The sequence below is a fragment of the uncultured Mediterranea sp. genome (assembly GCF_902493215.1).
GTDB lineage: Bacteria > Bacteroidota > Bacteroidia > Bacteroidales > Bacteroidaceae > Bacteroides.
This window is the reverse complement of record NZ_CABUOL010000014.1, coordinates 1-57,671: the sequence shown is the minus strand read 5'-3', so window position 1 is coordinate 57,671 and position 57,671 is coordinate 1. Positions and strand designations below refer to the sequence as shown.

Below are 57,671 nucleotides of genomic sequence, written 5' to 3'. Positions count from 1 at the left end.
TACTATCAGATCTGGGAACAGGAAAATACAAAGTTCCCGATGAACAGCATCTTCAATCATGAACCGAAGAAAACGTCGACTGGTGAACCGGAACAGACATTCCGCGATTACCTGTTCATGAACCTGAGTCGCGGGACCGGATTTATAGAACTGTACATCAAAACCCAGAAACTTTCTGCGCCGGACTGGGACGTGATGGCTGAAGGAGTGAAATGGGCACACCGTATGTTCCCGGCATTCAGACACGTCAGGATGCACGGAGGAGATCCTCGTAAGGGTGACGTTTATGGATATACAGCCTGGGATAAGAAACGGGGATATATATCTTTCCACAATCCTTCGGATGCTCCGCAGGAATATGTGTTTGTGTTGGACCGTAAACATGGGGTACCGGAGAATTTGAAGAGAGGGCTTCGTTGCAGTTCTCCGCTTTCATCCGATGTTTCCCGCTTCCCCGCACAAGTCAGATATGGAGATGAGATACGTCTGACGTTACAACCGCAGGAAATCGTGCTGCTGGACTTTGAATGAAGCGGAAAGAGATATAAAGTAAAGAATAGGCTTTCGTTTGGCCAATTCATCATGAATGATTAAATTTGTAATCCGTTGGCAGGATGCTTCTTGACTGAAGTTCTACTGCCAACGGATTTTCTTATATAAATGGAATCTTTTAAGAGAATAATCTTGAACATTGATTTGATTTGTTTTTGATGATTATTTAAATAGTAATAACTTGTTGTTCTATTTGAGTTCGTGCTAAATTATTATGAAGAATGGATTTATATTTTTAGGACTGTATATACTTTCCAGCCAACAGACGTTTGCCCAAAAGGTAAATACTGAAGTAAAGAAGCCCAATGTCCTTTTCATCTGCGTAGATGATTTGCGTCGTGAACTGGGTTGTTACGGTTCCGTAGTGAAGACACCGAACATCGACCGGTTGGCCGGTGAGGGCAGTCTTTTCTTTAACCACTATGTGCAGGTGCCTACCAGTGGGGCTTCTCGTGCCAGCATGCTGACGGGACATCTGCCCCGCAAGGTTTCCGATTTGTCCAACGAGGCATGTAGGACGAATTGTTCTGACCGTCCTGAAGGTGAACTGCCTGAAACAATGTTTCATCATCTGCGTAGGAACGGTTATTATACGGTGGGTATCGGCAAGATCAGTCATTCGGCCGACGGGTATGTGTATGGCTATAAGGAGCCGAAGTCCGGAAAACGTGAATTGCCTTACAGCTGGGACGAAATGCTGTTTGATGCCGGTCGGTGGGGAACGGGTTGGAATGCATTTTTCGGTTATTCGGATGGTAGTAATCGTCAGGTACGCAATTCGCAAGTGAAACCCTATGAATGTGCGGAGGTGGAGGATGAAGGTTTGCCCGATGGCCTGACGGCTCGTTTGGCTGTCAGCAAGCTGAAGGAGCTGGCTGGTAGAAAACAGCCTTTCTGCTTGGCGGTAGGTTTCTTTAAACCTCATTTGCCGTTCACTGCTCCCAAACGGTATTGGGATTTGTATGATGAGGCTTCTCTTCCTCTTTCTCCGATGAAGGATATTCCGGAAGGATGCAGCCTGGAAACTTTGCACGGAAGTGGTGAGTTCAATCAGTACAAACTGGGGGACGAGAAAGCTTCTTTGGTTAAGAACGTATCGGATGCTTATGCCCGCAAGTTGCGTCATGCTTATTTCGCCTGCGTCAGCTATATGGACGCTCAGGTTGGTAAGGTATTACAGGCCTTGGAGGAAACTGGACTGGCAGACAATACCGTTGTTGTGCTGTGGGGGGACCATGGATGGCATTTGGGTGACCTGCGCGTCTGGGGCAAGCATACGCTGCACGAGACGTCGTTGAGCAGTGCTCTGATTGTAAAGGCACCCGGATGCAGGAGTGGTGTCGAGAACCATCGTATCGTCAGTTCGGTAGATATTTATCCCACACTGATGGATTTGTGCGGTGTGGATGCTCCCGCAGACCTGGACGGACATAGTTTTGCCGGTTTGTTGGATAATCCGGACGATTCGTCCTGGCGGGAGGCTGCCTATAGTTATTTCAATCAGGGGGTGAGCGTGCGTACACCGGAATGGCGTTTCTCACGTTACCAGAAGAAAGGGACTGTGATAACGGAGCTGTACCGGTATGACAGCGACCGGATGGAGAAGAAGAATGTGGCCGGGGAAGAACCTGAAACGGTGGAGCGACTTCTACCCATCTGGGAGGCAGGGAAAACCTTTGAATATTAATTGGGGAACGGACGGATAATTATTAATCAGAATATACGCATGAAAAACTATTGCTTTTGGATGGGCGGTTTACTGTCTGTATTGCCATTTTCCATCATGTATGCAGAAGAAGGGGAAAGCGACGGGAAAGACCGTCCGAACATCCTGTTTATATTGAGTGATGACCACACCTCGCAGACTTGGGGAATTTATGGCGGGGTGCTGGCCGAGTATGCCCAAACCGATAACATCCGTCGGTTGGCCCGGGAGGGTGCTGTGCTGGACAATTGCTTTTGTACGAATTCTATCTCCGTACCCAGCAGGGCGAGTATTTTGACAGGAAGATATAGCCATCGCAATGGGGTATATACTTTGGATGATTCGCTGGATACTTCGTTGCCTACCTTTGCCAAGGAATTCCAGAAGGCTGGCTATCATACCGGTCTGGTGGGGAAATGGCATCTGAAATCGCAGCCTCAGGGTTTTGATTATTATTCGGTGTTCCATGATCAGGGGGAATACCGCGACCCGACTTTCAAGAACAGCACGGATCCATGGCCGGGGCAGCGGAACTTCGGAGAGCGGGTCAGAGGATTCTCAACCGATATCGTGACCGAAAAAGCCATTCGGTGGATGAAAAAGCAGAAGGAGAACGGACCTTTTCTGTTATGCTGCCATTTCAAGGCTACACACGAGCCTTATGACTTCCCCGAACGGATGCGCCATCTGTATGACGGTGTGACGTTTCCCGAACCGGAAAATCTCTTTGACTGGGGACCGGAGACCAATGGACGTACGTTCCGTGGCCAGCCGTTGGAAGAAATGGTAAGACGTTGGGAGGTTGCATCGGCCGACCCGGACCAATGGTGGTGCCGGTATCCGGAACTGCCTTTTACCACCAAGGGTATGGGGAAAGTGGCTGCCCGAAAGGCGGCTTATCAGAAGTTGATACGTGACTACCTGCGTTGTGCGGCGACGGTGGATGACAATATCGGAAAACTGCTGGACGCATTGGACGAGATGGGCATTGCTGACAATACGATTGTGGTCTATGTGGCCGACCAGGGATATTTCCTTGGCGAGCATGGTTTCTTCGACAAACGGATGTTCTACGAAGAAGCGGCCCGTATGCCTTTCGTTATCCGATATCCGGGGAAGATTCCTGCCGGAAAACGTATTCAGGAACTGATTCTGAATGTCGATTTTGCACCGACCTTGTCAGATTTTGCAGGAGTGTCTTCACCTGAGGGTACCCAGGGGCGGAGTTTCAGAGATGTTTTGGTCTCGGAAGCACCAAAAAATTGGCGAAAGAGCATCTATTACCGTTATTGGACGCAGCATGACATCCGCCCGGCACATATCGGCGTACGTACCGACCGCTATAAACTGATGTTTCTTTACGGTGACCGGCTGAACAGGACCGGCTCGTCGGACTATAAGTCGGAACCATCGTGGGAGTTCTATGATCTTCAGAAAGATCCGAAAGAGAACCACAACGCCTATCATGACAAGGAATATCAGTCGGTAATCCGTGACATGAAGAAGGAAATGATGAGATTGAGACAGGAGGTGGGCGATACGGATGAAGATTCGGCACGGATGAAACAGATATTGGAAAAAGAAGGTTTGTTGGATAAAGAATAGATAATCGGATTTTAAATGAAAAAAGGTTTGTTGTATGTCATGACCGTCTGTATGGGGCTGTATGGATGTGGTCAGGAAAAATTGTCAGAGAGAGTGTACAATGAGGGAATCAATCTGATTCCGGCTCCGGCATGTATTGAACAGGGGGAAGAGACGTTTGTCCTGAATCGGGGAACTGATATTTGTGTTTCCCATGATTCCTTGAGGACTGTGGCTTCTTTCTATGCGCAGAAGATGCGTACGGCTACTGGGTATGAGTTACCTTTAGCTGGTGCCAAAGGAAGGGAGCATGCTATCTGTTTGAGTATAGACCCGACGATTGTGGGCGATGAGGCTTATTGCCTGGATGTAAATCCGCAGAAGGTCGATGTCCGTGCTTCTTCGTTGCGTGGCCTGTTCTATGGTATGGCTTCGCTGATGCAGCTGCTGCCGGCCGAGATTGAGTCAGGGGAATGTGTATCGGGTGTCGAGTGGCAGATACCGGCGGTTACAGTCAAGGATACTCCCCGGTTTGCCTATCGTGGACTGATGCTCGATGTGGCCCGGCATTTCATTTCGGTGGAAGGGTTGAAAAAACATATCGACATGTTGGCTTCTGTCAAAATCAATACACTTCATCTCCATCTCAGTGATTATCAGGGCTGGCGTGTAGAAATCAAGAAATATCCCCGTCTCACTGAAATCGGCGGGAAGCGTATCGATGAATACGGAAAGGAATATGCAGGATACTACACGCAGGAAGACATTAAGGAAATAGTGGCCTATGCTCAGGAACGTTTCATCACCATCATTCCTGAAATCGACGTGCCCGGCCATAGCTTGGCAGCCATTGCGGCCTATCCGGAGCTGTCGTGTACCGGCGAGCAGTATGAGGTGATGAGTCGCTGGGGACCTTTTCCGGTGGTTTTCTGCCCCGGCAAGGAAGTGATGTTCGAGATGCTCGACGGAATCTTTGCAGAAATGAGCGAACTGTTCCCCGGCAGGTATTTCCATATCGGCGGTGACGAATGCCCCAAGAAGGTATGGGAAACCTGTCCGAATTGCCAGCGCCGCATTCGCGAGGAGAAGCTTTTTGCAGACAGCAAATATTCGGCTGAACACAAATTGCAGAGTTATGCCATAGCGAGATGCGAACGGATTCTGAAGAAATACGGCAAACGGATGATCGGTTGGGATGAGATTCTGGAAGGTGGCCTGGCTCCCGATGCAACGGTCATGTCGTGGCGTGGAGAAAGCGGTGGCATTGCTTCGGCACTGATGGATCATAACGTCATCATGACTCCGGCCGGAAACGGATTATACCTGGATTACTATCAGGGCAACTATCAGGCCGAACCTTTTGCATGGGGTGGCCATGCTCCCATCGAGAAGACGTATTCGTACAATCCGGTACCCGATGTGCTGGTGAAGGAAGGGAAGGAAAAGTATATATGGGGCGTACAGGCCAATGCATGGTCGGAGTGCATGTATACCGAAGACCTGGTAGAGTACAGAGTATACCCGCGTATCCTGGCGGTAGCGGAGGTGGGTTGGACGCCGTTGGAGAAGAAAGATTTCCAGGATTTCTCGCGCCGACTGAACAATGCGGCGGTCAGGATGGATTATCATGGGATAAACTATCATATCCCCATGCCAGAACAGCCTGATTTTTGTCGGAACCATGTAGCCTTCATGGACGACAGTACGGTGGTCGAGTTCACCACTTCCCGTCCCATGAAGATGGTATATACGCTGGACGGTACGGAACCTAGCCTGGAGTCGGCTGTCTATACCGAACCGCTGATGTTCAAGGAGAGTGGAAAGGTGAAGATACGCAGTGTGCTGCCTTCGGGAAAAATGGGACTGGTCAGAGAAGTGGAAGTCGAGCGTCAGTCGCTCTTGCCGGCTGTAGCTGAGGAACCGGCCAACAGAGGCCTGCGTCTCCGTTTTTCACCGGCGCGTTGTCTGTATGTCAAGGAAATGGCTGACGTGAAAGAATGGAAGGACAGCATCCTGACTTCCATTGAGCCGATTGTCAAACTCCGCCGGAACAAGTATCTGAATGTGGAATTCTATGTAGCCGTGGCCGAGGGCTTCTTCTATGTCCCCGAAGACGGCATCTATGAATTTGCATCCAATGATACCCGGGTGACGGTTGGCGATAAGGTGGTTGTGGATAACGACGGTCGTCCGCAAATCAATTCCAAGTATGGCCGTTCGCTTGCCTTGTGCAAGGGATGGCATCCGTTCAAGGTGGAGCAAATATCCAACTTCATCGGCGGATGGAATTCCCAGCAGCGCAACGATGGAGCTGTACGCTATCGGAAGTACGGTGAAAAGTCCTGGACGAAAATCTCGAAAGAACAGATCGGATACAATGAATAATCAATGAAAAAGATAGGGTGATATGAATACAAAGATTTTTTTATCGGTTACGGCAACGTGTGGGATGGCGTTTCCTCTGTGCGCGCAAGACTATACCAATGTGGTTCTGATTAATCTGGACGATGTGGGTTACGGTGACTTCTCCTGCAACGGAGCCTATGGTTATACGACGCCGAATATTGACAACCTGGCGGCACAGGGCGTGCGGTTTACCCACTTCCTGGCCTGCCAGCCCATCAGCGGTGCATCGCGTGCCGGTTTGCTGACCGGCTGCTATCCGAATCGTATCGGATTTGCCGGAGCTCCCGGCCCCGATTCAGACTACGGCATCCATCCGGAAGAAATGACGATGGGAGAACTCCTGAAGCAGAAAGGCTATCGTACGGCTATCTTCGGTAAATGGCATTTGGGCGATGCGCCCCAGTTCCTGCCGCTTCAGAACGGTTTCGACGAATACTACGGGCTTCCCTATTCCAATGACATGTGGCCCAACCATCCCCAGCAAGGCGAAGTGTTCAACTTCCCGGATCTGCCGACGTATGACGGCAACAAGGTAGTGGGCTATAATACGGACCAAAGCCGGTTTACGACCGACTACACGGAACGGGCAGTAGCTTTCATCAAGAAGAACCGCAAGGCACCTTTCTTCATTTATCTGGCGCATTCCATGCCACATGTACCTTTGGCCGTTTCCGACAAGTTCAAGGGGAAAAGCGAGCAGGGACTCTTCGGCGACGTCATGATGGAGATTGACTGGAGTGTAGGCGAGGTGGTGAAGACGCTTCGTGAGGAAGGCCTGCTGGACCATACACTGATAATTCTTACGTCAGACAACGGCCCTTGGGCCAATTATGGTAACCATGCCGGTTCGACGGGCGGTCTGCGCGAAGCCAAGGCCACGACTTTCGACGGTGGCAACCGTGTGCCTTGTATCATGTACTGGGAAGGTCATACCCGTCCGGGCAGCATCTGCAACAAGCTGGCATCCAATATCGACCTCTTCCCGACGCTGGCCGAGATTACCGGTGCTCCGCTGCCCACCCGCAAGATTGACGGCGTCAGCATTCTGCCGTTGATTGAGGGGGACGAGAAGGCTTACCCGCGTGCATCGTTTGTCTACTATTATAATAAGAACGACCTGGAAGCAGTGACCGACGGACGGTTCAAGCTGGTCTTCCCTCACAAATATGTGACCTATGGGGCCTACGAACCCGGAAATGACGGGCAGCCGGGAAACCTGACGAACGTGGTGCTGACCAAGCCCGAACTCTATGACCTGCGCCGCGATCCGGGCGAGCGCTACAATGTCATCGGTCAGTATCCGCAGGAGGTCATCAAGCTGATGAAGATAGCGGAAGACATGCGCGAGGAACTGGGCGACAACCTGACGCGCAGAAAGGGAACGGCACGCAGAAGTCCGGGTAAGGTAACTCAATGAACCGAATGATAGAGGAAAGATGAGAAGGGTATTTGTTTTGAATGCCGCAGGGCTCCTGGCTGTACTGCCTGGTGCGAATGTAGGGGCGCAAGAGTCACCTAATGTCTTGGTGATTCATACGGATGAACATAATTTCCGTACGTTAGGATGTTACCGTGCCTTGATGTCACCCGAGGAGGCTGAAGTATGGGGCGATGGAGTGGTCGTAGAAACACCGAATATTGATAGCTTGGCTGTGAATGGAGTGATTTGCAGTCGGTTTTATGCAACGACTCCGGTCAGTTCTCCCAGCCGTTCGTCCTTTATGACAGGTTTGTATCCCCAACAGACGGCGGTGGTTACCAATGATCTCCCGATGAATGATTCGGTGGTGACGTTTGCCGAGGATTTTCGTAGAAGAGGATATCATACAGGGTATATCGGCAAATGGCATTTGGATGGTACAGCCCGTCCAGGCTGGCAGCCGGAACGTAAGTTCGGTTTTGTGGACAACCGTTACATGATGAACCGTGGCCACTACAAGCGGATTGTGGAAAAAGGGGAGGGGCAATTTGAAATCACTTATGACGGAAAGGGACTGACACGGGAAAACTTTATGACAGATTTCCTGACGGATAAGGCGATTGACTATATCCGGGCGCATAAGGACGAACATTTTTGCTGTGTTGTGGCCTATCCCGATCCGCATGGTCCCAATACGGTACGTGCGCCTTATGATACGATGTATACTCATTTTAAGTTTCAAAGACCCAAGACGGCTCTGAAAGACAAAAGCGGATTGCCTTCGTGGGCTTATGGTAACGATCGGATGGAAAACATGGCCCGTTATTTCGGTATGGTGAAGTGTCTGGACGACAACATAGGGCGGTTGGTCGCCGAACTGAAAGAACAGGGATTGCTGGAGCGTACCATTATTGTCTTTACCTCCGATCATGGTGACTTGTGTGGTGAACATGGGCGGACGAACAAATCGGTACCGCTGGAAACTTCGGCCAGGGTTCCGTTCATTGTTTGTTATCCGGGGGTGTTGGAAAAAGGAAAGGTGGTGGACGAGGTGTTGTCGGTTGTCGACTTTGCTCCTACCATTCTGTCGCTGGCCGGTGTCGATACAGAGGCCAGCAGGGCCGGACGCGATTTCTCTCCGCTGCTGAAAGGGAAAAAGGCAGGAAGAAAATGGCGCGATGCAGTCTTTATGCGTGGAGGAGACAGACGGGACGGACCTGCCAAAAGTTGGCTTTCGATTGTGTCCAAACGATATAAGCTGACCTTGTCTGATGTGCCGGGAGATGTTCCTTGGTTGACTGACCTGGATAAAGACCCGGATGAGCTGGTCAATGAGTATACAAATCCATCTTACAGGAAAGTGGTACGCAAACTGATGGAAGAGTTGCAGGAGTATGGCGAGAAGTGGAACGACGGGCGTGTAAAGAGCGAACCGATCAGAAACGAATTGGAAAAAATGTTGTATCATTGATAAAATAGAAGAAAATATGTCGATATTGAACAGAGGATTGCTGTTTGTCTGTGGAATCGTCTGCTGGCTGGGGTTGTCGGCCCAGCCGGCGGTAAAGAAGGAGTTGGACACGACTCAGTTGCCCCAACCGGTATACGAGGAGCATAAAGAGTGGGTGGACTTGTATTGGAAGGCCTGGGAATTGGCCTGGGGACGTGTGAAGTATCAGGAAGGCGTGTTTCAGTCTCCCTATATGGACGAAAATCTGTGGGACGATACCATCTGGATTTGGGATACAGAGTTTATGGTGCTCTTTTGCCGGTATGCCCCTTCGGTTTTTCCGGGCATCGAGAGTCTGGATAATTTTTATGAATCGATATTGAATGGAAAGCCTTCTTCCTTGCGGATACAGCATCCGGATAATCCTCCTTTTTTCCCGTGGGTGGAATATGAGTATTATCGGATGACGGGCGATAAGGACCGTATACGGAAGGTACTGCTCGACGACCGTTTCCTGCAACGGCATTATTACTGGTTCGATGCCTTGAAGCGTGGCTTTCAGCTACATTTCAAGCATGCCTGGGTTGCTTTGGAGAAAACCGACCTGGGATACCGCTGGGGAAGTGTGCAGAGCGGTATGGACAATACACCCAGAGGGAGGGAACATAAGAGTGAAATGCTATGGGTAGATGCGCTGGCCCAGCAGGCACTGGCTGCCTTATACATCAAGAGGCTGGCCGAAGAACTGGATGAGCAGACCCTGGCCGATGAGTTTGGCGCATTGTATGCGAAGAATAAAAAGTTGCTGAATGAGTATTATTGGGACGAGGAAGACGGCTTCTACTATGATTTGGCTCCCTCCGACACCTCTTTCCTGAAGGTACGGACGCCTGCCGTATATTGGACCATGCTGGCCGAGGTGCCCGACCGTACACAGGCTGCCCGCCTTGCCCGTTATGCCGAAGACGCCGGTGAATTCGGCGGAAAGTATCCTTGGCCGTCAGTCTCCCGGAGCGATCCTGAATATAACGATGAATACGGTTATTATTGGAAGGGTTCTGTCTGGCTGCCGTTGGCCTATATGAGTACAAAGGCCTTGCAGAAATATGGTTATTATGACATTGCGCATAAGCATGCGTGCAGCCTGTTGTCACAGATGTCCGAAACCTATACCGGCTGTACGCCTCATACCATTTGGGAATGTTATTCGCCTTCGTCTCCCCAGCCGGCAGAAAGAATGTATAAGGGCAAGCAGGTGCGGGTGGCTCCCGACTTTTGCGGCTGGTCGGCGCTTGGCCCCATCTCGCTGTTCATCGAGAACGTGTTGGGCTTTCATCGCATCGATGCTGTGGAGGGGATTGTGGAGTGGCGTAAGTCGGGCGACTTCAAGCAGGGTATCCGGAATCTGCATTTCGGTTCTGTCGTGACGGATATTGTGGCTGAAAAAGGAAAGTTGAAGGTGAAGAGCAACGGACGCTATACCTTGCTGTTGAATGGCAAACGTTATGCCATAAAAAAGGGAAACCAGTCGTTCCGCCTATCCGATTGACGGAGGTCGTGCGGATATAAATGAAGAGAGGGTGTGCCAAACTTCGTATTGGCACACCCTCTTTGTTGTATAAAGGGATGATAAATATCCTTTATGCCTTCACACGTCCTACGTAAGAACCGTCGCGTGTGTCGATTTCAATCATTTCGCCTTCGTTGATGAAGAGGGGAACACGAACGGTGGCACCCGATTCAACGGTAGCGGGCTTCAGTGTGTTGGTGGCAGTATCGCCCTTCAGGCCCGGCTCTGTATAAGTAACTTTCTGCTGAACCTTGATAGGCATGTCGGCGTAGAGCACGGTTTCGGTAGAAGCGTCGGACACTACATCCACTACCTGGCCTTCGAGCAGGAAGTCAACGCCGTTGATCAGGTCGTGGGCGATGGGAATCTGGTCGAATGTCTCCTGGTTCATGAACATGTAGTCTTCGCCTTCCTGATAGAGGTACTGGTAGGGACGGCGTTCCACGCGTACGTCTTCCAGCTTTTCGCCGATGTTGAAGCGGCGCTCCAGCACGTAGCCGTTCACTACGTCTTTCAGTTTGGTACGCATGAAGGTGTTGCCTTTTCCCGGCTTTACATGCAGGAAGTCGATGCAGAAATACAGCTTGCCGTCCATGCGGATGCAAGTTCCGATTTTAATGTCTTGGGCATTAATCATAACTATCTTCTTTTATTTATGTGTTATTAATGAGTTCTTTCTTGTGCGAAATGCGGTGCAAAAGTAATGGAAATCGGTAAAAAACACAAAAACTTTTGAGAGAAAATGAGTTATCTCTTGGTTTATTTGAAAAAAGTATCTATTTTTGCAGCCCGAATTCGTGAGAATAATAACATAAAACAAGATACAGTAATGAAAAGAACATTTCAACCCTCTAACAGAAAGAGAAAAAACAAACACGGTTTCCGTGAGAGAATGGCTACAGCCAATGGCCGCAGAGTATTGGCAGCACGTCGTGCCAAAGGCCGCAAGAAACTGACAGTTTCTGACGAATACAACGGAGTGAAGGCATAAGGCTATATCCTTGTAAAAGAAATAAAGCTCCGCAGATATCCCGATATCTGCGGAGCTTTTCTGTTTTTATGCCCGGGCTTTCGGGCGGGGTCATTTGTTCTCGCGGCGGTAATACTTCACCCAGTCTATTTCCATCTCCACCGGCAGGTCGGCCGTATCGACCTTGCCTACCCAGCTGCCGCCCAACTGCATGTCGAGCAGGAGGTAGAAGGGATGGGAGGCGAAGGGGAACTGCCCTTCCTTGTCGGTCTCTATGCGGGGATAGGTGAAGGTGTGCACGTCGTTTATCAGGAAGACGAGGCTGTCCTGATGCAGCTCCACGCTGTACACGTTGTAGCCGTTCGGATCGATTTTCCCGATGCCGCCCTGCTTCGGACGGTCTTTGATGCCCAGGGTGTAGGTGTAGTGCGAGTGTACGGTCTGGTAGGCGATGCTGTCGTAGTTCAGCCGCTCCATGATGTCTATCTCGCCGCCGTTCGGCCATTGGGCGTTTTCGGGCAGCAGCCAGAAGGCCGGCCAGGCACCGGTAGCGCCTTGCAGGCGTGCGCGGATGTCGATACGGCCGCCGGTCTCGAAGTTTACTTTCCCTTTGGTGTAGAGGCCGCCGGTGATGTAGGGAGCCGTGTCGTTGGGCAGGCTGTGGTTGAACAGGCCACGCAGGATGAGTTTCCCGTCGCGCACGTCGTAGCAGGAGTCAAAGTCCGACATGTGGCGGTTCCAGTCCGAACCTCCCCGCGGTATTTTGCTCCACGAAGCTGTGTCGAACTGCCCGTTCTGGTCGAAATTCTCTTCCCATGCCAGTTTCCAGCCGTCTTTCGGGGTCTGGCATCCGGCCGCGAGGCACAGGGCTGCGGCCGCAATCCATAAGATTTTCTTCATATCTGTTTGTTTGTTGAATGGTTTTATACAGCAGACAAATATAAGGATTTATGCCACAAGTGCCAAGGATGTCGTTGTTTTCTTGGCTTTTTGCCTGTCCGATGAGGCTTTCTTCCCGCCTTTCCCTCAGCCGGTGAAAACCTTTCCCCTGTAAAGGGAAAGCCTTTCCCTTTGAAAGGGAAAACCTTTCTCTCGGTGAGGGAAAGGTTTTCCCACTTTCTGAGAAAGGGGTAGAAACTCTTTTTGCTGATAATCAGGATTCTGTGTCGTAGCGGTAAATGTACTCGTCGTACACCGGCTCTGCGTCGATGCCGCGTTCGAGGAAGAATTGTCGTATCTGTTCCTGATGCCGGGGCGTTATCAGGCGCTCGCCGTGCTTGATGCGGTAGTAAGGATTTTTGCCGAAGTAGTCGTAGATTTTCCGCTTGAGCCACACGGCGTCTTTGTAGTTGAAGGTCTGCAGCTGTGCCAGCAGTGACTCGATGCCGCGTGCGAAGCGTTGCTTGTCGGCAGGGCTGAAGTGCGGGCAGCCTTTTCCGGCCAGGCCTCGCGCCACGACGGGCGAGAGGATGCGGATGTAGGTGAGGCTGGCGGGCAGGCCTTCCATCAGGGCGTGGCGCAGGCATTGTGCGGCCAGAGGGCAGTCGGCCTGCGTGCAGAACATGTAGTACTTGGAGAGTTGGGTGTAATCAAAGTCGAGCATAAGGCAATCGGTTTTTAAGTTATGGCTTCCTACGGACAAAGATAAGATTTTTTGCAGGATACTCCGCGGTTCGGCAGAAAAAACATCTGAAACATGTTTCAATATTTTGTTCTGCGCTCACCTTTCATTATCTTTTGATAAAATAGGATGCGGTTCGGCAGAAATAATTGAAAATTATATTTTCATTTGTTTCTGCGCTCACCTTTCACTATCTTTGCCCGAAAAAGCGAAGGTTATGACGATAAAAGAATTCTTTTCTTTCCGGCAGAACAAGCTCTTCTGGATAAACATCGCCGCCATGATTGTCGTGGCGGGCGGTTGCCTGTTCGGCGTACTCAAGGCTTTGGATGCCTATACACGCCACGGCGAGGCTGTGGTGGTGCCCGACGTCAAGGGACTGAGCCTGACGGATGCGCAGAAAATGTTTGCCGAACGCGGGCTGAAGGCTGTTGTGGCCGACTCCAGCTACGTCAAGAAGCTGCCTGCCGGATGTGTGCTCGACTATAATCCCGTGGCCGGACAGCGTGTCAAGCAGGGACGGACGGTCTACCTCACCATCAACACCCTGAGCACTCCTTTGCAGGAAGTGCCCGACGTGGCCGACAACAGCTCCGTCCGCCAGGCCGAGGCCCGTTTGCTGGCCGCCGGTTTCCGCCTGACTAACAACGACTCTATCCCCGGCGAAAAGGACTGGGTATACGAGGTGAAGTATGGCGGGCGTGTGCTCGACATGGGAGCCAAAGTACCGGTGGGAGCCACGCTTACGCTGGTTATCGGTAACGGTGACGGAGAACCGATGCCGACCGACTCGCTGGCTGTCGACTCCCTGGGAGTGCCGCAGACCGAGGCTCCGCAACCAGCCGGAGAAACGCTGGAAGAAGAAGACTGGTTTTGACACAGACTATGAGAGAAGAAGATATAGACATTGACATAGACGACCTGGAGGACGAATGCCCGGACGACGTGGAGCCGGTGGGCGACGAGGCCCAGCTCTACGAACACTTCCGCGTGGTGGTAGACAAGGGGCAGGAGATGATGCGTGTGGACAAATATCTCTTCGACCGCATCACCAACTCCTCGCGCAACCGCATCCAGAAGGCGGCCGACGCGGGCTTCGTCATGGCCAACGGCAAGCCCGTGAAGAGCAGCTACAAGGTGAAGCCGTTCGACGTCATTACCGTGATGATGGACCGTCCCCGCTACGACAACGAAGTGGTGCCCGAAGACATCCCGCTGAACGTAGTCTATGAGGATGACTACGTGATGGTGGTCAACAAGCCCGCCGGACTGGTGGTACATCCGGGCCACGGCAACTGGCACGGCACGCTGGTGAACGCCATCGCCTGGCATCTGAAGGACACCAAGGGCTACGATGCCAACGACCCGCACCTGGGACTGGTGCACCGCATCGACAAGGATACCTCCGGCCTGCTGGTCATTGCCAAGACGGCCGACGCCAAGACCAACCTGGGCTGGCAGTTCTTCCACAAGACCACCAAGCGCCGCTACCGGGCCCTGGTGTGGGGCAACGTGGAGCAGGACGAGGGAACGATTGTGGGCAACATCGGTCGCAATCCCAAGGACCGCCTCCAGATGGCTGTCCTGCCCGAGGGCGAAGGCAAGCATGCCGTGACCCACTACCGCGTGCTGGAGCGCTTCGGCTACGTCACGCTCGTCGAGTGCATCCTCGAGACGGGGCGCACGCACCAGATACGTGTGCACATGAAGCACATCGGCCACGTGCTCTTCAACGACGAGCGCTACGGCGGCCACGAAATCCTGAAAGGTACACATTTTGCCAAATACAAACAATTTGTAAACAACTGCTTTGACATCTGCCCGCGCCAGGCGCTCCACGCCATGACGCTGGGCTTTGTCCATCCCGTCACCGGCGAGGAAATGTACTTCACTTCCGAACTGCCCGACGACATGACGAACCTCATCGGCAAATGGAGAAGCTACATCAGTAACAGAGAATTAGAATGAAACGCACGATTGCTATTGTTGCCGGAGGCGATACCTCCGAGTATGAAGTTTCCCTGCGCAGCGCACAAGGAATCTACTCCTTCATCGACAAGGAGAAGTACACATTATATATAGTGGGCATGCACGGCCTCGACTGGCACGTGCGGCTCGGCGACGGACGCACGCTGCCCGTAGACCGCAACGACTTCAGCTTCCAGCTGGACGGGCAGAAGGTGAAGTTCGACTTTGCCTACATCACCATCCACGGTACGCCGGGCGAGGACGGACGCCTGCAGGGCTACTTCGACATGCTCCGCATCCCGTACTCCTGCTGTGGCGTGCTGGCGGCGGCGCTTACGTATGACAAGTTTGCCTGCAACCAGTATCTGCATGCCTATGGCGTACGCATTGCCGAGTCGCTCCTCCTGCGTCAGGGACAGACCATCACCGACGACGAAGTGGTGGAGAAAATCGGCCTGCCCTGTTTCATCAAGCCCAGCCTGGGAGGCTCCAGCTTCGGCGTGACCAAGGTAAAGACACGCGAACAGATACAGCCCGCCATTGCCAAGGCCTTCGACGAAGCGCAGGAAGTGGTGGTGGAAGCCTTTATGGACGGCACCGAGCTGACCTGCGGTTGCTACAAGACGCGCGACAAGTCGGTGGTCTTCCCCATCACCGAGGTGGTGAGCCACAACGAATACTTCGACTACAAGGCCAAGTACAACGGCGAGTCCGACGAAATCACGCCTGCCCGCATCTCCGATGAGTTGGCCGACCGGGTGAAGAAGCTCACTTCGGCCATCTACGACATTCTGGGCGCACAGGGCATCATCCGCGTGGACTACATCGTGACCGAGGGCGACAAGATCAATCTGCTCGAGGTGAACACCACGCCGGGCATGACGGCCACCAGCTTCATCCCCCAGCAGGTGCGTGCCGCCGGCCTGGACATCAAGGACGTGATGACAGACATTATAGAAAACAAGTTTTAACCTCTCATTACCATGTACGACGAATTTGACGAAATCCGCCCCTACCACGACGAGGAACTCCCCGAAGTGTACGAGGAACTGATAGCCGATCCGGCTTTCAGGCAGGTGGCCTCCGCGGCCTTTCCCGGTGTGCCTTTTGAGATGCTGGCCGCCAAAATGCGCAGTTGCAAGACGAAACTTGAGTTTCAGAAAGCCTTCGGATACACCATGCTGAAGCGCATCATGCAGGAGGCTTCGGACGGCGTGACGCTGGACAATGGCCTGGCCGACAAAGCCGGTGCCTATACCTATATATCCAACCACCGCGACATCATCCTCGACTCCGGCTTCCTGTCTGTACTGCTTGTGGACGAAGGCGGCGATACGGTGGAGATAGCCATTGGCGACAACCTCCTCATCTATCCCTGGATCAAGAAGCTGGTGCGTATCAACAAGTCGTTCATCGTACAACGCGGTCTGCCCATGCGGCAGATGCTCGAGTCGTCGGCACGCATGTCGCGCTATATGCATTACACCCTCTCGCAGAAGAAGCAGTCCGTCTGGATAGCCCAGCGCGAGGGACGTGCCAAGGACTCGGACGACCGTACGCAGGACAGTGTGCTCAAGATGCTGGCCATCGGTGGTGAGGGCGATGTGCTGGACCGTCTGATGGAGATGAACATCGCGCCGCTCTCCATATCCTACGAGTTCGACCCCTGCGACTTCCTCAAGGCGTGGGAGTTCCAGCTGAAGCGCGACCATCCCGACTACAAGAAGTCGACGGCCGACGACCTGAAGAACATGCAGACAGGCCTGCTCGGCTACAAGGGGCGTGTGCACTTCCACATAGCCCCCTGCATCAACACCGTCCTGGCGGATCTGGACCGCAAGATGCCCCGTCAGGAACTCTTCTCTACCGTTTCGGCCATCATCGATAGGGAGATACATCGCGGTTACCGTCTGTATCCGTGCAACTATGTGGCCGCCGACCTTCTGGCCGGTAGTGATACCTATGCCGGACATTATACGGCCGCCGACAGACAGAAGTTCGAGAGCTATCTGGCTGGGCAGCTGTCGCGCATTACGCTGGAAAATAAGGACGAAGCTTTCCTGCGTACCAAGATGCTCGAGATGTATGCCAATCCGCTGAAAAATCATCTGAAAGCGATGGAAGTATGAGGAAGGTGACGACGGGATATTGGTGTGGCTGTCTGTTGGGAGCGTTGTGTCTGCTGCTGGCAGCTTGCGGGGAAGACAACTATCATTATCCGTCTGTCAAGCTGGAATTTCTGACAGCTCGATCGGGGGCCGACGGAATGCTGGAGCGGGTGCTGACGGATGAGGGGGAGGAATATGCCGTGCTGGCCGATGACTCCCGTTCGCGTACCCGTCCCGACTCGCTGGTCCGTATTGTCAGCAATTACGAACGGATACGCTGCGAGGAAGGCGAGGGGGTACGTCTGTATGCCGTGGCGGCTGCCATCGCCCCGATACCTCTGCCGGCCGACAAGTTTCCCGATGGAGTAAAGACCGACCCGGTGGATGTGCTGAGCGTATGGATGGGCCGCAACTACCTGAACCTGATGCTTACCGTCAAGGCACAGCAGGGCAAGCATACATTCCACTATGTGGAAGACCGGGTGACGGTCGATGCCGACGCCCGCCGTTCGTCGGTAGAGCTGACGCTGTATCACGACGACGGAGGCGATACGCAGGCCTACAGCCAGCGTGCCTATTGTTCGATACCTTTGTTGCAGTATGCCGGCGAGGAAATTGATGTGGTAGATGTGAGCCTGCATGTGCATACTTATTCGGGTGAAATAAAGACATATACCTTTGAATACCGGCCTGTGTGACAGCCGGATCATTTTTAATTGAATATGATTATGAAAACATTGTTTGCATCATTTTGTCTGTTGTTTTCTTCCCTTTTTTCCTGCCAGCAGAAAGGAGAAGGCTTTGAATCCTTGTCTGTCAGTGACTTTGCCAATGTAATCAATGACCCGGAAGTGCAGCGACTGGACGTGCGTACGGTTGCCGAATATTCCGAAGGGCATATTCCCGGCAGCATGAATGTCAATGTGTTGGATGACTCTTTTGCAGCGGTTGCCGACTCGGTTCTGCAGTCTTCGCGCCCAGTGGCCCTCTATTGTCGCAGTGGCAAACGGAGTAAAAAGGCTGCCCGCATACTGGTTGGGAAAGGTTTCAAGGTCTATGAACTGAGCACCGGGTTCAACGGTTGGGTGGAAGCCGGAGGAAAGGTGGAAAAATAATGAAATGCGAATTATCATCACTCTTTATTAACTTTATACACTTTTGAACATGAGAAATTTATCAGTTTTCAGTTGGGGAAGCCTGGTTGTGGCGGGATTGTTCCTGACTTCCTGCGCGGGTAAGGCACCAGTGGTTGCCGATTATGAGGTAGTTCCCATTCCTGTGGAAATTGCGACTGCCCAGGATGCTCCTTTCGTCCTGAAGGACGGTACGACAGTTTATTATACGGCTGGCAATGAAAAGATGCGCCGGAATGCTGAGTTCCTGGCATCGTACGTCGAAAGCCAGACCGGTATCAAGTTGAACGTGAAAGAAGGCGGAGAAGGACAAGGAGGCATTCTTTTGCAATTGGGCCTGGAGAAAGAAAATCCGGAGGCCTATTCATTAGACGTGAAACAAGGTCAGGTCGTGATTTCCGCACCGACCGAGGCCGGTGTGTTCTATGGCATCCAGACATTGCGCAAGTCGATTGGCGTAGCCGAGGGCGGTAACATCGAACTGCCGGCTGTGCGCATTGCCGACGAACCTCGTTTCGGCTATCGTGGCATGATGTTGGACGTAAGCCGTCACTTCTTTTCTGTAGACGATGTGAAATGCTATATCGACATGCTGGCACTTCACAACATCAACCGTCTGCACTGGCATCTGTCTGACGACCAGGGCTGGCGAATTGAAATCAAGAAATATCCGAAACTGACAGAAATTGCTTCGCAGCGCAAGGAAACGGTTATCGGGCGCAATAGCGGCAAGTACGACGGAAAGCCTTACGGTGGTTTCTATACGCAGGAGCAGGCAAAGGAAATAATTGCCTATGCTGCCGAACGTTATATTACGGTGATACCCGAAATCGACCTGCCCGGACACATGCAGGCTGCTTTGACTGCTTATCCTGAACTGGGATGTACGGGTGGCCCGTATGAAGTATGGACGCAGTGGGGCGTTTCGGACAATGTGCTGTGTGCGGGCAACGACCAGACCATCCAGTTTGTGAAGGACGTACTGGCTGAAATCGTAGAAATATTCCCCTCCGAATACATTCATGTGGGAGGTGACGAATGTCCCAAGACGGTATGGGCAAAGTGTCCCAAGTGCCAGGCACGCATCAAGGCGTTGGGGCTGAAGAGCGACAGCAAGCATACCAAGGAAGAACGTTTGCAGAGTTTTGTCATTCATGAAGCCGAAGCTTTCCTTGGCTCGAAAGGCCGTAAGATGATTGGCTGGGACGAGACGCTGGAAGGCGGTCTGGCTCCGGGTGCCACTGTGATGTCCTGGCGTGGTGAAGGCGGAGGTATTGAAGCTGCCAAGCAGGGTCACGACGTGGTAATGACTCCCAATACGTACCTGTATTTCGATTACTATCAGTCGAAGGATACCGATACCGAGCCGCTGGCTATCGGAGGATATCTGCCTATGGAGCGTGTGTATAGTTACGAACCCATGCCCAAGGCTTTGTCGCCGGAAGAGCAGAAGTACATCATCGGTGTACAGGCTAACTTGTGGACAGAGTACATTCCCGACCTGAAACAGGCACAGTATATGGTATTGCCCCGTATGGCAGCCCTGTGCGAAGTGCAGTGGAGTTTGTCTGACAAGAAAGATTATGAATCGTTCCTGAAGCGTGTAAGCCGTCTGGTCGACATCTATCAGAAAAATGGCTGGAACTATGCGACACATATCTTTGATGTACGGCTCAATCTGACTCCCAATGCCGAAACCGGTACGCTCGATGTCACTGCCCGCACGATAGACAATGCCCCTGTTTACTATACATTGGATGGCAGTGAGCCTACCAGTGCTTCGCAGCAATATACGGAAGTGTTGAAGATTGACAAACCCTGTACGCTTCGTACGGTAGCCATCCGTCCTTCCGGAAAATCAAAGGTGACAATCGATGAAATCAGCTTCAGCAAATCGTCGATGAAACCGATTACCATGTTGCAGCCCATCAACAAGCAATACGAATTTACCGGTGCTACGGTATTGGTGGACGGTATGACGGGCAATAGAAATTATAAGACCGGCCGTTGGATTGCTTTCTACCGGAATGACATGGAAGCCGTTATCGACCTGAAGGAGCCGACGGATATCTCTTCGATGACTCTGCATACTTGTGTGGAGAAGGGTGACTGGATATTCGATGCCCGCGGCATTACGGTTTCGGTTTCGGATGATAACCAGACGTTCAAGGAAGTAGCTTCCGAGTCTTATCCCGCGATGAAGGCCGACGATCCCAACCAGATTTATATTCACAAGCTGGAATTTGATCCGGTAAAGACGCGTTACGTCAAGGTGAAGGCGCTTTCCGAGCGTGAAATTCCGTCTTGGCATGGTGGCAAGGGAAATCCGGGCTTCCTGTTTGTAGATGAAATTATTCTGGAATAAGATTTTGGAATAGTGTAAAAAAGTAAAAGAGGCAGAAATCCGAAAATTCTGCCTCTTTTACTTTTTATTTGAAGAAGCCGATTTACAGACTCTCCAACAGACACTTTAATACAACCGTTGCCGAAATTTCGCGATTGGCAGCTTCGGGGATAACGATGCTTTGCGGACTTTCGATGACGTCATCGGTCACAATCATGTTGCGACGTACAGGCAGGCAGTGCATGAAGTAGGCATTGTTGGTGACGGCCATCTGGCGGTCGCTTACCGTCCAGGCACGGTCTTTACTCAAAATCTGGCCATAATTGTCGCCGGTATAGGCTGCCCAGTTCTTGGCATAAACGAAGTCGGCACCTTCAAAGGCTTTCATCTGGTCGTATTCCACGCGGGCATTACCTACGAATTTCGGGTCGAGTTCGTAGCCTTCGGGGTGCGTGATGACGAATTCATAATCTGTGGCGTTCATCCATTCGGCGAATGAATTGGGGACAGCCTGTGGAAGAGGACGTGGATGGGGAGCCCAGCTCATTACGATTTTGGGGCGTTCTTTTTTCTTGTACTCTTCAATCGTGATGAGGTCGGCAAAGCTCTGGAGAGGGTGCCGTGTAGCGGCTTCCATCGAAAAGACGGGACGACCTGAATATTGGATAAACTGATTGAGGATGACCTCGTTATAGTCGTATTCCTTGTTTTCAAAACGAGCAAACGAACGTACGCCGATGATGTCGCAGTAGCAACCTATGACGGGAATGGCTTCCAGCAGATGTTCGGGCTTGTCGCCGTCCATAATGACCCCCCGTTCGGTTTCCAGTTTCCAGGCTCCTTGGTTGATGTCGAGCACGATGACATTCATTCCCAGATTCAGCGCGGCTTTCTGTGTACTCAGTCGCGTACGCAGACTGGAGTTGAAGAATATCATCATCAGTGTCTTGTTGCGGCCCAGTTCTACATATTTGAACCGGTCTTTTTTGATTTCGAATGCCTCGTCAAGTGCAGTTTTCAGGTTCCCGATATCCTGCACGCAGGTAAACTTTTTCATAACTTGTTTCATTTTGAAAATTAATGGGTAGCAAATTTACGTAAAAAAATCGTTTTTACAAGCCTGATTTTGCTATCTTTGCCGGATATTGTCCGAAGAAGCATTTGTTTATATTTTGTTTCTTTGGATGCTGGTATAATAAAAAAGAAGAAATGGTAGATGTATAGTCAAAGCAATTATATGGATGAGCGTTCGCTTCAACGTTTGGTTGAGGTGTATTCCAATGATTTGCTTTATTATGCACAGTATTTGGTCCACTCCAAAGAAGAGGCGGAAGAAATTGTGAGTGATGTCTTTTTTGAGGTTTGGCAGAACCGTGATAAATTTTCCAGTGTAAGGAATGAAAAGACTTGGTTGCTTACGGTCACTCACAATAAGGCCGTTTCGTTTTTACGGAAGAAAACATCTGAAATGGCTTCCGTTTCATGGGAGGAAATAGAAGACTATGGGGTGCCGGTTGATTTGCAGACGCCTGATACGCGCTTGATAAGTCAGGAGGAGATGACTCGTATCAATCGGATTATCGCCCAGTTGCCTCCGCGCTGCAGGCAGGTTTTTGTATTGGCCAAGATTGAACGGCTGCCTTATAAGGAAATTGCTGATTTTTTAGGTATTTCTGTAAAGACTATTAATATCCATATAGCCAAGGCTTTAGAGGCAATATCATCTGCTCTGAAAAAATAATTTGAATTTTAATTGAAAAAAAACGTAGATGGAATAGGAGATTCTTCGAAATATTGCGTCTACTTAGATATATTGCATTGTGATGAAAGACGACAAAAAGGAACATAATAATAGGTATGAAATGTTAGCGTCCCGTTTGGATGAACCGAGAAATATGCGGAGAGGGGATTGGACTGACGTGGACGAAGAGGATGAAAAACTGCTGTTCGTATGGGATGAATGTCGTCCTTCGGATGCCGGTTCGGGGAGAGTCTGGGAAAAGACCCTTCAAAAGATCAGGCAGGCGGAGAACCATAAGTCTGTTGAACGCAAACGACGTCTTTGGCCGGTGTGGAGTGCAGCAGCTTCAGTTGCCATATTGATTGGAGCGGCCTTCTTCTATTTGGGAGGGGAAAATACAGGAGTGGATGAACGGGCTAAAATGGAGCAAATCTTATTGGCGGATACGGATGAAGTTCAAGAGGTAACCTTGGTCGTTTCGGAAGAAGAAAAGATTGAGTTGGCCAATAATTCGAAAGTTGCTTATAATGTAGCGGGGCAGGTTAGTGTCAATTCTACGAAATTGGCAGAAACTGGCGAGAATAAAAAAGAAACTGAAGAACCGGCTTCAGGGAATGAACCGGAATACAATCAGTTGATTGTGCCGAAAGGCAGGCGTTCTATGGTGATTTTGGCAGACAATAGCCGTATGTGGGTTAATTCTGGCACTAAGGTGATTTATCCCCGTTCCTTTAAAGGGGATAGGAGAGAAATCTTTGTAGAAGGTGAAGTCTATTTGCAGGTGACTCATGATGAAACCAAACCGTTTATAGTCAACACTTCAACCCTCGATGTAGAGGTGCTTGGAACTTCTTTTAATGTGTCGGCTTATAAGGGAGATGCACATGCTTCGGTCGTGCTGGTCGAAGGTTCGGTAGATGTGAAGGATGTGGCCGACAGGCATGTCAGAATGCAGCCTAACGAACGGGTACAGTTGGATGATGCCGGAGTTATGCAGAAGGAAGTGGTCAATGCGTCAGATTATATCCATTGGGTGGATGGAATTTGGGTGTTGAACGGAAAACCGCTTAAAGAGGTATTGGCTTATTTGAGTGAGTATTACGGAAAGCCGCTGGCTTGTGATCCGGCAATAGAGAATGAATTGTTTTATGGAAAATTGTTTTTGAATGAAGAATTAGATAAAGTATTGGAATCAATCAGACAGACATTGCCTGAAGAAATGGCTTCATTGTTGCATGGAGTGGAAAAATAACTGTAGATTGAGTTCAATACCATTGATAATAACATTAACTATATTTTTAATGTAAATGAATAGTAACAACCTGGACCATTAGAAAAAAAGTCGGACAATACTCGCAATATTGCCCGACTGAAAGTGATTTTAATTTTCCCATTTTTAGTAACCAAAATCAGTACGAAAGTATGAAAAAGAAAGCATCTTTTCGTAGGATGAAGGGATATTTTTTATCTCTTTATCTATTAATTAGTGTTTTTTTAGTAACAGAAGGAGGCTTGTTTCCCCTTCATGCCGCTGTTGGCGGAAGTAATGTACAAGCAGTGCAGACCACTTTAACGGTAAAAGAGCTGTTCAGCTATATTGAGAAGAACAGTAATCTGGTTATCCTGTATTCTAAGGGAATGTTGTCTGAACTGGATAAAAAAGTATCTGTCAATACCAATGGTAAGGCTATTGAAGAGATTTTGAAGGAAGTGGCTGATGCGGCCAATCTGGAGTATAAAATCAGTGACCGTCAGGTTACTGTTATGAAGAAAGCTCCTGCCGTACAGCAACAAGGTAGTACCATTAAGGTGACAGGCCAGATATTCGATGAGAATGGTGAAACCGTGCCTGGCGCGAATATTACAGTCAAGGGAAATACTTCCATTGGTACGGTGACTGACCTTGATGGTAATTTTACATTGAATGTGCCGAAAGGAACTACGTTAGTAGTATCTTTTATTGGCTATGCCGATCAGGAAGTCGTTGTAAATGGTACAGACAAAGTGACCGTCAAATTGTCTCCGGATGCAGAAGCTTTGGACGAAGTGGTTGTTGTCGGTTATGGTATGCAGCGCAAGAGCTCCATTACTGGTTCTATTTCTTCTATCAAGGCCGAAAAGCTGAAAGATGTCACGACACCGAGTGTTGCCAACATGTTGCAAGGTAAGGTTGCCGGTGCGGTAGTTGCTCCAACTTCCGGTCGTCCGGGTGATGGTGTCAGTATCCGTGTCCGTGGTATCGGTTCTATCCGCGGTAATGTAGAACCGTTGTGGGTGATTGATGGTGTGGTAGGCGCTTCTTCTGCAGATCTGAACCCCAATGATATCGAAACAATTTCTATCTTGAAAGACGGTTCGGCTACAGCTCTTTATGGTTCTCGTGGTGCCAACGGTGTAATCCAGGTGACAACCAAACGTGCTACTACCGGTACTTCACAGATTGATTTGTCTGCCAAGTTTGGTGTGTCACAGTTGCAGAAAGGTAATCTGGAAATGATGTCGGGTGCTGAATATTATGATTATGTGTATACCGCCTATAAGAATGCAGGTACCTTGGAGGCGCAGACTTGGTTGCAGCCTTATCTGCGTGAACGTAATTTCGATTGGTGGGATTTGGCTACCCAAAATGCGTTGACACAGAACTATAACATCGGTTACCGATACGGAAACGACAAAATCAAGTCTTATGTGTCCGGTGACTACTATACGGAAGAAGGTACCATCAAGGGATTCGACTATGACCGCTTTACTTTCCGCTCAAACACCGATTATATTGTAAACGACCGCTTGACGCTGAAGGCAAAGATTGCTGCAAGCTATAAAGAAACTTTCAATCAGGAACATTCTCTGGCATATACCAGTTACACACCGTGGGATACCCCTTGGGATTCTCAGGGAAATCTAAAGGACGGTAGCCAGGGAACTCCGAAAGGAGATGCTGCTTTGACGGCCAATCCGGATGATTATTGGTACTCTGACGGTGGTTCCAACTATTTGTATGACCGTCATCTCAATTGGGGTAAGAGCCGTAACAATGGTATAGATTTGGGTGTTGGTTTCGATTTCAAGATCATCGAAGGATTGACGTTTGAGTCAAACAACCGCATCGGTTTCAATAACAGTTATTCCAGTTCATACGTAGATCCGGACAGCCGTTCGGGAGCGGGTACCAATGGCTCTTATTATGATGGTGAATCTAACACTCGTTCCATTTATACCAGCCAGTTATTGCGTTTCCTGAAGACTTTTGGTGAAAAGCATGAAATCAATGCTTACTTGGGTTACGATTATGATGAGTATCGTTATTGGGACCTTAGCGCAACTGCCTATAAGATTTTCAAAGGTGCAGAAATCATCAATGCGGGTGCTGACGACCCTACAGCCAGTGGTACCAAATCTGAATCGAAGAATGCAGCTATATATCTGAACGTTAACTATTCGTTTGACAGTAAGTATCTGATTCAGGGTATGATTCGTCGTGACGGTTCTTCGAAATTCGGTAGCGGTAAGCGTTGGGCCACTTTCTGGTCGGTAGGTGCAGGTTGGAACATGCACAAGGAAGATTTTATCAGTGAATTGGGTTGGATTAATGAATTGAAACCCCGTGTCTCTTACGGTATCAGCGGTAACCAGCCAGGTGGCGCTTATGAATGGGCCACAGTATATAGCTATACGTCGCAATATGCCAACGAAATAGCATTCTTGTCCAACTATCAGGGAAATCCCGATTTGTCATGGGAAGAAACGGCTAACTTTGATGCCGGTGTGGACATTCGTCTGTTTGATCGTGTAAACATCACATTCGATTATTATTTGAAGAAGGTAAAGAATCTGATTTATCTGCGCCATTTGCCTGCTGTAACTGGTTTCAACCGCCAGACAGCCAATAACGGTAAAATGGAGAACTCGGGTGTCGAACTGACTGTTACGCCTGAAATAATCCGTACGAAGGATTGGTATTGGGATATCAGCTTCAATATGGGGTATAACCGTAACGAAGTGACTTATATGCCCGATGGAGACGACCTGACGATGCAGGCTGTAGCTGTAGGCTATCCATATATGAACTGGTACATGCAGGAATGGGCCGGTGTGGATACAATGACTGGTAAACCTCTGTGGTATAAAGTCGATGAAGCAACCGGTGAAAAAACTGTAACAAGTAATTATAACGAGGCAACACGTGTGTTGCTTGATGCTTCCCCTACACCTAAGATTAACGGTGCTTTAGGGACTAATCTGACGTGGAAAGGTCTGTCATTGAATGCGAACTTTACGTTCAGTGCCGGTGCCAAGATTTACAACGGTATGCGTGCCGGTGCCCTCGACCGTGACGGTGAACGTCCTTCACAGCCGGCCATGAAGTTGGCAGACGGATGGAGCCGTTGGGAGAAGCCAGGTGATATTGCTACACATCCTCAACTGATTGCCGGTGGTAACAATGATGCGGCCAATACTTCTACCCGTTATCTGGAAAGCGGTGATTATTTCAAGTTGAAATCTTTATCGATTTCTTACAGCTTCCCCAAGAAATGGTTGGAGCCGATGAAGATAAAAGGTGCAAATCTTAGTGTAGGCGGTGAAAACCTGTTTACGATTACAAAATTCTCAGGCCAGGATCCGGAAATTCTGCTCTCTTCAAGCTATAACGGTAATGCCGGAAGTTATGGTTATCCTACTGTAAGACGATTTACCGTAGGTCTGAGTGTTAATTTCTAAATAATGATAACCCATAAAGAACAAACTATGAAACTAAAATATGTATTAGGAACCATGACTGCATTGTCTGTTTTGTCAGGATGTAGTTTGGACGTAAATATGTACGATGGTGTGACAGGAGAAGACATCACAGCACGTAACATGGTTGAACTGGCTCAAGGTAGCTACAGCATGTTGAAGTATGATGGCGGATTGATAGATTACGGATACTATTTCTGGGCTTACGGTGCCGATGATTTGTCTTGGGGAGGTACATCTACCGATACAAAATATGCATTGTATGATTATAGCCGCAATATTGCCAGCTCCATTACTGAATATGCTTGGGAGTTGGGATATCGTACCATCGGTAACTGTAATTTAGTTATTGAGATGGGTAAGGAATTGGGAGAAAATCGGACTGCCGAAGAAACAGTTTTAATGGGTGAGAATTATTACCTGCGCGCATTGTCCTATTTCTTGCTGGTCAATGAATTTGCACAGCCCTATTCCAATAATCCAACTCAAAATCCAGGTCTCCCGTTGAAGTTGAACAGCGATCCGAATGATTTGCCTAAAAGCCGTTCGACGGTAGCTGAAGTTTATGATCAGGTTGTAAATGACTTGAAGGATGCCATTACTTATTTGACATTGCCGGAAGGAATGTCTCCGAAAAACAGTTGTTATGCAACTAAAGAAGCAGCTCAGGCATTGCTTGCCAGAGTGTATCTCTATATGGAGAATTGGGACGGTGCATGGGAAATGGCAAATAATGTAATTAATTCGGGGCGTTTTGAACTGTTGCCGGCAGAAAAATATGCCGTTTATTCCCAATATGTTCCGGAAGAAAATTCAGAGACCATTTTTGCTGTTCGCCGTACTAAACTGAAAGATGATGGCGGATATGGAAAAATGGGCGGCTTGTACATTCGTGTTGACCAAAGTGGTTGGGAGGAGATGTACGCTTCTTCCCGCTATCTTGAACTATTGGAACTGTATTTGGACGATAAGGGTTACCCCAAAGATTTGCGCAGCAGTTTTATAACCAAGCGCTATGTGGAGGATGGAACCAATACGGATATTTATCCTATTACAGGTAATCCTGAACGGAATTATAAGGATTGGACATTTGTTTATACAGCCAAACAGGCTGGTGCGAATGCCAATTATGAATATCGCCAGATTTCCATCACAAAGCAAGCTGATGGCACCTATGCAATGAGTGCTGCAGATGCGCAGTCTTTCAAAAGCGCAACTATTCAGTCCGAACCTTATAATTTAGGTACCCGCTATTATGTAGTGGCTTCGGATGGTACAAAATACATTGGACGTATCGAGCCTCGTGTATACGATGCCAAGACACTGCGTCAGAAAGAAGCTATGTTCTTGGTTTATGCCATTAACAAATGTTCTTATCAGGAACAGTATTATCATCTCTGGTCGCCCATTATCTCCCGTTTGGCCGAAATGTACCTGATACGTGCAGAGGCTAATCTGGAGAAGGGTGGTGATACGAAAGCAACATTGGATGATGTAAATGTGCTTCGTGAAAGAGCCGGTATTCCCGAATGGACATTGGAAAATATCAAGACTGCTGAAAACGGTCAGCCGAAAGATGTTCATAAGATTATCGAGGAAGAGCGTATGTTGGAATTTGCATGGGAAGGTCTTCGTCGTTTCGATGTCTTCCGCTGGCGTCAGACAATGGACAGAAAATATCCGGGTGGCCATACGTTGAAGCAGGGTGACCGTTATCTGGAGATACCTTACAACTCTCCTTCGGTGTGCGAATTCATACCGCAAGCTCAGTACGATGCTTATCCTTATAAGCTGGAGCAGAACCCTTGATCTTTAAAATAAATTAAAGCCATAATATCTTCTACCTTTTTAAAATCTAAGTATCTTTGCAGAGGATGTCCGATTACATTCAGACATCCTCTTTTTATAACTAAAAAACTGAATCTAAAGATCATGAATGAACTGAAGGTGCTGTTCTTATTGTTGGGATTATGGTTGTCGTCTGCGGTTTTTGCGCAAGAAACTAAAATTTATGATGTGGCTGATTTCGGCTTGAGAGCCGGTAGTAAAAAAAATGTTTCGGCTGTATGGCCTAAAATCCTGAAGAAAATCAAGGCTGAATGTGGAGATGCCGATAGCATTGTTGTGCGTTTTCAGGCAGGAACTTATCATTTTTATGAAAAGGGTTCGTCTGTGAGGGAATATTATATATCCAATCATGATCAGGATAATCCGAAGAAGGTAGGGATCGCTTTGGAAGGAATGAAACATCTGACGCTGGATGGAGGAGGAGCCTCGTTTGTTTTTCATGGAAGGATGTTGCCGATATCGTTGCTTCATTCAGAGATGTGTACTTTAAAAGATTTCAGCATCGACTTTACCAATCCGCATATTGCTCAGGTGGAAATAGTAGAGAACGACTCTCAGCGTGGAATCGCTTTTCGTCCGGCATCGTGGGTAAACTATCGCATCACTAAAGATAGTGTGTTTGAAGCCTATGGTGAGGGTTGGACGGTGAGACATGGTTGGGGAATGGCTTTCGAGAAAACGACCAAACGGATTGTATACAATGCCGGTGACCGGGGATGTAATACCAAAGGAGTCTTTCAGAGAAAAGACGGATGTATACAGGCCCCTTTCTGGAAAGATGATAAGCTGGTGCCGGGTACCGTGTTTGTGATGCGTGGAGCAGGGCGTCCTACACCGGGTATTTTTCTGTCTCATAATGTGAATACACGTTTGGAGAATATTCGTGTGCATTATGCGGAAGGTATGGGCTTGTTGGCACAGCTTTGCGAGAATATTACGTTGGAGAAATTTAATGTTTGTCTGAAAGGAAGTGATGATCCCCGTTATTTTACGACACAGGCGGATGCTACTCATTTCTCGGGTTGTAAAGGTAAAATAGTATCATGTAACGGTCTTTACGAGGGAATGATGGACGATGCCATCAATGTACATGGCACTTACCTGAAGGTCATTAAGAAAGTGGATGACCGTACGCTTGTAGGGCGATATATGCATGGCCAGTCGTGGGGCTTCGAATGGGGACGCCCTGGTGATGACGTACAATTTATCCGTTCGCGCACCATGGAGCTGGTAGGTGATACGAACCGAATTGCTTCTATCCGTCCTTACGATCGGGAAACGACTGAAGGCGCCCGTGAATTTTTGATAACTTTTGAGAAACCCTTTGAGCGGACAATCGGTATAGAAGGTAGTTTTGGAATCGAAAATCTGACTTGGGCACCTGAAGTGTTATTCTCAGGAAACCTGATTCGCAATAACCGGGCTCGTGGAGCATTGTTCAGTACGCCTCGTCCCACTGTGGTTGAGAATAATACGTTTGACCATACTTCGGGAACCGCAATATTGTTGTGCGGCGATTGTAACGGTTGGTTTGAAACAGGAGCCTGCCGCAACGTCGTGATTCGTAACAATCGTTTCATCAATGCTTTGACCAGTTTGTATCAGTTTACCAATGCCGTGATATCCATTTATCCCGAAATACCTGACCTTGAGAATCAGCAGAGCTATTTCCATGGCGGAAAGAATGGAGGCATTGTGATAGAGAACAATACGTTTGATACATTTGATGCTCCGATTCTTTATGCGAAATCGGTGGATGGACTTGTTTTTCGGAACAATGTTATCCGAACCAATCAGGAGTATCCTCCTTTTCATTTTAATAAGAACCGTTTCCGGCTGGAACGGGTAACCAATGTATCAATTGAAGAATAAGAACCGATAAATACTTCTAACTAACTTAATTTATAAACAAGTATGAGAAACTTTTTTGGCAATCCGGAAAAATGGAAAGTAATGCCTTTTGCCTTGGCTTTGCTTTTGCCTTCTCCCCAGTGGACAGCACAGGCTGGATGTGGGGTGAAAAGTAGTCTCGAGATTACGCAACCTGCGGTTCGGGTGGTAGGAATCAACCGCCTTAACCCGACAACGGTGGAAGTCCTTTTCTCGGACAACCAGCGTATGACGCTCGATTTCTATGGAAAAAACGTGTTCAGAATGTTTCAGGACAACGGAGGAGGCATCCTTCGTGATCCGAAAGCGGAGCCTGAAGCTAAGATTCTGGTGAATTCGCCGCGCAAATCTGTTACAGAGTTGGTGCTGGGGGATGAAAATGGAGCTGTGTCAGTATCGACCTCCAAGATAAAGGTCGTATTGGACAAGGCTACATCTTTGATGAAAGTTGTCAACCTTGAGACAGGAGCAGTTGTCATGGAAGAAACGGCGCCGGTCCTGTTTGACAAGAATGAAGTGACCTTGAAATTGAAGGAAGCTCCGGACGAATATTTTTATGGTGGTGGCGTTCAGAATGGACGTTTCTCACATAAAGGACGTAAGATAGCTATTGAGAACCAAAACAGCTGGACTGATGGTGGAGTGGCATCGCCCAACCCGTTCTATTGGTCGACCAAAGGTTACGGTATCATGTGGTATACGTTCAAGAAAGGAGCTTACGACTTCGGCCGTGAAGAAGCCGGAGTGGTAAAGTTGTCACACGAAACAGATTACCTGGACCTGTTTGTGATGGTCAATGACGGTGCCGTTGCTCTGCTCAATGACTTTTACCAGCTGACGGGTAATCCGGTTCTGCTGCCTAAATTCGGTTTCTATCAGGGGCACCTGAATGCCTACAACCGTGACTATTGGAAGGAGGATGAAAATGGTATCCTCTTCGAAGATGGCAAACGTTATAAAGAAAGCCAGAAAGACAATGGTGGTGTCAAGGAGTCGTTGAACGGCGAGAAGAACAATTATCAGTTTTCGGCACGGGCTGTGATAGACCGTTACAAGAGCCATGATATGCCCTTTGGCTGGTTGTTACCCAACGATGGTTATGGTGCTGGCTATGGACAGACGGGCACGCTGGACGGTAATGTACAGAATCTGAAAGACCTGACGACCTATGCCCACAAGAATGGTGTGGAAATCGGTTTGTGGACCCAGTCGGACCTGCATCCCAAGGCAGGTGTAGAGCCTCTGCTCCAGCGCGACATCGTGAAGGAAGTGCGTGACGCCGGTGTACGTGTGTTGAAGACCGACGTGGCCTGGGTAGGTGCGGGTTATTCATTCGGATTGAACGGTATTACGGATGTGGCTCAGATTATGACCTATTATGGCAACAATGCCCGTCCGTTTATCATCAGTTTGGACGGTTGGGCCGGTACACAACGCTATGCCGGCATCTGGTCGGGCGACCAGACAGGTGGTAACTGGGAATATATCCGTTTCCATATTCCTACCTATATCGGTTCGGGGCTGTCGGGTAATCCCAATATTACGTCGGATATGGACGGTATCTTCGGTGGTAAGAATCTGGTAGTGAATACCCGCGATTTCCAGTGGAAGGCCTTCACGCCCATGCAGTTGAATATGGATGGCTGGGGCTCCAATGAAAAGTATCCGCATGCGTTGGGCGAACCTGCCACGTCCATCAACCGCTGGTATCTGAAGCTGAAGTCGGAGATCATGCCATACGCCTATAGCATAGCCCATGAGGCAATCGACGGGCTTCCGATGATACGTGCCATGTTCCTGGAATATCCCAATACCTATACGTTGGGCAAGTCTACCCAATATCAGTATCTGTATGGTCCCTACTTCCTGGTGGCTCCCATTTATCAGGCTACCAAGGCCGATGGGGAGGGCAACGATGTGCGCAACGGCATTTATTTGCCCGAAGGTGAGTGGGTAGACTACTTTACCGGTGATGTTTATCAGGGAGGATGTATCATCAACAATTTTGCGGCTCCGCTCTGGAAGTTGCCCGTATTCGTTAAGAAAGGTGCTATCATTCCGATGGTCAATCCGAACAACAATGTACACGAGATCAATCCGAACCTGCGTATCTATGAACTGTATCCTTATGGACATAGTGAATTTACAGAATACGACGACGATGGCGTGACCGAGCAGTATCGTGCCGGCCGTTCGGCAACAACCCTTATCCAGTCGGATGTCAATGCCAAGGGCGACCTGACGGTGACGGTTCAGCCGACTCAGGGCGATTTCGAAGGTTTTGTACGTGAGAAGGCTACCGAATTCCGTATCAATGTGACCGAAAAGCCGAAGAAAGTATCGGTTGTTGTGGGTAAACGGAAAGTGAAACTGACAGAGGCTGCCTCGCTGGATGCTTTCAATCAGGGTGAAAACGTATATTACTACAATGAAGCGCCGAATTTGAACCAGTTTGCTACGCCAGGTACTGAATTTGCCAAGAAGGTTATCACCAAGAATCCGCAATTGCTGGTGAAAGTGGGGGCTTCCGACATTACTGCCGTACAGACGGTCCTGACGGTGAAGGGATTTGTGTTTGCACCGGCCGACAAGTATCGGGTAACATCGGGTACATTGGCCGCTCCGAAGGTTCAGATTACTGATGCCGATACCGAAGCCTATACCTTGAAGCCTACATGGAACAAGGTCGAGAATGCCGATTTCTATGAAATAGAGTTCAACGGCATGCTCTATTCGACCATCAAAGATACGGAACTGTTGTTCGAAGACCTGAAAGCCGAAACCAATTACTCGTTCAAGGTGCGTGCCGTCAATAAGGATGGTGTGTCCGACTGGGCCACTTGCAGTGCTACAACCAAGCAGAATCCGTTGGAATTTGCCATCACAGGTCTTGTGGGTGAGACGTCGGTACCCAACCAGGGAGGCTCTATCCGTCGTCTGTTCGACTTCGAAGAAGGCGAGCTGTGGCATACGAAGTACAATGCGAAGGCTGTACCGTTCGACCTGATTATCGACCTGCGCTCCATCAATCAGATTGAGAAACTTCACTATCTGCCTCGCGAGAATGCCGGTAACGGTACGTTGCTGAAGGGTACCATTTCGTATAGTATGGACAAGGAGAACTGGACGGAAGCCGGTGCCTTCGAATGGAAGCGCGATAATGAGACGAAGATATTCACCTTTGGTGAGAAGCCTACTGTACGCTACATCAAGATGAGTGTTGCCGAGGCAGTAGGTGACTATGGTTCGGGCCGTGAAATCTATGTGTTCAAGGTACCTGGTACAGAAAGTTACCTGCCGGGCGATATCAACAACGACAAGAAGATCGATGAGAACGACCTGACTTCATATACCAATTATACAGGTCTGCGTCGGGGTGACTCCGACTTCGAAGGCTACATCAGCCGTGGCGACCTGAATGGCAACGGGCTGATTGACGCATACGACATTTCGGCCGTAGCTACCCGTCTGGAAGATGGTGCGGACGATCGGAAGTCAGAGCCTGTAGAAGGTGCCATCAGCCTGACTACGGCAAAACGGTCTTATGTCAAGGGCGAAACGGTGGAAATCCGTGTGAAAGGCACTGCTTTGAAATCGGTAAATGCCCTGAGCTTTGCATTGCCTTACAATCCGTCCGACTATGAATTTGTCGGAATAGAACCCGTCGGCATGAAGGAAATGCACAACATGACCAACGACCGTCTGCACACCAACGGTGAGAAGGCGCTTTATCCGACCTTTGTCAACTTGGGCAACCGAGAGACGCTGGAAGGTGATGTAGACCTGTTTGTCATCAAGCTGAAAGCCAACCGAAATGTGAAGTTTGACTTGCAGGCTAAGGACGGTTTCCTGGTAAATAAGCGGATGGAAGTTATAAAGTTCTGAAAAAGAAAGGCATCTTCTTGTTTCATCGGCAAGTAATGCCTACCTTTGCAAACTGTAAATAAAGGAAGGGAGTATGCCAAAGTCGTGGCATGCTCTTTTCCTCCCGGAAAAGGAAACAATTTTTATTCTTTAACTTTAAAATAAAAACCATTTATGAAAAAAATTGGAACATTCGTGTTGGCCATGTGCCTTGTTGTGTTGGGTGCATGCTCTACACAGACAGCCTCTACCGTTCAGACGAACGACAAAGGTACCCAGTGGGAGTGGAAGAACGGAACTATCGTTGTGAAGACTCCCGAACGTCCTGCCGGACAGAAGAGTGTATTGGGACTGACAACTCCGAAAATGGACGTTGTTCGCGTCGGATTTGTAGGTTTGGGTATGCGTGGCCCGGGTGCCGTAGCCCGTTTCACTTACATTCCCGGTACTCAGATTGTTGCTCTTTGCGACTATGAGCAGAAGCGTGCCGAGGCCTGCCAGCAGATTTTGAAGAAAGCTTCTCTGCCGAAAGCTGCCATCTATTCAGGTGCCAAAGGTTATGAAGAGCTGTGCAAGCGCGATGACATCGACTTGGTTTACATCGCTGCCGACTGGTTGCATCACTTCCCCATTGCCAAGTGTGCTTTGGAGAACGGCAAGAACGTAGCCATCGAAGTTCCTTCGGCTATGAACCTGAAAGAATGCTGGGAACTGATTGAATTGAGCGAAAAGAACCGCAAGCACTGTATGATTCTGGAGAACTGCTGCTATGACTGGTTCGAAATGAATACTCTGAACATGGCTCAGAACGGTGTGTTCGGTGAAGTGATCCGTGCACAGGGAGCCTATATCCACAACTTGAGCGAGTTCTGGGATTACTATTGGAAGAACGGCGAAGGCGACAAGCTGGGCTGGCGTTTGGATTACAACATGCGTCATCGTGGCGACGTTTATGCTACTCACGGCCTTGGCCCCGTAGCACAAGCTCTCAATATCCACCGCGGCGACCGCATGACAACACTGGTTGCTATGGATACCAAGTCGGTTATCGGTAAGGCACTGGTTGAGGAAAGAGCAGATTCTACTTGCAACAACTTCCGTAACGGTGACCACACTACAACGCTGATTCGCACGGCCAACGGTAAGGTTATCGAAATCCAGCACAACGTAATGACTCCGCAGCCCTACAACCGTCTGTATCAGCTGACGGGTACCAAAGGCTTTGCCAACAAGTATCCGGTAGAAGGTTATGCTCTCGATGCTGCTCAGATGAGTGCTTCTGGCGTACAGCCCAAGGTAGACGACCTGAGTGCACACGGATTTATGTCTGACGCCGACATGAAGGCATTGGTTGAGAAATATCAGCACCCCATCCTGAAGAAATATGGCGAAATGGCCAAAGAAGTAGGTGGTCACGGTGGTATGGACTTCATCATGGACAGCCGTCTGGTATACTGCCTGCAGAATGGTCTTCCTTTGGATATGGACGTATATGACCTGGCTGAATGGTGCTGTCTGGCCGAGCTGGGCGAATTGTCTATGGACAACGGTTGCGCTCCTGTAGAATTCCCCGACTTTACTCGTGGCGAATGGAATGTAGTGAAAGGCTTCAAGCACGCTTATGCAAGCCCCGAAGAAGAAGCTGCTACAATGGAGAAAGCCAAGGCTTTCACTGCCAAGCTGAAAGAGCAGGGTGCCAAGGAATGGGCAGAAGCTGAGAAAAAATAAAATGAACGTTCTTTTCTGAACGTTTGGGGAAACAACTCCCTTTTGAGGAATGGGAATGTGCCGAAACCGCTTGATGCGGAGGTACATTCCCATTTTTTTCTTTGTTTGAACTGTTATGTTCGTCTTTTTCCATATATTTGCTTTTGCAAAATCTTAAAAGAATCTGATATGAAGAAAGCATTGTTATTGTTCTGTTGTCTGCTGGGAGGTATGGTTGTACAGGCTCAGGAACCTTTGATTGAGCCCGAAGAAGGTCGTACGTTGCTCGAACGTTTTACCAAAGGAGGGAAATCCATCACATCCAGCAGCATGAACCTGCAGTTTTATACATCGGCGGCTGCCAATTTTGTGGACGGCTCGTTGGACGAGGCAGCTTTCAAGATTAATGGTGTACGCCTGGAGCTCTTGGGCGACTTCGGTAAGAACTTTTCCTACCACTTCCGCCAGTCGTTCAATAAATACAGCAATCCGCGTTCGGTAGACAACCTGTCTTCATCGGTAGAATGTGCGTCTGTCGGTTGGAAAATGAACCCCCGTTTTGCTCTGACGGTGGGCAAGCAAGCCATTCAGCTGGGCGGCTATGAGTATTGGGTGAACTCCATCCGTGTGCGTGAATTCAGTGATTTCAACAATTATATCGATTGTTATCAGGCGGGAGTAAACGGTTGCATCATCCTGAAGCCCGACCAGCACCTCAATGTACAGGTCGTGAACAATGCGGCCGGCAAGGGGGAGGAGGCTTTTCTGTATGGGACGCCCGAAGGAGTGGAGAAGGTGAAGGTACCCGTACTCTCCACCCTGAACTGGGACGGCTATTTTTTTGACCGCGGGCTGAACCTGCGCTACTCCGTTTCGTGGGGCGAACTGGCCCGCAAACGCGACATCCTTTACCTGACAGCCGGCAATGTATGGGAGAAAGGCCCGATTGTGGCTTACGTCGACCTGATGTATTCGCGCGAAGGTATCGATACGAAAGGGCTGGTCAGCGAGTTGTCGGCCACCCTTCCCGAGGGAGGGGTGACAGCCCAACATGTGCAGTACTTCACCACCATTGTCAACTTCGACTATCGGATACACAAGCATTGGAATGTGTATGCCAAGGGAGCCTACGAGCTGGGCGGTGTCTACAAGGCCAACGGCCCGTACGAGGAAGGCCTCTATCGTCGCACATGGAACACACAGCTCTGTGCGGAATATTTCCCGATGGACAATAGTGAGCTGAAGATTTACCTGCACCTGCTTTACAAAAAGTATGGCTTGACGTCGCGTGCGCGGGCATTGGGTGCTGATGACTCTTCCTCGCAACGCATTTCGTTGGGTCTTGTCTATACCATCCCCGTCTTTTAAGGTTTCCGTACCTGCCCGTTTCCTTCGACAATCCACTTGTAGGTAGTAATTTCTTCCAGTGCCATGGGGCCACGGGCATGCAGCTTCTGGGTACTGATGCCTATCTCCGCACCCATACCGAACTGGCCTCCGTCGGTGAACGAGGTCGGGGCGTTGACGTAGACGCAGGCGGCATCCACGTCGCGGCAGAAGCGGGCGGCGGTAGCGGTGTCTTCCGTCACGATGCACTCGCTATGGCGGGAGCTGTATCGGCGGATGTGGGCCAATGCCTCGTCCAGTCCTTCTACGGTTTTGACAGCCATTTTATAGTCCAGAAACTCGCGTCCGAAGTCTTCTTCCGCGGCCGGGCGAAGCCATTCGTTGGGGTAGTGCCCTTGCAGGGCGGCGTAGGCAGGAGCATCGGCATAGAGGGTCACTTCCTTTTCGGCCAGAGGGGCACAGAGTTGCGGCAGGTCGGACAGACGTCGGCGGTCGATGAGCAGGCAGTCGAGGGCATTGCAGACGCTGACGCGGCGGGTCTTGGCGTTGAGTACGATGGCCATGCCTTTGCTCAGGTCACCGTTGCGGTCGAAGTAGGTGTGGCAGATACCTGCGCCTGTCTCGATAACGGGCACAGTAGCCTCGCGGCGGACGAAGTCTATCAGCCGGCTTCCTCCGCGGGGGATGATGAGGTCCACGTACTTTTCGGCATGCATCAGTTCGGTGGCGGCTTCGTGAGTGGCGGGCAGCAGCTCCACACAACGGGTGTCGATGCCCAGGCGCGACAGAACCCGATGGATGGTGCGCACCAGGGCGCGGTTGGACTGGTCGGCATCACTTCCGCCCTTCAGCAGGCAGGCATTGCCGCTCTTCAGACAAAGGGCGAAGACATCGAGCGTCACGTTGGGGCGTGCTTCGTAGATGATGCCGATGACGCCAAAGGGGAAGCTCTTCTTTTGCAGGCGGAGGCCGTTGGGCAGGATCGATTCCTTGAGTATGCGTCCCAGCGGCGAGGGGAGGGTGGCCACGTGGCGGATGCCGTCGGCAATGTCTTTCAGACGGGCTTCGGTCAGCTTCAGCCGGTCGTACTTGGGGTCGGACGGGCTCATGCGCGCCAAGTCTTTGCGGTTCTCTTCCAACAGCAAGGGTGTGTCTTCCTCGACCGCATCGGCCACGGCCAACAGGGCACGGTTTATTTCCTCATCGCTCAGGGCCAGCAGGTGGAGGCTGGCGGCACGGGCGGCTACGAAGGTTTCCTCCAATGAGGGAGAGGAGGGGCTGGGGGCATTGTCTCCGGCTGGTTTGGTTGAGGGAAGGAAGTGGGTGCAGGGTGTCTCTTCGGGGCGCTCCATCAGGTCGGTCAGGATGTCGTTGCGCTTACCGTTGGCGATGTACACGTCGATGCCTTGTGCTGCTATCTGGCGAGCGATGCGTGTCTTGGTGTGCATTCCGCCGCGCCCCAGGCTCGACTTGCCGCTCTGGATGTAGTCGTCCAGACGGTCGTCGGGACGTATTTCGCGCAGGATGTGGGCCGTAGGATCGGTAGGTGCGCCGTTGTAGAGGCCGTCGATGTTGCTCAGGATGATGAGGGCCTGAACATCCATCATGGTAGCTATCTGGCCGGAGAGTTCGTCGTTGTCGGTGAACATCAGCTCGCTGAGCGAGATGGTGTCGTTCTCGTTGACGATGGGGATGACGCCGTTTTCCAGCATCACCTTCATGCAGTTCTGTTGCGTCACGTAGTGGCTGTGCGAGGCAAAGTTCTCCTTGACCGTGAGCACCTGCCCCACGGGGATGCCATGTTCGCGGAAGAGCTCGAAGTAGCGGTTGATGAGCTTGGCCTGTCCTACGGCAGAGAACAGTTGGCGCTGGTCTACCTCATCCAGCGTGCCGGTCGGGCAGATTTCGCTCTTGCCCGAGGCTACGGCACCCGAGGATACGAGGATAACTTCGATGCCGCTCTTGTGGAGGGCGGCTATCTGGTCGGCGAGGGCCGACATGCGTGTGATGTCGAGCGTACCGTCGGCACGCGTCAGTACGTTGCTGCCCACTTTGACAGCAATCCGTTTGTATGGTTGTCTCATATTTGTGGCGGGGATTGGGAGGGCAGGCTATTCGGGGTTCTTCTCTCTGTCGCGCTCGCGCAGCACCTCCATGGCACTTTCGTAATCGGCTTCATTCACCAGTACGGCTACATCGATGGCCGTTTCGGGCAAGGCCACGTTGACGGCCACTCCGTCTTTGGTGACGGCTTTCACTCCGTTGGCCTCCATCAGGCCTTTGATCAACTCGGCTTCCCACAGGGAACCTTTGAACACTTCGACGAGTTTGGTTTTGTCTTCAGCTTTCATGACTTTCTGATTTTGAAGGTTTGGTCCTACAAAAATAACAAATTCCTGCATTCGTTGCTTCTTGTGTTACGATTATTTGTTCGGAAAGCTGCTTTTGCGCCGATTTTTCAGCTATGGCGGGGCGATGCGGAGGGGCATGTCGTGGAAGAAAGCATTGTTTTCCCTGGCGGAAAGCATTGTTTTCTCTCGTGAAAAACATTGCTTGTTCGGGTGGAAAACATTGCATGTTCTGGCGGGAAAGATTGCATGTTTTGATGCAAAACATTGCACGTCCTGCATCGAGGCAATGCATTGTCTCGACGAGGAGCTTGGAGGGTATTGGAGAGGGCAGGGGAGGAGCCGGCTGCCAGCCGCCTTTATTCGTTCAGGTCGAGGCGGCTGACGCGGATGGTTTCGTTGAGGAAGGCCGAAGCCGACTCGGCAAATTTTTCTTCGGCTTCCGTGGTATAATAGGTGCATTGCCCCCCTCGTGTGCATCGGGCATCCATTTCGGGGTGGCGGCGTAGGTAGTCCTTCAGGCTTTCGGCCACGAGTTCGCCTTGCGAGACGATGGTGATGCCCTCGGGCATGTAGCGTCTGATTTTGGGCAGAAGCAGGGGATAGTGTGTGCATCCCAGTATGACGGTGTCTATCTGCTCGTCCTGCTTCAGCAGGGCGTTGATATACTTCTGTACGAAGTAGTCGGCACCTTCGCCCTGCGACTCGCCATACTCCACGAGCGGCACCCACATGGGGCAGGCCTGCCCGCTTACGCGGATGTCGGGGTAGAGCTTGCGGACTTCCATCACGTAAGATTCGGACTTGATGGTGCCGGCCGTACCCAGCACGCCGATGTGGCGGGTGTGCGTCAGGTTGCCGATGCACTCCACGGTGGGGCGGATGACGCCCAGCACGCGGCGGTCGGGGTCCATCGAAGGCAGGTTGTTGATCTGGATGCTGCGCAGGGCCTTGGCCGAAGCGGTGTTGCAGGCCAGTATCACCAGATGGCATCCCAGTTCGAACAGACGGCGGACGGCCTGCAGGGTAAATTCGTAGACGATGTCGAAGGAACGCGTGCCGTAGGGGGCACGGGCGTTGTCGCCCAGATAGATGAAGTCGTATTGGGGGAGCACTTCCCTGATTTTGCTCAGGATGGTGAGGCCTCCGTAACCGGAGTCGAATACGCCGATGGGGCCGGGCTGGGTAGGATACGTCTGTTTCATGCGTGAAATGAAGAAGGGGAAGATGCCTGACCGGCCTCCTCCCCCTTCCTTGGTTTTATTGAATATGGTTATGCACGTTTATTTGATGCCCAGTTGGGTCTTCACCTTGGCGGTGAGGTCGATGCTTTCTGTACCGATGTAAGCAATCGGAGTACGGGCCAGGTCGAAGATGTAAACCACGCCTTCAGCCTTGCCTACGGCCTGAACGGCTTCGTCCAGCTTCTTGTAGATAGGCATCATGGCTTCCTGCTGGGCTTTTTCAACTGCCTGGTAGGCATCCTGCTGGAATTGTTGCTGACGCTGGGCCATTTCGTTGATTTCTTTCTGACGTCTTTCGAGGATGTTCTTGGGCAGAGAGTCCTGCTGCTGGAGCAGTTCCTGATATTTTCTGTTGAACTCTTCTTCCGAACGCTGCATTTCTTCACGATATTGCTTGGTCAGGGTTTCGATGTCGGTCTGAGCTTTGGTGAATTCAGGCATCACGGTAATGATTTCCTGTGAGTTCATGTGGCCGAACTTGGATTGTGCCATCATTCCCAGCGGAAGGATGAACATAACTACAATGAGTGCGATTTTCTTAAGCATAATGTTTATTTTTAAATGATTTGTTTATTCTTGTTCTACTTCTCTCGTTTGCAAATGTATTGATTTTAATTGGAATATCCTAACCTTGCCAGCACTTCGTTGCTGATATCGATGCTGGGCGAGGCAAAAATGATGCTGGTGGCCGATGCGCGGTCGGTCACGACGGCATATCCTTTCTGTGTGGCAATCTCCTTGACGGCGTTGTAAATCTGGTCCTGGATGGGGCCTACCAGCGCTTCGCGTTTCTTGTAGAGCTCGCCTTCGGGGCCGAAGTACTTGCGGCGGAGTTCGGCCAGCGATTTTTCCTTCTCTACTATTTCGTTTTCCTTCTGGGTACGTTGGGCGTCGCTCAGATTCTTGGCCGAGGCCTGATAGCTTTCATACAGGTTCTTGGCTTCCTGACCGGCTTTCTCTATTTCGGCCTGCCATTGTTTGCTGGCCTGCTCCAGCTGCTGGTTGGCCTGTTCGTAGGCAGGGATGTTCTTCAGGATATATTCCATGTCGATCAGGGCGAACTTCTGCGCGTGTGCCGCCAGGCTGAATACAGCCAGCAGCAATAAGGTTGTTAAAACATTCTTTTTCATGATTATTCGGTTTTGGTGAAACATGGTTTAGAATTCTTGTCCCAGGATGAAGTGGAACTGGCTTCCGCCGTAGGAGCTCGAACCGCGTACCTTGTCGAAACCGTATGCCCAGTCGATACCCATCATACCTACCATCGGGAGGAAGATGCGGACACCGACACCGGCCGAACGCTTCAGCTCGAAGGGGTTGAAGTCGCTCACTTCCTGCCATGCGTTACCGGCCTCGACGAAGGTCAGGGCGTAGATGCTGGTACTTGTCTCGAGCATCAGCGGGTAACGCAACTCAAGGCCGAGGCGTGTGTAGGCATAGCCTTCGTTGCCGTAGGAAGCCAGTGAGCCGTTTTCGTAACCACGCAGGGCGATGGTCTCGGTTGCATAGTACGAGTAGCCTGTCATACCGTCACCACCCACTTCGAAGGTGCCGAACGGCGACTTCTTGTACTTGTTGTAGTGGCCCAGGATACCAAATTCGGCACGTCCCATGAGGACGGGGGTACGCTTCACGCTGATGGGGTCCATCAACGGGATGTATATTTTCGATTTGAATTTCCACTTGTGGTATTCCACCCACTTGTGCATCTTGTTGATGTCGTCCTGGTTGTTCAGGTTATACTTGCTGTAGTCTACACCGTCGAACAACGAATAGGGCGGGGTGAACTGAACAGAGAGCGAGAATTCTGAACCGCTACGCGGGTAGATGGGGTTGTCGATGGAGCTACGAGACAGGGTCAGGTTCAAGCTCAGGTCGTTACATTTACCGTTGGTCACGGGGAAGTATTGCCACTCCTTCAGCACATAGCGCTGGTAAGAGAGCTCGGCGGTGAACTGGAAGTAGTCGTCGGGCCACTTCAGACGCTTACCGAACATCATGGCCACACCATACATCTGTACCGACTTGTCGGGGTCGTAGTAGTTTTCGTAGTTGGTGTAGTTGCCATAGTTGTAGAGGCCGTAGCCGTACATGCCGCTATAGAGGCTGTTGTAGTAGCTATTGTAGTAGGCATCGTTGTAGTACTGGCTGCTGATGTCCGTCTGGCGGGAGTAGAAGGCCGATACGGAGAAGGCATTCGGGCGCTTTCCGCCGAACCACGGATCGTAGAAGGAAACGCTGTACGACTGGTAGTACTTGGCGTTGGTCTGTCCGCTGATGGTCAATGTCTGTCCGTCGCCCTGAGGCAGGATACCGCGGTAGTTCTCACCCGGATGCAGGAGGTTGGCCAGCGAGAAGTTGGTGAACTTCAGACTCAGCTTACCGATGACACCCGTCTGTCCCCAACCGGCAGAGAATTCCACCTGGTCGTTGGCTTTGGATACGAGCGGATAGCCGATGTCCACCGTGCCGTCTTCGGGACGCGGCTTGATGTCGGGCTGGAGCTGCTCGGGGTCGAAGTGTCCCATCTGCTGGATTTCACGGAGCGAACGCATCAGCTCTTCACGGCTGAAGAGGTCGCCCGGACGGGTGCGGAGTTCGCGGCGTACCACGTTCTCATACACACGGTCGTTACCGCTGATGGTAATCTTGTTGATGGTAGCCTGGCGGCCTTCGAAGATACGCATTTCGAGGTCGATGGAGTCGCCCACGATGTTCACTTCCACGGGGTCGAGGCTATAGAAGAGGTAACCGTTGTTGTAGTACAGGTTTCCGATGGCGTCGTCGTCGGTCGACGTACGTTCCTCGAGCAACTTCTGGTTGTAGACGTCGCCCTTCTTCATGCGGAGCAGGTAGTTCAATTGCTCGGAAGGATAAAGCGTGTTGCCCACCCAGGTCACGTTGCGCAGGTAGTACTTCTGTCCTTCTTCAATCTGCATGTAGACGTTGACCGTCTTCTCGTCGTAGGGAGTCACACTATCGGCCACGATGATGGCGTCGCGGTAACCCAGCTCGTTATACTTGTCGATGATGAGCTGCTTGTCGGCTTCGTAGTTCTCTTCCACGAATTTCTTCGTGCGGAAGAGATTGATGAGTTTTCCTTTCTCGTTGGTTTTCTTCATCACGCGTTTCAGCTTCTTGGCCGTGATGGCTTTGTTGCCTTCGATGGTAATCTGATGAACCTTCACCTTTTCTTTCTTGTCTATCTCGATGTCGACAATCACCTGATTCTCATTGTTCTTGTCGTCTTTCTGATTGATGAAGACTTCGGCGTTCTTGAAACCCTTGTCGTCGAAGTAGCGCTGTATCATAGTTTTGGCACGGTCTATCTGATTGGGGGTAATCTGGTTACCCTTGATCATGCCGATTCGGGCTTCCAAGTCTTCGCGTTCGGACTTCTTGACACCATGGTAGCGGATTTCCGATACACGCGGGCGCATGACCACGTGGATGGTGAGCCATGCCTTGTCGCCTTCCACCTTGTCCCAGGTGATGGAGACGTCAGAGAAGAGTCCGTGACGCCAGTAGCGCTTGCAGGCCTGCGTGATTTCTTCGCCGGGGATGGAGATGACCTGGCCTTTGGAGAGGCCCGACAGGTTGATGATGACATAGTCTTCGTAGTTCTCGGCACCTTCGACGCGGATGTCTGCGATTTCATACTTTTTGGGTGTACCCGTATAGAGTACGACGGGCTTTTCCGTATTGTTTTCCTGCGCAACGGCCGGCAGACAACCGGTGATAAGGAGAAGTGCTGCAAATATGGAGAAGATACGTTGATGCATTATATTCACTTTTACAGATTACTATATTTTTATTTTATGTGTGGTTCAACTGATTTGTTCGCTGGTCTTGCCGAAGCGGCGTTCGCGTTTCTGATAGTCGCAGATGGCGCGGCAGAGTTCCTCTTCCCTGAAGTCGGGCCAATAGGTGTCGCAGAAGTAAAGTTCCGAGTAGGCACTTTGCCACAAGAGGTAGTTGCTCAGCCTGATTTCTCCTCCCGTGCGTATCAGCAGGTCGGGGTCGGGCATGAAGTGGGTGGCCAGGTGCTCGTCGATGGTCCGGTCGTCAATCTGTTCGGGCGATAGCAGGCCGGCCTTCACCTTTTCGGCTATTTGTCGGGTCGCTTCGGTCAGTTCCCACCGCGATGAATAGCTGAGGGCCAGTACCAGGCACATGCCCGTATTGGCGGCCGTATGTTCGATGCAGTCGTTCAGGCGGGTCTGTACGTTGGCGGGCAACTTGCGGATGTCGCCTATTACGCGGAAACTGATGTTGTTCTTCATGAAAGTTTCTTCCTCGATGGAGTCGAAGAGCAGGTTCATCAAGGCGCTTATCTCTGCTTCGGGGCGGTTCCAGTTCTCCGTGGAGAAGGTATAGAGCGTCAGGAACTTGATGCCCAGTCTGGCTGCTTCTTCGGCTATGACATGTACCGTTTCGGCACCAGCCTGATGGCCGAAGCAACGTTCTTTGCCGTGTTGCTTGGCCCAACGCCCGTTGCCGTCCATGATGATGGCCACGTGTCGGGGTATTCTGTCAAGGTCGATTTGTTCTTTATAGGTCATCTTTTATATATAAAGGCGATGTTAGTACTTCTTCAGTTTGTTGAGGCATCCGCGCCAAACTTCGTTCGTGCTGCCTCCCCATACAATCCAGATGAAGTTGTTCTTGTCTACCGTGGCTGTATAGGATGTTCCCTTTGTTGCAAATTCGGCAGGGAACAGGAATTTCTTTTCCTGCTTTTCCCAGGCAATGCCTCCGGTGGCCGACTTGTAGAAGCTTTCCAGCTTGTCGCCGAAGATGTAGAGCGCATCGCCGTAGTACATGATATAAGGATTGGACAGAGCCGGACAATGGGCATCGGTCGGTGTGCTGAGGTCAACCCATCCGTCTCCTGTCATTGATGACCAGGGTACGGTCTGGTCGCTTTCCTCTCCTACGTTACCCACCAGGAAAGCCTTGTTCAGGCCGTTGGATGTCAGGTTGGCGCAGGCCGAATAGTTGGACGTGGGGAATCCTTCCGGCACTTCTTCACCTCGTGTCCAGGCCGTCTGTGTGCTGGCGGTTGTGGCGAAATACATTTTCCCGTCGGTCGCATCCTTCACGATGGCGCTGATTGTAGCAAGCGTACCGCTTGTCTCGTTGGCAGGAAGGCTGGCCAAGAGGCTTGTAACGTTGGTACCCAGCGCTTCACGCTCGCTCCAGTTGGCTCCGTCGGTCGATGCCCATACGCTTCCGGCACTTGTGCATACAAGCAGGGTGTCCTGATGGTTGAGGAGCGAACTCAGGTCGGCATCTGCCGGCATGTTGGAGCTGACGGCCTGCCAGTTGTAGTCGGCCGGTGCGGTCGATGTCTTATAGCCAGTGGCGGGGGTGGCATACACAATCAGCCCGTCGCCCAGCGTTATGGCCTTGGGAGTACCGGTGATGGACGAAGGCATGTTGCCCATCTTCTTCCATACCAGCGAATCGGGGTCTTCCTTGTGTACGTTGATAACCAGATGATATTCACGCTTGGCAATACCGTCGGACGCCATCACTTTAAGCGTCATGCCCGGCGAAGCGTTCATGGCCGGCAACAGGTTCTGATAGTTCTCGATGTTGAGCAACGTATCGGGCGTACCCGACATGACCACGCCACTCGTTGTAGTCAGGGTCGTTATCTTGATGCTGTCGATAAGGGTGTCCGCGCTCATCGGAAGGGAGTCGCGGTTGTAGATGATCTGTTGTATCTGGTCTATTTCGAATTTGTAATCCTTACCATAGATAGTATCTATTGCAAATGCGTGTATGGTTGCATCGGTGCTGAATTCGTAATTGGTGTCCGAGTCCAGGCACGAGCTGACGGCGATTGACACGATGAGAAAACTTGCAATGAAAGATAAAAACTTCAGTCTCATTTGTTGCTAATTGGCTACTATGTTGTTTTTATGTTGTTTATTTACAAGCTGCAAAAATAGGAACAATTTTATTCAAAAATGCCTTTGCAGGTAAGTTTTATATAAAATTATAGATAATACGGCGCTTTTTGTCGATAAAATGAGCCTATTTGCAGGTGTATCAGAAGGCTTGTTCTGCCGACAGGTAATGCCGGTAGAAGCGCCCGAAATGGCATTCCCGCCGGTAGGGCGTGTGAGGCCCGACGACGGGAGCGGCAACCCCTTCGCCCAGCCGCAGGGGAGCTTCTTCCACGATGATTTCGTCCCACAGGCCTGCGTCGATGAACGACTGGTGCAGGCGGCTTCCTCCTTCTACCAGAAGCGATTGCAACTGGCGGTTGTACAGGTCGAGCAACATCTCTTCGAGCAGCTCGTCGCCGTAGACCAGCGTGGGGATGGTGCCGTCCAGCAGGTGCAGGTCTTGCGGCAGGCGATGGTGGCGGTCGATGGTGACGCGGACGGGAGCCGGCCCGTACCAGTGGCGCACGTTCAGCGTGGGGTTGTCGAGGCGGGCGGTGTCGGTACCCACGAGGATGGCCGCATGCTCGGCCCTCAGCTTGTGTACCAGCATGGCGGTCAGCGGGCTGGAAAGCACCGTCGGGCTTCCCCCGCTCCTCTGCCGGTCGATGAAGCCGTCGGCCGATTCGGCCCACTTCAGCACGATGTAGGGACGCTGCCGGGTGTGGAAGGTGATGAAGCGGCGGATGAGGTGGCGGCATTCATCCTCCAGCACCCCCACCACCACTTCGCGTCCGGCGTCGCGCAACTTCTGGATGCCGCGTCCGGCCACCTTGGCAAAGGGGTCCTGGCATCCGATGACGATGCGCGGTATCCCTTTCTCCACAATCAGGTCGGTGCAGGGAGGCGTCTTGCCGTAGTGGGCGCAAGGCTCCAGACTTACGTAGATGGTAGCTTCCTTCAGCAGGGTGGGGTCCTTGACGGAGCGGATGGCGTTCACTTCGGCGTGCGCCTGTCCGCAACGCACGTGGTAACCCTCGCCGATGATGCGTCCGTTGTGTGCGATGACCGCCCCAACCATCGGATTGGGGGCCGTGTTGCAAAGTCCGTTGCGAGCCAGCTGGATGCAGCGCCGCATGTATTTTTCGTCTTCCATATTCTTCTTTTTTAGGGGATAATGCCTAATTTTGCACGGCATTATCCCGATATTGTTTCTTTTGATACCACCGTTATATGAGCATAGTGACCATCGCTTCCATCCGTGCCCGCCTGGCGGCCTGCTACCAGGCAGGCGAGGCGGCCGCTCTGTCGCGCATCGTGTGTTGCGACCTGCTGGGGCAGTCGTCGGCCGACTATTACCTGGGCAAAGATATAGCTTTATCTCCAAATAAAGAACAGGAACTGGAGGACATTCTGACGCGGCTCTGCAAATTTGAGCCCCTCCAGTACATCGAAGGCCGGGCGCACTTTCTGGGCAGGGACTTCCGTGTGGGGCCGGGCGTGCTCATTCCGCGTCCCGAGACCGAAGAACTGGTGGAGCGCATGCTCCGCGAAGTGCCGGCCGGCGCCCGTGTGCTCGATGTGGGCACGGGTAGCGGATGCATAGCCATTTCCCTGGCCTGCTCGTTGCCCGGCTCGCGCGTGACGGCATGGGACGTTTCGGCCCGTGCGCTCGAAGTGGCCCGCGCCAATGCCGCCCTTCTGAAGGCCGATGTCCGCTTTGTGCAATGCGATGTCCTGACCTGCCTGCCCGATGCCGCCGACCGCTACGACGTCATTGTCAGCAACCCGCCCTACGTCACCGAGTCCGAACGGGGCGATATGGAAGCCAATGTCCTCCAGTGGGAACCCTCGCTGGCCCTTTTCGTCCCCGACGACGATCCCCTGCGCTTCTACCGCCGCATCGCTTGGCTGGGGCAGCAGATGCTGGCCGGCGGCGGACGGCTTTATTTTGAAATCAACCGCGCCTATGGCCGCCAGATGGAGGCTATGTTGCAGGAGCTGGGCTACACCCGCATCCGTGTGGAGAAAGACCTGTCTCAGAACCCCCGTTTCGTTATCGCAGAAAAATCATGAAAGCAGAAATCAGTGAACAGGAAGCCCTGGCCCGCCTGTCGGCCTGGTGCTCGTCGGCCGAGCATTGCCGGTCCGAAGTCGAAGAGAAAGTCCTCCGTTGGGGATTGTCGGCCCAGGCGGCCTCCCGCATCGTGTCCCGCCTGGAAGAAGAACGCTTTGTCGACGAAGAACGCTTCTGCCGCGCCTTCATCCGCGACAAGTCCCTTTTTGCCAAGTGGGGGAAGATGAAGATCGGGCAGGCCCTTCGCCTCAAGCGCATTCCCCAGTCGGTCTACGGCCCCCTGCTCGACGATGGGGTAGACGACGGCGAGTACCTCTCGACCCTGCGTGCGCTGCTCGCTTCGAAGCGGAAAACCATCCGTGCGCGCAACGATTACGAGGCCCGTGCCAAGCTCGTCCGTTTTGCCTTGGGGCGTGGCTTTTCGATGGACGACATAGGGCGCTGTATCGACCTCTCCGGAGAAAATGACTAGGGAGTGAAAAAAATATCCAGTTTTCCTTTTCTAGTTTCATTCTGTTTCCGTACTTTTGTACCATATTTGGTTATAAATGATAATCCGCTATGAGAAATTTGGAAAAGTTGTTCGCAGAGAAGTTATTGAAAATTAAAGCAGTAAAGATTCAACCGGCCAATCCCTTCACATGGGCGTCCGGGTGGAAGTCCCCTTTCTATTGTGATAATCGGAAGACGCTTTCTTATCCTTCTTTCCGCAATTTTGTAAAGATTGAAATCACGCGACTGATTCTGGAGCGTTTCGGTCAGGTGGATGCCATTGCCGGCGTAGCCACGGGAGCCATTCCCCAGGGCGCATTGGTGGCCGACGCGCTGAACCTGCCGTTTGTCTATGTACGCTCCAAACCGAAAGACCACGGACTGGAGAACCTCATCGAGGGTGAACTTCGTCCCGGCATGAAGGTAGTGGTGGTGGAAGACCTCGTTTCGACGGGCGGAAGCAGCCTGAAAGCCGTGGAAGCCATCCGCCGCGACGGATGCGAAGTGATCGGCATGGTCGCTTCCTATACCTATGGTTTCCCCGTGGCCGAACAAGCCTTCAAGGATGCCAAGGTGACGCTGGTGACGCTGACCAACTACGAAGCCGTGCTCGACGTGGCCCTGCGTACCGGCTACATCGAAGAAGGAGATATAGCGACGTTGGACGAATGGAGAAAAGATCCTGCACACTGGGATGCCAAGAACTGAAAAACTGATTTGTAACATACGGTGAGAAAAGAACTGTTCGGACAACGCCTGTGTCCGGATAGTTCTTTTTTTGCCTTTCTTAAAACCGAAGGATTTATGACGAAGTTTGAGAGTGGGGTAAAGGTGATTCCCGCCTCCCAAAGCGCCGTTTACGGCAAATTGTCCGATTTGAGCAATCTGGAGAAAGTCAAGGACCGCCTGCCCGAAGACAAGGTGAAGAACCTGTCGTTCACGGCAGACACCCTTAGTGTCGAAGTGCCCCCCGTGGGAACCATTACGCTGGAGATTGTCGAACGCGAGCCCGAGAAGTGCATCAAGTTCGGCACCACCACCTCGCCGCTGCCCTTCAACCTGTGGATACAGATTGTGTCCACGGGCGAGGCCGAGTGCAAGATGAAGCTCACCATCGGCATGGAGCTCAACCCCTTCATGAAAGCCATGGTGCAGAAGCCCTTGCAGGAGGGACTGGAAAAGATGGCCGACATGCTGGCCCTGATACAATATTAACCGTTTTGTGAGGAGGAAAAGAGACATGGCACAGAAACTTTGGGAAAAATCAGTACAAGTAAACAAGGATATCGAGCGCTTCACCGTGGGGCGCGACCGCGAAATGGACCTCTACCTGGCCAAGCACGACGTGCTGGGCTCCATGGCCCACATCACCATGCTCCAGAGCATCGGGTTGCTCGAGAAGGCCGAGCTGGAGCAGCTCCTGGCCGAGCTGAAGCAGATCTATGCCCTGGCCGAGCGGGGCGAGTTCGTCATCGAAGACGGTGTCGAGGATGTCCATTCGCAGGTAGAGCTCATGCTTACCCGCAAGCTGGGCGACGTGGGCAAGAAGATACATAGCGGCCGTTCGCGCAACGACCAGGTGCTGCTCGACCTCAAGCTCTTCACCCGCGAGCAGATCAAGGACATCGCCCTGGCCGTCGAGCAGCTCTTCGGCGTGCTCATCCGTCAGAGCGACCGTTACAAGGACGTCCTCATGCCCGGCTATACCCACTTGCAGATAGCCATGCCCTCGTCCTTCGGCCTGTGGTTCGGCGCCTATGCCGAGAGCCTCGTGGACGACATGATGTTCCTGCAGGCCGCCTTCCGCATGTGCAACCGCAACCCCCTCGGTTCGGCCGCCGGCTATGGTTCGTCCTTCCCCCTCGACCGTACGATGACCACCCGCCTGCTGGGCTTCGACTCGATGAACTACAACGTCGTCTACGCCCAGATGGGCCGCGGCAAGATGGAGCGCAACGTAGCCTTCGCCCTGGCCACCATCGCCGGTACCCTCTCCAAGCTGGCTTTCGACGCCTGCCTGTTCAACAGCCAGAATTTCGGCTTCGTCAAGCTGCCCGACGAGTGCACCACCGGCTCCAGCATCATGCCCCACAAGAAGAACCCCGACGTCTTCGAGCTGACCCGTGCCAAGTGCAACAAGCTCCAGTCGTTGCCCCAGCAGATTATGATGATTGCCAACAATCTGCCTTCCGGCTACTTCCGCGACCTGCAAATCATCAAGGAAGTCTTCCTGCCTGCCTTCCAGGAACTGAAGGACTGCCTGCAGATGACCACCTACATCATGAACGAAATCAAGGTGAACGACCACATCCTCGACGACGACCGCTACTCGCTCATCTTCAGCGTGGAGGAAGTCAACCGCCTGGCGCGCGAGGGCATGCCCTTCCGCGACGCCTACAAGAAGGTGGGGCTCGACATCGAAGCCGGACGTTTTACGCCTCACAAGCAGGTGCACCACACCCACGAGGGCAGCATCGGCAACCTGTGCAACGACCGCATCGCCCAGTTGATGGATCAGGTCGTCGAGGGCTTCAACTTCTCCACGATGGATCAGGCCGAAAAAGCTTTGCTGGGACGGTGAGGTGACGGTCTGACTGAAAAAATATGTCGGAAAAGTTTGGCTGTAATGTCGAAACTGCTTATCTTTGCACCCGTCCTTTTTCGGACACAGTTTGCGGAAATAGCTCAGTTGGTAGAGCACAACCTTGCCAAGGTTGGGGTCGCGAGTTCGAGTCTCGTTTTCCGCTCCAAAGGATGCTCGAATGGTGGAATCGGTAGACACGAGGGACTTAAAATCCCTTGGCCATTGCGGCTGTGCGGGTTCAAGTCCCGCTTCGAGTACAGATATGTATTGTGTAACTCCTTGTAAGATAACGACTTGCAAGGAGTTTTCTTTATATACATAAACATAGCATAAACAAAGTTGTTATGGGCTGTTTATGTGGCAATAAAAAAGCCACCTTGCAGTGAAGATGGTTTCTCTATGCTGATATGCTGTATTTGCTTTTATATATGCTGCAATTTTCAACTATTAGGGGGTGGAGCGTACCCTATACCCCTTTGGGGAAGAAATTGCCTAAAAAGGTTGGATGTAAAAGCAAAATATTTATTTTTTTTGTTTAATAGGATAAGATGCTATAAAAGAATTTAGCCCATAAACTATGTCAAAGTGTTTAGGACGATAACAAACCATTCCTCCTTCGAAAAATATAATATTTCCATTTTGGGTAGGATGTAACTTCTTTTTATAATACATTCGATAGTCCGATTCTTTTTCTTTTATGATAATATCATTATCTTGTGTTATTGAGAAAGATTCAACTATTGGTGGAGTTATATTGTTGGTATTTTGGTGTACTTGAATTTTATTTGATTCGACTTCATAATATGACAACGGTTCTATACTTAGAATATAGTCAGTATCATTTGGTGTAGAAATGCAGGAGTATTTGAGTATATAGTCTTGTGTTATTACTTGTTTAATTAAATGGATAATAGTTTTTTCATCATTAATAGTATTTCTAATTTCATTTTCCCAATTTGTTGATATGTATTTTGAGATTTTATTTTCTATATCATCATTTCCCCCTTTTGAGTTTATTATAAAGTTTATCCTATGAATTTTTTTAGTAGAGTTATTTATTCTAATGGGTGCAGATGATAGTTGGATGCTTCCAATAAACACATCTTTAAATTTATACTCTCCTGATGTATTTTCTTCTTTCCATTCTGTATATTTACATTTTTCAATGTTTTTCTGTATTGAACGATATAAATCTGTGTTTTGACTATTCCAATTAATGGTTTTCAATAAATCTACTAATTCTACATTTTGCGCAATACAATTTCCAACAAATAAGAATTGTATCATTATAATTATTATGAATTTCAAACTTGTGTCAATCATAAATGTTTTGGTTTGTTTTTATAACTTTGTTAATTGAAAATACGTTTTGGAAAACATTATTCCTATATCAGATTTGATTTTCTTATAAACTTTATTTTTTATCACATATTCATTGTACAATTTTAGGTTCTTTTTTCTAATACTTTTTTTCTGATTCTTATCATCTGCTACTCTTTTAAAACTATTCATCCTTTCTTCTGTAGACTCCATAGAATATTCAAATGATTTGTCAATGATGAATTGTGATTTATTATTTATTATCTCATTTAATTCTATTTCAACTTCGTCTAAGAATTTTGCAGGTAAAGAAGAAACATCTCCATAAGATGATTTAAAATAGTACATTATATTTTTGAAGTTATATGAACACTCGTTTCCTTTACATGTAATTTCAATGTGATAACTAATGTATGGTTTTAATATATCAAATATAGTTGCATTTAATCCATTATTTGAGGGTTCATAAATACCACTTATTATTATTTCATTCTTCTCTGTATTTATGTACTCTATCCTTAGATTAGTATCTAAGGCTACATATTTTTCCAATTTTTGTATAAAATCAGCAGTGTTCCCTTCGTAAGAGAATTTTGATGAGGATAATGTTTGTGCTAACGATTCCTGAAAATTAACCAAGGAATAAAAAAATAGCAAAATTAATAATTGTTTCATATTGGTATAATTTTATGTGATAATATAAAAATTAAGCGTGAGCAAATACTATGCTACGCTGATAGGTATCGCCAAACACCTTGCCCCATAACAAAGTACGCCCACGCATATCGTGAGCATTTACTTATTGTTAATTGGGGCATTGATTAAATTGGCGATTTTATCAGCCCAAAACAATAGCAAACGCTAAAGTTCAATAGTATGTCTTGAAATAGCATTGCTGCTAAATCGCTACAAAGGTATAAATTAATTATATATCTATAATAAAGTTCTTATAATTAAATATATAATTGTGCGTAAATAACACATTGGGATAGATAAAATGAGCATTTTCGTTTCCCTTCCTCTTTTTCATTAATTTATCAGATGGTAGTGAATATTTCAAGTGAAACTGCATCTAATGCTGCCTGGTAAAGTTGACGAGGTAACTTGTATGTGCAAAATTATCAAATATATAGCAGGATCATTTGTGTATTGTTTTATAGGTATTTCACTAATTATATTTGTCATTTGTCGCGGTGCATAGTGTATGATGCGTTTTCAATAAAATAGGGGGATTATTGCAAAGCTTCTGAAAAAGTTTTCTAAATTTGCATTCTGCACAATTATCCAAACTTGGAATATAAATAATGAGATATGAGATTAAATGAAATAAGAATCTTGAATTTTAGAGGATGCCAAGACGTCCATTTGGATTTTGATAGAAATCTGACTGTCATAGTTGGAGCTAATGGCTCTGGGAAATCAACTATTTTGGATGCAATTTCTATTACCTTAAGCTGGATAATAGCGAGAGTGCGCAATATTAAAGGTCAAGGTTCGTATATAGCAGATGATGAAATTTATAATGGTAGTAACGGTGGGCATATAGACGCAAATTTTGATAATATTTCTTCTTTATCTATACCCAGCAAAGCACAGAAAGGTTTTACAAAAGAGTATGCAACAGATTTAAGAGATCTGAACCAGTATTGCGAAATCTTAAGGGGAAATATAGAACAGACCCAGAAACGGACATCTTTGCCTGTTCTTGTAAAATATGGAGTGCGTCGTGCTGTAGTAGATATTCCTTTGCGAATCAAGAAGTCTCATATCTTTGATTTGTTTGAGACTTATGAAAATTCACTTAGAGGAGATGCCAACTTTAGGAATTTCTTTGAATGGTATAGAAATCAAGAGGATATTGAAAATGAGAAATTGAGGGAATCATATAGTCTGTTCAATAGGGGCAATCAGAATCGTTTTCATCCAGATAGGGCGCTTGAAACTGTGCGGAGAGCTATACGAATTTTTATGCCGGCATTTGATGGAATTCGTGTGACAAGAAATCCGTTACAGATGCGGATTGAAAAGAATGGGTTTTCTCTTAATGTGAACCAGTTGTCCGATGGAGAAAAGATTTATATGGCTTTAGTCGGTGATTTATGCCGAAGACTGACATTAGCCAATCCTACAATGGATGATCCTCTACAAGGGGAAGGCATTGTCTTGATTGATGAATTGGATTTACATTTGCATCCGCAATGGCAAACAGAGATAGCCGCAAAGTTGTGTGAAACTTTTCCGAATATACAGTTTATAGTTACGACCCATTCACCTTTAGTTATTACCAATGTTCAAAGCAAACAGCTCAGAATATTGTCTTCGGCAGATGGGAAAGTAGAGGTCTTACGTAGTTCAAGTGGTTATGCGCTACCGGTTTCTGTTATTTTAAAGGATATTATGATGATTTCTAATGAATTGCCTTATGCGATAGAAAAAGAATTGTTGCCTGACTTGTATAAGGCCATTCATGACGGTGAGTTGGAGAAAGCTAAAAAGTTATGTGGCGATTTGGAAGCTCTTTCGCCTGATTTTCCTGATTTGGTGAAAATTCGTAAGTTCATAGAAATTAAATCCCGTTCACTCTGATGAAGTATATAATAAAAATTTCCGAACCCTTTTCTTTTACTAAATGGAAACGTGATAATCCCAGGCTTGGGTATAAAGATTTGAAGGACGTTACCAAGCAAGATTTGAAAAATTCTTTGATTGCAGAGCAGAAGCATTTGTGTTGTTATTGTGAACGTCGCATAACCAATGCAGATAGTCACATAGAGCATTTCAAGCCTAAGGGTAATCCTTTGTATAAAAGTCTGGAACTGGATTATAATAATCTGCATGCTTCTTGTATAAAGTATCTGTCGGATGGAATTGAGCCTCAATGCGGGCACAAAAAAGGGAATATTTTTACTGCTACGCTCTTGTCGCCTTTGGAGACTGATTGTGCCAGTCATTTTTGGTATACGATGGATGGAGTTATTCACGGTGCAGATGCAAGGGGGGATGAAGCAATAACAATCTACAATCTGAATTCAAGGACATTAGTCAGCCAAAGAAAGGTATTGATAGATTTTTTTACTGATGAGATGTCAACCGAAGATGATATTATTCATCATTTAGATGACACCCAAACATGCTTGGGAGAATTTTATACAATGATAGATTATTTATATAAGAATCATAATATCGGATAATCGTGAATTTAACACGGCCTAAAATTTTGAGTCAATGAAATAAGGGTCAGTTCAACCACCGTAAAGTAATATTTATTGAATTATATAACAAATCACCCGCCCCTCATTCTTCTCCGAGGCAGCGGGTGTTTTATTCAGTGCTTGTGTCGTCGCATGCAGCGGCAGGGCTACATCATGCAGCTGGTGATGCCCAGCGTAGTTCCAATGGCGGTCAGGATGGTGACCAGCGTCTGGATGATGGTTTTCCAAATAGTTTTCTTGTCCATGTTTTTAGGGGTTAGTGGTTAACGGTTAGTGGTTAGTGGTGAGCGGTAGGTGGCGTTGATTAGTGGTCAGTGATTAGTGGTTAGTGGTGAGTATACTAACCGCTAACCGTTCACCGCTCACCGCTAAATATCCACCGTTCACCGCTCACCGCTGTGTTACAGCGGGCTCTCGTCCTGTCCGTCGTCACCGCCGCCGGGTTCAGGCTCGGTGCCGTCGTCCGTCAGCGTGCCGCCGGCGGTGTAGACGGCCAGCTCGGTGACGCGGGTGCACTTGCGCAGCTCGGTGTTGC

Annotated in this window: 46 protein-coding genes, 2 tRNA genes and 1 pseudogene (1 of these 49 running past the window's edge); 32 read left to right on the top strand and 17 right to left on the bottom strand. The window is 49.8% G+C overall.

The genetic code is table 11. From position 1 onward, the window contains the following. The 7 genes from RDO88_RS09555 to RDO88_RS09525 form a co-directional block, all read left to right on the top strand. Positions 1-531, top strand: the 3' end of a protein-coding gene (locus tag RDO88_RS09555; protein WP_307759146.1) for a hypothetical protein. It extends 1,569 nt beyond the left edge of the window; the window shows 531 of its 2,100 coding nt (coding positions 1,570-2,100); its start codon lies off the left edge, out of view; the stop codon is at positions 529-531. 235 nt (positions 532-766) lie between these two features. Then, a complete protein-coding gene (locus RDO88_RS09550) occupies positions 767-2,239 on the top strand; it encodes a sulfatase-like hydrolase/transferase (RefSeq protein ID WP_307759145.1) in 1,473 nt (490 codons plus the stop codon). A 96-nt stretch (positions 2,240-2,335) separates the two neighbouring features. Then, positions 2,336-3,862: a sulfatase-like hydrolase/transferase gene (locus RDO88_RS09545; protein ID WP_307759165.1), complete on the top strand. Its 1,527-nt coding sequence runs from the start codon at positions 2,336-2,338 to the stop codon at positions 3,860-3,862. A 15-nt stretch (positions 3,863-3,877) separates the two neighbouring features. Next, positions 3,878-6,226, top strand: coding sequence for a family 20 glycosylhydrolase (locus RDO88_RS09540; protein WP_307759144.1), 2,349 nt, complete (start codon positions 3,878-3,880; stop codon positions 6,224-6,226). 22 nt (positions 6,227-6,248) lie between these two features. Further along, positions 6,249-7,664 (top strand): sulfatase-like hydrolase/transferase, encoded by a 1,416-nt coding sequence (locus RDO88_RS09535; protein WP_307759143.1) that lies wholly within the window; start codon positions 6,249-6,251, stop codon positions 7,662-7,664. Positions 7,665-7,683: 19 nt separating this feature from the next. Further along, positions 7,684-9,138: a sulfatase-like hydrolase/transferase gene (locus RDO88_RS09530; protein ID WP_307759142.1), complete on the top strand. Its 1,455-nt coding sequence runs from the start codon at positions 7,684-7,686 to the stop codon at positions 9,136-9,138. A gap of 16 nt (positions 9,139-9,154) precedes the next feature. Further along, positions 9,155-10,666, top strand: a complete 1,512-nt coding sequence (locus RDO88_RS09525) for a trehalase family glycosidase (protein WP_307759141.1) — start codon at positions 9,155-9,157, stop codon at positions 10,664-10,666. A gap of 91 nt (positions 10,667-10,757) precedes the next feature. On the opposite strand, the gene efp is transcribed toward RDO88_RS09525, so the two are convergent. Then, a complete protein-coding gene (efp, locus tag RDO88_RS09520; protein ID WP_307759140.1) occupies positions 10,758-11,324 on the bottom strand; it encodes an elongation factor P in 567 nt (188 codons plus the stop codon). Positions 11,325-11,516: 192 nt separating this feature from the next. Here efp and rpmH point away from each other — a divergent pair, with 192 nt between their 5' ends. Further along, positions 11,517-11,678, top strand: coding sequence for a 50S ribosomal protein L34 (gene rpmH, locus RDO88_RS09515; protein ID WP_004292199.1), 162 nt, complete (start codon positions 11,517-11,519; stop codon positions 11,676-11,678). Positions 11,679-11,768: 90 nt separating this feature from the next. Here the strand turns inward: rpmH and RDO88_RS09510 are convergent, their stop codons facing one another. Together RDO88_RS09510 and RDO88_RS09505 are read right to left on the bottom strand one after the other, a co-directional pair. Further along, positions 11,769-12,557: a family 16 glycosylhydrolase gene (locus RDO88_RS09510; protein WP_307759139.1), complete on the bottom strand. Its 789-nt coding sequence runs from the start codon at positions 12,555-12,557 to the stop codon at positions 11,769-11,771. Positions 12,558-12,810: 253 nt separating this feature from the next. Continuing rightward, positions 12,811-13,260, bottom strand: coding sequence for a DUF6078 family protein (locus tag RDO88_RS09505; RefSeq protein ID WP_307759138.1), 450 nt, complete (start codon positions 13,258-13,260; stop codon positions 12,811-12,813). 235 nt (positions 13,261-13,495) lie between these two features. Between RDO88_RS09505 and RDO88_RS09500 the strand changes: the two genes are divergently transcribed. Genes RDO88_RS09500 through RDO88_RS09470 form a run of 7 tightly spaced genes read left to right on the top strand, consistent with a single transcriptional unit; the run spans position 13,496 to position 20,852 of the window. Next, entirely contained in the window at positions 13,496-14,155 is a 660-nt protein-coding gene (locus tag RDO88_RS09500; RefSeq protein ID WP_307759137.1) for a PASTA domain-containing protein, read from the top strand. A gap of 8 nt (positions 14,156-14,163) precedes the next feature. Beyond that, positions 14,164-15,246, top strand: a complete 1,083-nt coding sequence (locus RDO88_RS09495) for an RluA family pseudouridine synthase (protein WP_307759136.1) — start codon at positions 14,164-14,166, stop codon at positions 15,244-15,246. Further along, the gene (locus tag RDO88_RS09490; RefSeq protein WP_307759135.1) at positions 15,243-16,217 is read left to right on the top strand and encodes a D-alanine--D-alanine ligase; all 975 of its coding nucleotides are present in this window, start codon (positions 15,243-15,245) and stop codon (positions 16,215-16,217) included. The genes RDO88_RS09495 and RDO88_RS09490 overlap by 4 nt, the downstream gene beginning before the upstream one ends. A 12-nt stretch (positions 16,218-16,229) precedes the next feature. Continuing rightward, positions 16,230-17,375 carry an acyltransferase gene (locus tag RDO88_RS09485; RefSeq protein ID WP_307759134.1) on the top strand — a complete coding sequence of 382 codons (1,146 nt, stop codon included), beginning with the start codon at positions 16,230-16,232 and terminating at the stop codon, positions 17,373-17,375. Further along, positions 17,372-18,052 (top strand): NigD-like C-terminal domain-containing protein, encoded by a 681-nt coding sequence (locus tag RDO88_RS09480; RefSeq protein ID WP_307759133.1) that lies wholly within the window; start codon positions 17,372-17,374, stop codon positions 18,050-18,052. The genes RDO88_RS09485 and RDO88_RS09480 overlap by 4 nt, the downstream gene beginning before the upstream one ends. 30 nt (positions 18,053-18,082) lie before the next feature. Further along, positions 18,083-18,469 carry a rhodanese-like domain-containing protein gene (locus tag RDO88_RS09475; RefSeq protein WP_307759132.1) on the top strand — a complete coding sequence of 129 codons (387 nt, stop codon included), beginning with the start codon at positions 18,083-18,085 and terminating at the stop codon, positions 18,467-18,469. Between the two features lie 49 nt (positions 18,470-18,518). Next, entirely contained in the window at positions 18,519-20,852 is a 2,334-nt protein-coding gene (locus RDO88_RS09470) for a family 20 glycosylhydrolase (RefSeq protein WP_307759131.1), read from the top strand. Positions 20,853-20,934: 82 nt separating this feature from the next. Here RDO88_RS09470 and RDO88_RS09465 read toward each other — a convergent pair whose 3' ends face one another. Next, positions 20,935-21,888, bottom strand: a complete 954-nt coding sequence (locus RDO88_RS09465; RefSeq protein WP_307759130.1) for an acetylornithine carbamoyltransferase — start codon at positions 21,886-21,888, stop codon at positions 20,935-20,937. Positions 21,889-22,047: 159 nt separating this feature from the next. Here RDO88_RS09465 and RDO88_RS09460 point away from each other — a divergent pair, with 159 nt between their 5' ends. The 8 genes from RDO88_RS09460 to RDO88_RS09425 all read left to right on the top strand — a co-directional run bounded on the left by RDO88_RS09460 (position 22,048) and on the right by RDO88_RS09425 (position 37,986). Beyond that, a complete protein-coding gene (locus RDO88_RS09460) occupies positions 22,048-22,572 on the top strand; it encodes an RNA polymerase sigma-70 factor (protein WP_307759129.1) in 525 nt (174 codons plus the stop codon). An 82-nt stretch (positions 22,573-22,654) separates the two neighbouring features. Then, positions 22,655-23,824: a FecR domain-containing protein gene (locus RDO88_RS09455; RefSeq protein WP_307759128.1), complete on the top strand. Its 1,170-nt coding sequence runs from the start codon at positions 22,655-22,657 to the stop codon at positions 23,822-23,824. Positions 23,825-24,129: 305 nt separating this feature from the next. Further along, a complete protein-coding gene (locus RDO88_RS09450; protein ID WP_307759127.1) occupies positions 24,130-27,291 on the top strand; it encodes a SusC/RagA family TonB-linked outer membrane protein in 3,162 nt (1,053 codons plus the stop codon). Positions 27,292-27,318: 27 nt separating this feature from the next. Next, entirely contained in the window at positions 27,319-29,118 is a 1,800-nt protein-coding gene (locus RDO88_RS09445) for a RagB/SusD family nutrient uptake outer membrane protein (protein ID WP_307759126.1), read from the top strand. 123 nt (positions 29,119-29,241) lie between these two features. Continuing rightward, complete coding sequence (locus RDO88_RS09440) at positions 29,242-31,029, top strand: right-handed parallel beta-helix repeat-containing protein (RefSeq protein WP_307759125.1); 1,788 nt, start codon at positions 29,242-29,244, stop codon at positions 31,027-31,029. Between the two features lie 42 nt (positions 31,030-31,071). Continuing rightward, a complete protein-coding gene (locus RDO88_RS09435) occupies positions 31,072-34,932 on the top strand; it encodes a TIM-barrel domain-containing protein (protein WP_307759124.1) in 3,861 nt (1,286 codons plus the stop codon). 153 nt (positions 34,933-35,085) lie between these two features. Then, positions 35,086-36,639, top strand: a complete 1,554-nt coding sequence (locus RDO88_RS09430) for a Gfo/Idh/MocA family oxidoreductase (protein ID WP_307759123.1) — start codon at positions 35,086-35,088, stop codon at positions 36,637-36,639. A gap of 168 nt (positions 36,640-36,807) precedes the next feature. Then, a complete protein-coding gene (locus RDO88_RS09425; RefSeq protein ID WP_307759122.1) occupies positions 36,808-37,986 on the top strand; it encodes a porin in 1,179 nt (392 codons plus the stop codon). On the opposite strand, the gene RDO88_RS09420 is transcribed toward RDO88_RS09425, so the two are convergent. The 10 genes and pseudogenes from RDO88_RS09420 to ribD all read right to left on the bottom strand — a co-directional run bounded on the left by RDO88_RS09420 (position 37,983) and on the right by ribD (position 48,607). Continuing rightward, positions 37,983-39,227 (bottom strand): glutamate-5-semialdehyde dehydrogenase, encoded by a 1,245-nt coding sequence (locus RDO88_RS09420; RefSeq protein WP_307759164.1) that lies wholly within the window; start codon positions 39,225-39,227, stop codon positions 37,983-37,985. The two genes, RDO88_RS09425 and RDO88_RS09420, sit on opposite strands and share 4 nt — an antisense overlap. Positions 39,228-39,281: 54 nt before the next feature. After that, positions 39,282-40,049 (bottom strand): annotated as a pseudogene (gene proB / locus RDO88_RS09415) (glutamate 5-kinase); the annotation flags it as partial. 27 nt (positions 40,050-40,076) lie between these two features. Next, positions 40,077-40,316, bottom strand: coding sequence for a DUF2007-related protein (locus tag RDO88_RS09410; RefSeq protein ID WP_307759121.1), 240 nt, complete (start codon positions 40,314-40,316; stop codon positions 40,077-40,079). A 356-nt stretch (positions 40,317-40,672) separates the two neighbouring features. Next, on the bottom strand, positions 40,673-41,518 hold the full coding sequence (gene murI, locus RDO88_RS09405) for a glutamate racemase (protein WP_307759120.1): 846 nt from the start codon (positions 41,516-41,518) through the stop codon (positions 40,673-40,675). Positions 41,519-41,596: 78 nt separating this feature from the next. Then, positions 41,597-42,103 carry an OmpH family outer membrane protein gene (locus tag RDO88_RS09400; RefSeq protein ID WP_307759119.1) on the bottom strand — a complete coding sequence of 169 codons (507 nt, stop codon included), beginning with the start codon at positions 42,101-42,103 and terminating at the stop codon, positions 41,597-41,599. Positions 42,104-42,168: 65 nt separating this feature from the next. Then, positions 42,169-42,687: an OmpH family outer membrane protein gene (locus RDO88_RS09395; protein WP_288316288.1), complete on the bottom strand. Its 519-nt coding sequence runs from the start codon at positions 42,685-42,687 to the stop codon at positions 42,169-42,171. A gap of 27 nt (positions 42,688-42,714) precedes the next feature. Continuing rightward, positions 42,715-45,339 (bottom strand): outer membrane protein assembly factor BamA, encoded by a 2,625-nt coding sequence (gene bamA / locus RDO88_RS09390; protein ID WP_307759118.1) that lies wholly within the window; start codon positions 45,337-45,339, stop codon positions 42,715-42,717. A 45-nt stretch (positions 45,340-45,384) separates the two neighbouring features. Further along, positions 45,385-46,119 carry an isoprenyl transferase gene (locus RDO88_RS09385; RefSeq protein ID WP_307759117.1) on the bottom strand — a complete coding sequence of 245 codons (735 nt, stop codon included), beginning with the start codon at positions 46,117-46,119 and terminating at the stop codon, positions 45,385-45,387. A 21-nt stretch (positions 46,120-46,140) separates the two neighbouring features. Further along, positions 46,141-47,454 (bottom strand): DUF6242 domain-containing protein, encoded by a 1,314-nt coding sequence (locus RDO88_RS09380; protein WP_307759116.1) that lies wholly within the window; start codon positions 47,452-47,454, stop codon positions 46,141-46,143. A 160-nt stretch (positions 47,455-47,614) separates the two neighbouring features. After that, positions 47,615-48,607 (bottom strand): bifunctional diaminohydroxyphosphoribosylaminopyrimidine deaminase/5-amino-6-(5-phosphoribosylamino)uracil reductase RibD, encoded by a 993-nt coding sequence (ribD, locus tag RDO88_RS09375; protein ID WP_307759115.1) that lies wholly within the window; start codon positions 48,605-48,607, stop codon positions 47,615-47,617. 77 nt (positions 48,608-48,684) lie between these two features. Here ribD and prmC point away from each other — a divergent pair, with 77 nt between their 5' ends. From prmC to RDO88_RS09340, 7 genes are all read left to right on the top strand, one after another. Beyond that, on the top strand, positions 48,685-49,527 hold the full coding sequence (prmC, locus tag RDO88_RS09370) for a peptide chain release factor N(5)-glutamine methyltransferase (RefSeq protein ID WP_307759114.1): 843 nt from the start codon (positions 48,685-48,687) through the stop codon (positions 49,525-49,527). After that, on the top strand, positions 49,524-50,000 hold the full coding sequence (locus tag RDO88_RS09365) for a RecX family transcriptional regulator (RefSeq protein ID WP_307759113.1): 477 nt from the start codon (positions 49,524-49,526) through the stop codon (positions 49,998-50,000). The genes prmC and RDO88_RS09365 overlap by 4 nt, the downstream gene beginning before the upstream one ends. 89 nt (positions 50,001-50,089) lie before the next feature. Continuing rightward, positions 50,090-50,728: an orotate phosphoribosyltransferase gene (gene pyrE / locus RDO88_RS09360; protein ID WP_307759112.1), complete on the top strand. Its 639-nt coding sequence runs from the start codon at positions 50,090-50,092 to the stop codon at positions 50,726-50,728. Between the two features lie 96 nt (positions 50,729-50,824). Further along, positions 50,825-51,235: an SRPBCC family protein gene (locus tag RDO88_RS09355; RefSeq protein ID WP_307759111.1), complete on the top strand. Its 411-nt coding sequence runs from the start codon at positions 50,825-50,827 to the stop codon at positions 51,233-51,235. Between the two features lie 25 nt (positions 51,236-51,260). Continuing rightward, the gene (argH, locus tag RDO88_RS09350; protein WP_307759110.1) at positions 51,261-52,601 is read left to right on the top strand and encodes an argininosuccinate lyase; all 1,341 of its coding nucleotides are present in this window, start codon (positions 51,261-51,263) and stop codon (positions 52,599-52,601) included. A gap of 93 nt (positions 52,602-52,694) precedes the next feature. After that, a tRNA-Gly gene (locus RDO88_RS09345) sits at positions 52,695-52,770 on the top strand. A 6-nt stretch (positions 52,771-52,776) separates the two neighbouring features. After that, positions 52,777-52,861, top strand: a tRNA-Leu gene (locus tag RDO88_RS09340). Positions 52,862-53,126: 265 nt separating this feature from the next. Here RDO88_RS09340 and RDO88_RS09335 read toward each other — a convergent pair. After that, on the bottom strand, positions 53,127-53,927 hold the full coding sequence (locus RDO88_RS09335; RefSeq protein ID WP_307759109.1) for a hypothetical protein: 801 nt from the start codon (positions 53,925-53,927) through the stop codon (positions 53,127-53,129). A gap of 18 nt (positions 53,928-53,945) precedes the next feature. Further along, positions 53,946-54,599: a DUF4468 domain-containing protein gene (locus RDO88_RS09330; protein WP_307759108.1), complete on the bottom strand. Its 654-nt coding sequence runs from the start codon at positions 54,597-54,599 to the stop codon at positions 53,946-53,948. Positions 54,600-55,235: 636 nt separating this feature from the next. On the opposite strand from RDO88_RS09330, the gene RDO88_RS09325 reads away from it, so the two are divergent. Next, positions 55,236-56,510 (top strand): AAA family ATPase, encoded by a 1,275-nt coding sequence (locus tag RDO88_RS09325; RefSeq protein WP_307759107.1) that lies wholly within the window; start codon positions 55,236-55,238, stop codon positions 56,508-56,510. Continuing rightward, entirely contained in the window at positions 56,510-57,115 is a 606-nt protein-coding gene (locus RDO88_RS09320) for a retron system putative HNH endonuclease (protein WP_307759106.1), read from the top strand. Before RDO88_RS09325 ends, RDO88_RS09320 begins: the two co-directional genes overlap by 1 nt. Before the next feature lie 167 nt (positions 57,116-57,282). On the opposite strand, the gene RDO88_RS09315 is transcribed toward RDO88_RS09320, so the two are convergent. Next, positions 57,283-57,381, bottom strand: coding sequence for a smalltalk protein (locus RDO88_RS09315; protein ID WP_204971957.1), 99 nt, complete (start codon positions 57,379-57,381; stop codon positions 57,283-57,285). Positions 57,382-57,671: the final 290 nt, after the last annotated feature.

Excerpts from the sequence above, each read along its gene's own strand:
- RDO88_RS09435 (WP_307759124.1), top strand. The coding sequence starts at position 31,072 with ATGAGAAACTTTTTTGGCAATCCGGAAAAATGGAAAGTAATGCCTTTT.
- RDO88_RS09460 (WP_307759129.1), top strand. The coding sequence starts at position 22,048 with ATGTATAGTCAAAGCAATTATATGGATGAGCGTTCGCTTCAACGTTTG.
- RDO88_RS09470 (WP_307759131.1), top strand. The coding sequence starts at position 18,519 with ATGAGAAATTTATCAGTTTTCAGTTGGGGAAGCCTGGTTGTGGCGGGA.
- RDO88_RS09440 (WP_307759125.1), top strand. The coding sequence starts at position 29,242 with ATGAATGAACTGAAGGTGCTGTTCTTATTGTTGGGATTATGGTTGTCG.
- RDO88_RS09425 (WP_307759122.1), top strand. The coding sequence starts at position 36,808 with ATGAAGAAAGCATTGTTATTGTTCTGTTGTCTGCTGGGAGGTATGGTT.
- RDO88_RS09395 (WP_288316288.1), bottom strand. The coding sequence starts at position 42,687 with ATGAAAAAGAATGTTTTAACAACCTTATTGCTGCTGGCTGTATTCAGC.
- RDO88_RS09480 (WP_307759133.1), top strand. The coding sequence starts at position 17,372 with ATGAGGAAGGTGACGACGGGATATTGGTGTGGCTGTCTGTTGGGAGCG.
- RDO88_RS09540 (WP_307759144.1), top strand. The coding sequence starts at position 3,878 with ATGAAAAAAGGTTTGTTGTATGTCATGACCGTCTGTATGGGGCTGTAT.
- RDO88_RS09465 (WP_307759130.1), bottom strand. The coding sequence starts at position 21,888 with ATGAAAAAGTTTACCTGCGTGCAGGATATCGGGAACCTGAAAACTGCA.
- RDO88_RS09315 (WP_204971957.1), bottom strand. The coding sequence starts at position 57,381 with ATGGACAAGAAAACTATTTGGAAAACCATCATCCAGACGCTGGTCACC.
- efp (WP_307759140.1), bottom strand. The coding sequence starts at position 11,324 with ATGATTAATGCCCAAGACATTAAAATCGGAACTTGCATCCGCATGGAC.
- RDO88_RS09525 (WP_307759141.1), top strand. The coding sequence starts at position 9,155 with ATGTCGATATTGAACAGAGGATTGCTGTTTGTCTGTGGAATCGTCTGC.
- RDO88_RS09410 (WP_307759121.1), bottom strand. The coding sequence starts at position 40,316 with ATGAAAGCTGAAGACAAAACCAAACTCGTCGAAGTGTTCAAAGGTTCC.
- RDO88_RS09455 (WP_307759128.1), top strand. The coding sequence starts at position 22,655 with ATGAAAGACGACAAAAAGGAACATAATAATAGGTATGAAATGTTAGCG.
- RDO88_RS09325 (WP_307759107.1), top strand. The coding sequence starts at position 55,236 with ATGAGATTAAATGAAATAAGAATCTTGAATTTTAGAGGATGCCAAGAC.
- RDO88_RS09535 (WP_307759143.1), top strand. The coding sequence starts at position 6,249 with ATGAATACAAAGATTTTTTTATCGGTTACGGCAACGTGTGGGATGGCG.
- RDO88_RS09385 (WP_307759117.1), bottom strand. The coding sequence starts at position 46,119 with ATGACCTATAAAGAACAAATCGACCTTGACAGAATACCCCGACACGTG.
- RDO88_RS09475 (WP_307759132.1), top strand. The coding sequence starts at position 18,083 with ATGAAAACATTGTTTGCATCATTTTGTCTGTTGTTTTCTTCCCTTTTT.
- RDO88_RS09495 (WP_307759136.1), top strand. The coding sequence starts at position 14,164 with ATGAGAGAAGAAGATATAGACATTGACATAGACGACCTGGAGGACGAA.
- argH (WP_307759110.1), top strand. The coding sequence starts at position 51,261 with ATGGCACAGAAACTTTGGGAAAAATCAGTACAAGTAAACAAGGATATC.
- RDO88_RS09485 (WP_307759134.1), top strand. The coding sequence starts at position 16,230 with ATGTACGACGAATTTGACGAAATCCGCCCCTACCACGACGAGGAACTC.
- RDO88_RS09365 (WP_307759113.1), top strand. The coding sequence starts at position 49,524 with ATGAAAGCAGAAATCAGTGAACAGGAAGCCCTGGCCCGCCTGTCGGCC.
- RDO88_RS09510 (WP_307759139.1), bottom strand. The coding sequence starts at position 12,557 with ATGAAGAAAATCTTATGGATTGCGGCCGCAGCCCTGTGCCTCGCGGCC.
- ribD (WP_307759115.1), bottom strand. The coding sequence starts at position 48,607 with ATGGAAGACGAAAAATACATGCGGCGCTGCATCCAGCTGGCTCGCAAC.
- pyrE (WP_307759112.1), top strand. The coding sequence starts at position 50,090 with ATGAGAAATTTGGAAAAGTTGTTCGCAGAGAAGTTATTGAAAATTAAA.
- RDO88_RS09445 (WP_307759126.1), top strand. The coding sequence starts at position 27,319 with ATGAAACTAAAATATGTATTAGGAACCATGACTGCATTGTCTGTTTTG.
- RDO88_RS09330 (WP_307759108.1), bottom strand. The coding sequence starts at position 54,599 with ATGAAACAATTATTAATTTTGCTATTTTTTTATTCCTTGGTTAATTTT.
- RDO88_RS09430 (WP_307759123.1), top strand. The coding sequence starts at position 35,086 with ATGAAAAAAATTGGAACATTCGTGTTGGCCATGTGCCTTGTTGTGTTG.
- RDO88_RS09530 (WP_307759142.1), top strand. The coding sequence starts at position 7,684 with ATGAGAAGGGTATTTGTTTTGAATGCCGCAGGGCTCCTGGCTGTACTG.
- RDO88_RS09550 (WP_307759145.1), top strand. The coding sequence starts at position 767 with ATGAAGAATGGATTTATATTTTTAGGACTGTATATACTTTCCAGCCAA.
- rpmH (WP_004292199.1), top strand. The coding sequence starts at position 11,517 with ATGAAAAGAACATTTCAACCCTCTAACAGAAAGAGAAAAAACAAACAC.
- murI (WP_307759120.1), bottom strand. The coding sequence starts at position 41,518 with ATGAAACAGACGTATCCTACCCAGCCCGGCCCCATCGGCGTATTCGAC.
- RDO88_RS09505 (WP_307759138.1), bottom strand. The coding sequence starts at position 13,260 with ATGCTCGACTTTGATTACACCCAACTCTCCAAGTACTACATGTTCTGC.
- RDO88_RS09380 (WP_307759116.1), bottom strand. The coding sequence starts at position 47,454 with ATGAGACTGAAGTTTTTATCTTTCATTGCAAGTTTTCTCATCGTGTCA.
- prmC (WP_307759114.1), top strand. The coding sequence starts at position 48,685 with ATGAGCATAGTGACCATCGCTTCCATCCGTGCCCGCCTGGCGGCCTGC.
- bamA (WP_307759118.1), bottom strand. The coding sequence starts at position 45,339 with ATGCATCAACGTATCTTCTCCATATTTGCAGCACTTCTCCTTATCACC.
- RDO88_RS09545 (WP_307759165.1), top strand. The coding sequence starts at position 2,336 with ATGTATGCAGAAGAAGGGGAAAGCGACGGGAAAGACCGTCCGAACATC.
- RDO88_RS09490 (WP_307759135.1), top strand. The coding sequence starts at position 15,243 with ATGAAACGCACGATTGCTATTGTTGCCGGAGGCGATACCTCCGAGTAT.
- RDO88_RS09355 (WP_307759111.1), top strand. The coding sequence starts at position 50,825 with ATGACGAAGTTTGAGAGTGGGGTAAAGGTGATTCCCGCCTCCCAAAGC.
- RDO88_RS09400 (WP_307759119.1), bottom strand. The coding sequence starts at position 42,103 with ATGCTTAAGAAAATCGCACTCATTGTAGTTATGTTCATCCTTCCGCTG.
- RDO88_RS09320 (WP_307759106.1), top strand. The coding sequence starts at position 56,510 with ATGAAGTATATAATAAAAATTTCCGAACCCTTTTCTTTTACTAAATGG.
- RDO88_RS09500 (WP_307759137.1), top strand. The coding sequence starts at position 13,496 with ATGACGATAAAAGAATTCTTTTCTTTCCGGCAGAACAAGCTCTTCTGG.
- RDO88_RS09335 (WP_307759109.1), bottom strand. The coding sequence starts at position 53,927 with ATGATTGACACAAGTTTGAAATTCATAATAATTATAATGATACAATTC.